Raw genomic sequence first — 42,979 nt, 5'->3', positions numbered from 1 at the left:
CCGCCGTCCTCGCCTTCCTCCGGGAGTACGAGGACGACCTGGTGCTCTGCGTCAACAACTTCTCCCGCTTCGCGCAGCCCACCGAACTCGACCTGCGTGAGTTCGAGGGCCGTCATCCGGTCGAGCTGTTCGGCGGGGTGCGTTTCCCCGCCATCGGCGAACTGCCGTATCTGCTGACCCTCGGGGGCCACGGCTTCTACTGGTTCCGGCTCGCCCGAGCCGCATCCCGCACCGGCCGCCGACTGTGACCGTGCGCCGACGAGAGGAGGCGTCCACATGACGAAGACCGCGTTCCTGCGCCCGCGAAGCGTGACCGCCGGACCCACGGAGTCGTTCGCCGGGCTGCTGCGCGAGTGGCTGCCGGAGCAGCGCTGGTTCGCCGGCAAGGACCGGCCCGTCACCGACCTCCATGTGCTGTCGATGACGGAGCTGTTCCCGGACTGTCTCCATCTGCTGGTCCACGCCGGCCACGGCGGCGTGCCCTCCCCCGGAAACACGCCCTGGGCCGGTGACTGCTACCAGCTCCTCCTCGGTGTACGGGAGCACCCGTCGCCGCGCCTGGGCCGGGCGGTCATCGGCAGAGTGCGGGACGGGTCACTGGCCGGGCGCACGGTCTACGACGCGCTCCACGACCTGCGGTCGGCGCAGCTGCTGCTGGAACGGCTGCGGCACCCCGAAGCGGTGGGCCCGTTGCGGTTCGAGGGCAACGCGGCCCAGCGGGTGCCGGCCGGGCTGGTGCCGCGGCTGCTGGAGGCCGAGCAGTCCAACTCCTCGCTGGTGTACGGCGACGAGTTCATCCTGAAGCTCTTCCGGCGGATCCAGCCCGGGGTCAACCCGGACCTGGAGGTGCCGGGCGCGCTGGCCCGGCAGGGCTGCCACCGGGTGCCCGCTCCGGTGGCCTGGCTGCGCACCACGCATCCGTTCAAGGCAACGCTCGGTGTACTCCAGCCGTTCCTGCGCGACGCCTCCGACGGCTGGACGCTGGCCCTGGAGGCGCTGGCCGCCGGTGACGACTTCACCGCGCAGTCGCACGCCCTCGGCCGGGCCACGGCGGATGTGCATCTGGCGCTCGCCTCGGCGTTCCCCGTCGGCGGGCCCGGGGAGAGCGGGCTGACGTCGGAGGGGATGACCGAGCGTCTGACGGCCGCCGCGCACTCCGTACCCGTGCTCCAGCCGTACGTGCCCGGTCTGAAGGCGGCGTTCGCCGCGCTCGCGACCTGCGATCCCGGGGCGCCCGCCCAGCGCATCCACGGCGACCTGCACCTCGGGCAGGTGCTGCGGGCCGGACGCGACTGGTTCGTCATCGACTTCGAGGGTGAGCCGTCCCGGCCGCTCTCCGAACGGCGCAGCGCCCACTCCCCTCTGCGGGACATCGCCGGGATGCTGCGCTCGTTCGACTACGCCGCCCGCCAGCGCCGTCCCTGGCGCCCGGAGTGGGCGCGCCGCTGTCGCGAGGCCTACTGCGCGGGCTACGCGGCCCGCGCCGGCTGGGACCCGCGCAAGAAGCACGGCCTGCTCCGCGCCTATGAGACGGACCGGGCCGTGTACGAGGTGCTGTACGAGGCCCGGCACCGACCCGACTGGCTGCCCGTACCCATGGCGGCGATCGAGCGCCTCGCCGTGAGAGGAGACTGAAGCCGTGGCCCTGCATGACACCCCGCTGTCCGAGTCGGCCGGGGCGGTCCCGTCCGCCCCGAAGACGCACGGGACCGCCCCTGCCCTCGATCCCGACGCCCGGGGGCGCCTGCTGGCGGGCGCCCACCACGATCCGCACGCGCTGCTCGGCGCCCACCCGGTCCCGGGCGGCATCGCCTTCCGGGCGCTGCGGCCGTTCGCGCGCACGGTGAGCGTGGTCACCGGCGGCCGGCGCACCCCGCTCACCTCGGAGGGCGACGGCCTCTTCTCCGGGGTGCTGCCGCTGGACGCGGTCCCCGCGTACACGCTGGCGGTGGCGTACGGCGACGAGGACGCCGTCGAGGTGCACGATCCGTACCGGATGCTGCCCTCGCTCGGCGAACTCGATCTGCATCTGATCGGCGAGGGGCGCCACGAGGAGCTGTGGACGGCGCTCGGCGCACACCCCATGACCCACCAGGGCGTCACCGGGACCCGCTTCACCGTGTGGGCGCCGAACGCGCAGGGCGTCCGGGTCGCCGGCGACTTCACCTGCTGGGACGGCACGGCGTTCCCGATGCGCTCGCTCGGCTCGTCCGGCGTGTGGGAACTGTTCCTGCCGGGGATCGGAGAGGGCACCCGCTACAAGTTCGAGGTGCATTCCCGGTACGGCCATCGGATGCTCAAGGCCGACCCGATGGCGCGCCTCGCGGAGGAGCCGCCGAACACCGCTTCGGTCGTGACGGCCTCGCACCACACGTGGGGCGACGCCGCGTGGATGAAGCGCCGCGCTCACGTGCCCCTGCACGAGGCGCCGTTCTCGGTCTACGAGGTCCATCTGCCGTCCTGGCGGCCGGGTCTGACGTATCGCCGGCTCGCCGAGGTGCTGCCGGCCTATGTCCAGGACCTCGGCTTCACCCATGTCGAGCTGATGCCGGTCGCCGAGCATCCCTACGGCCCGTCCTGGGGCTACCAGGTCACCGGCTTCTACGCGCCCACGGCCCGCCTCGGCACCCCGGACGACTTCAAGTACCTGGTCGACGCCCTGCACCGGGCCGGCATCGGCGTGATCATGGACTGGGTGCCGGCGCACTTCCCGAAGGACGACTGGGCGCTGGCCCGGTTCGACGGGGACCCGCTGTACGAGCCGGGGGACTCCCGGCGGGCGGAGCACCCGGACTGGGGAACGTACACGTTCGACTTCGCCCGGACCGAGGTGCGCAACTTCCTGGTCGCCAACGCCGTGTACTGGTGCCAGGAGTTCCACATCGACGGGCTGCGCGTGGACGCCGTCGCCTCGATGCTCTACCTGGACTACTCGCGGGACTCCGGCCAGTGGGAGCCCAACGCGCACGGTGGCCGGGAGGACCTGGCGGCGATGGCGTTCCTCCAGGAGATGAACGCGACCGTGTACCGGCGGTGCCCGGGTGTGGTGACGATCGCGGAGGAGTCGACCGCGTGGGGCGGGGTGACCCGGCCCACCGACACCGGCGGCCTGGGGTTCGGACTGAAGTGGAACATGGGCTGGATGCACGACTCGCTGGAGTACATGAGCCACGAGCCGGTGCACCGCAGGTACCACCACCAGGAGATGACGTTCTCGATGGTGTACGCCTACAGCGAGAACTACGTGCTGCCGATCTCGCACGACGAGGTCGTGCACGGCAAGCGGTCGCTGGTCTCGAAGATGCCCGGCGACTGGTGGCAGCGGCGGGCGAACACCCGGGCCTATCTCGGCTTCATGTGGGCCCATCCCGGCAAGCAACTGCTGTTCATGGGACAGGAGTTCGCGCAGGGAGCGGAGTGGTCCCAGGAGCAGGGCCCGGAGTGGTGGCTGCTGGACGACGCGTACCACTCCGCGGGCGACCACCGGGGTGTGCAGGACCTGGTGCGCGACCTCAACGCCCGCTACCGGGCGACGGACGCGCTGTGGCAGCGGGACACCGATCCGGCCGGGTTCCGCTGGGTGTCGGTGGACGCGGCCGAGGACAACGTGTTCGCCTTCCTGCGGTACGACGCGGGGGGCCGTCCGCTGCTCTCGGTGTCGAACTTCTCCCCCGTCGTCCGGCACGACTACCGGCTCGGGGTGCCCGGCGACGTAATCACCTGGCAGGAGGTCCTCAACACGGACGCGGCCCGGTACGGCGGCGGTGACGTCACCAACCCGGACCCGGTCAAGCCCGAGGAGGGCAGCGTCGGCATCACCCTTCCGCCTCTCGCGACGGTGTGGCTGGTGCCGCACGACCTGTGAGGCCCGGCGGTCCGCCCGCCCTCCGCCCCGTACCCGCGCCCGGACGGCAACCGGCGCGGGTGCGGCGCGTACGCGCGGAACGCCGAGGGGGAAGGCGCGGGCGGGAGATACGGGCGGAATGTACGGGCGGGTTCGGGCCACCGGGGCGACGTGATCATCAGTGTGGCCACAGTTCCGGCGATCCGGCCCCGGAACGCCGGGGCTCGGCTAGATTCGTGCACCGCCGATGACTCTGCTCGTCGGCCGAGTCACAGTCCGTACATGTCAGGAGCAGTGCATGCGCGACCTCGCTCTCGCTCCGCAGGCCGCCTCACCCCTGACGGGCGGCCTCGCGGACAGCCTCTTCGAGACGGCGGCCGAGAGCCCGAATCTGCCGATGCTCGCCCGCCGCGTCGACCCGGCCTCCGTGTCCTGGGAGGAGGTCACCGCGCTGGAGTTCCGTGACCAGGTCGTCGACCTGGCCAAAGGGCTGGTCGCTTCCGGGCTTTCCCCGGGCAACCGTGTGGCGATCATGGCGCGGACCCGTTACGAGTGGACGGTCCTGTGCTACGCGCTGTGGACCGTGGGCGCGGAGGTCGTCCCCATCTATCCGACCTCGTCGCGGGAGCAGGTGGAGTGGATTCTCAGGGACTCCGACTGCGTGGCCGTGGTGGTCGAGGACGAGCAGGGCGTGATGACCGTCGGGTCCGTGTGCGCCGCCCTGCCGCGGCTGCGGCACGTCTGGCAGCTTGACTCGGGTGCGCTGGACCAGCTGGTGGCGCGCGGCGAGTACATACCGCCGGCCACGGTCGACTCGCTGCGCAGGATCGTGCTGCCGGACTCCACGGCCGTGATCGCCTACACGTCCGGTACGTCGGGGCAGGCGATGGGGTGCGCGCTGAGCCACCGCAACCTGGCCGCCCCGTGCGACATCCTGCTGGAGGGCTGGGCCCACACGGCGGCGGAGCCGGGCGAGCAGGCCGTGGTCCTCGCCTTCCTGCCGTTCTCCCACGTGTACGGACTGATGATCCAGGGCCTGTGCGTACGCGGCGGCCTGCTGATGGGGCACGAGCCCGATCTCGGCTCGGAGGCCCTGTCCTCGGCGCTGCGCACCCTGCGGCCCACCTATCTGTACGCGGTCCCCTCCCTGCTGGAGAAGATCTACAAGAACTTCCTGCGCGCCTCCCAGCAGGCGGGCCGCGGCGCCCTGTTCGAGCGGGCCGCCGACACGGCACGCGACTTCGCCGCCGCAGTGGAGCGGCAGCGGCTGGGCCGGGGCGCGGGGCCCGGCTTCGACCTGCGGCTCCAGCACGCCCTGTACGAGCGGACGGTGTACCGCAAACTGCGGGCCGCGCTGGGCGGCCGGGTGCGCAGGGCCACCTCGGGCGGCTCGACGCTCAGCCGCGACCTGTCCCTCTTCTACGAGGGCATCGGCATCTACGTGCACGACGGCTACGGGCTCACCGAGACCGGCGGCGGTGTGACGATGCAGCCGCTCGGCCGGGAGAAGTCCGGCACCGTCGGGCGGGCGCTGCCGGGCAGCGAGATCCGGGTCGCCGACGACGGGGAGATCCTGGTGCGCGGGCCGTCGGTGTTCCAGGGGTATGTGGGCGACGAGGCCGCCACCCTGACCGCGCTGGCCGGCGGCTGGCTGGCCACGGGGGACATCGGCCGGGTGGACTCGGAGGGCTATCTGACGATCACCGGCCGCAAGAAGGACATCATCATCACCAGCAGCGGCAAGAGTGTCGCGCCGTCGGCCCTGGAGCAGCGGCTGCGGATGCACCCGCTCGTCCACCAGGCCGTCGTGGTGGGGGACGACCGGCCCTGTGTGGGGGCGCTGATCACGCTGGACCCGGACTTCCTGGCACACTGGCGGGCGGCGCTGGCGCTGCCGGGCGACGCCGCGACGCGGGAGGCCCGGGAGGAGAACGCGTTGCGTGAGGAGGTCGCGCGGGCGGTCGCCGCGGCGAACAGCAGCGTGTCGCGTCCGGAGTCGATCCGGGTGTTCCGGGTGCTGCCGGAGCCGTTCGACGTGACCAACGGCCTGCTGACGCCGTCGATGAAGCTGCGTCGGGACGAGATCGTGCAGCGGTACGCCCTGGAGATCGACGCGATGTACCACTCCCGTTCACGTCCGGAGCGGGAGCCGGTGCCGGAGGAGCCGTCGGTCTGGGACGACTCGGACAACGTCTTCCGTTGACCACGGGGGGCGACCTTCCCGTCACCCCTCGCTCGCCCGGATACGGGCGCGTAGGGTCCGGCGTCCCGGGAACCCGCAGACCAGGAGGACGAAGGAACCGACACCACATGAACGACTGGCCCGTGGAAGCCGGGGCAGGGAAGGCGACATGGCATCCGAGCCGCACAGGGACAGGTCACTGGCCGCAGAGGAGATCACGGAACGCGTCGCCGGCTTCCCCGGGGAGCTGCACGACGTCACCGACGCACGCCTGGTGGCGGAGGAGTTCCTCCTCGAGCTGGCCCGCGTGGCCCCGCCGACGGCCCCGGAGCACTGGGACGACATCCTCCTGGTGGTCACGGAACTCGCCGCCAACGCGGTCCAGTACGCACCGGGACCGTTCCGGATGCGGCTGCGCAGAACATTCGACGGAGTGCATGTGATGATGCACGACACGAGCACCACCGAGCCGACGCCCCGGCCCTTCAGGCCGAGCCACGGCGGGGGCGGGATCGGCTGGCACCTGATCCACACGCTGTGCGATCAGGTCAGCGTGGTCGGCACCGCGGACGGCAAGGACATCCATGTCTTCCTTCCCTGGTGACGCCCGCGCCGTACCGGGTTCCGTACGATGCCGGCCGGTGTCCGGTGTGCGGATCACCGGCCGACGTCCGGTACGGGAGTCACCGGGCGACGGTCATCCGGCCGGGGTGCCGGGAGCGTGCTCGGGCGGGGGCCCGGGCCGTGTAAGCGCCCAGTAGTAGTCGCCGACCGTCGTGAGGTAGCCCGGGTCCATGGTCTCGCTGTCGGTCCTGAACCGGGGCGCGGCCTTCACCTCGGGCCTGGTGCAGGACACGGTGATCCTGCGCTCGCCGGAGTCGACGGCGGCGACGACGCCGACCGGTACGAGGAGACTCCGGCCGAACACCCAGACGCCGGTGTCGACGACCAGGTGCCGCATGGCGTGATGGTCGGCCTGCCTGTCCACATGGCCGATGGTGCTGCCGTCGCTCGCGACGACGGTGTATCCCGTGAGGTCCGGATCCTGCCCCTGGGCAAGACCCAGCTCCGGTGCGTATGACCAGATGCTGTCCATGGGCACGCTGCTCCTTGCCTCCGCTGTGATGACGATCCCGGAGCGGACGGGGTCCGCTCTCCGGCCCCCGCCCGTCTCCACAGCAGCCAACTACCCGCCTGGAGCGGGCGCATTCGGCCGGCGAAGACACAAAACCCACATCGAGCCGGGCGTGATGTGAAGGCGCCGCCTCCCGGACCGGTGCGGGTGGCCCCGGCATGGAGCGGAGATCCCGGGGTAGGCGGCTGCACGTGCGGCCGGACCCGGCCGTCGGCTCGATTGGGAGGTATGTGTTGTCCATGGCCCCGAACCCGTTGTCCGTGGAGGTGTCCGTGGTCCGGGAGGATGTCGCCCTGTTCACAGTGCAGGGCGATCTGGACGCCGACACCGCGACCGAGTTCCAGCATCACCTGGCCAACCAGCTGCATCACGGCCGCCGGCACTTCCTGCTGGACCTGTCCGCGGTCCCCTTCATGGACTCGTCCGGCATGAACATCGTCCTGCGCGTCTACCAGGAGGCCCGGGAACTGCCGGGAAGCGTGCACATCATCTCCCCCGTGCCCGCGGTGCGCCGCGTCCTTGACCTGACCGGCGTGAGCATCACGGTTCCGGTGTCCCAAAGCGCCGATGAGGCGCTGGAGCGGGTCGACGGCGCGCACAGGGTATAACCCGTCCGACATCACGATGCCCGGAGTTCTGAGCCGGGTCGGGGAGGTCCGGCGCGCCGTGCGCCGGACCTCCTTGCAGCCCTCGCACGGCCGGCTGTGCCCGCCGCCTGCGAGCTCTCAACCCCGGCAGAGGCTGCCGCCCCACCCCGGAGCGTCGTTGGAACAGTCGTCCGGTCGGGGCGCGGCACGGTTTCACGGCCCCGCACGGGCTCGGTGGGACAACGACGACGAGGAGACACAGGCGCCTCAGCGCGAAGCGGGCGGACCGCCGGGAACGCCGACGCGCAGCGGACCGAGGACTCGGACGCCGCCGGGGTTCATCGGTGTGCGTGAGCAGTTGGCGCGGATGCGTGCGGCCCGCACTCGTGCGGGGCTGTCCGCCACACAGGTGTCGAACGGACTGGCCGCGCTGTGGCGCCGGTCGGCAACCTGCTCACCGCCGACCCGGAGCAGGCCCCGGCCGAGGAGCTGCGGGCGTGCACGGCCGAGCTGAGCACCCTCATGGGCACCCCGCGCGTGGCGTCCATGCAGACCGCGCTGGGCGAGGGACAGGCCCTGATGGACCGGCAGCGCCTGCAGTTGCTGGAGGTGGCGACGCCGGTCATCGGGCTGTGGGACGGGACCGTCGCGGTCCCGCTGATCGGGACGCCCGACAGCGCCCGCAGCCAGGTGGTGATGGAAACCCTGCTCAACTCGGTGGTCGACCAGCACGCGCGGTTCGCGATCCTCGACATCACCGGGGTGCCGACGATCGAACCGTCCCGGCTCGAATGGAGACTCGATTTCATGAAAGGATCGAGTCATGGCACGACCTTCCCTTTACCCCCTCGAGCTCCGCCGCCGTGCGGTGCGGCCGACGGCCGGGTGACCGGGGTCGTTACGACTCGGCGTGCGCCGGACGGCGCTCGCGACCGCCGGGATGCCGGTGCCGCCAGATCCAGAAGACCGCACACGACAGCAGGGCCCATCCGCCCAGCACCAGGAACGGGAACGCGTGCTGGTTCTCCTGGAAGTACACCGCCGTGTGCTGCGCGTTGACCGAGGCACCGGGTGGCAGCCACTTGCCGATCTCGCCCAGCGGGGACGGCAGCAGCGGCCAGGACACCGCGCCGCCGGACGAGGGGTTGCCCAGCAGGATCATCAGCCCCCACGTCGGCAGCATCGCCCAGCGCCCGAACAGGGTGTTGAACATGGTGAAAACCATGCCGCTGGCGAACAGGGTGAGCGCCAGGATCAGCCACGATTCCACGAACGGCAGGTCGAGCGCGCCGAGCAGCCAGTCCACGGTCGCGGCGATGGCGAATCCGCCCAGCAGCGCGTAGGCGAGGGTGAACAGGATGCGTTCGAAGGGTCTCAGGGACCGTGCGTGCACGCTGAGCTGGATAGCCCCCACGAAGCCGATGATGACGGCGGCCAATGAGATGTAGAAGATCGCCAGTCCGCGCGGGTCGCCCTCCTGCAGCGGATTGAGGTCCTGGACGGTGACCTCGACGCCGGTTTCCTTCCCCACGACCGGCGCCGTGTCGGCCAGCACCTCCGCGACCGAGGCCCCGGATGCACCCGACAGCTCAAGGACCACAGTCCTCCCGTCGTCGCGGATGTCGAAGATCGCAAAGACCTCCTGGTCGTCCATGGCCCGACGGGCCCCGGCGGCACTGCCGTACACGTGCACCTTCACGGACGCGTTCAGTGCCTTCTCCAGGCCGTCCAGGAAAGCCTGCCCGCGGGCCTGTCCGTACGAGCCGACCACGGCCGTGGGGATCGAGTGCGGCGTCGGATTGGCCATGGAATAGGTGTACGAACCGGCGAAGAGACCGGCCGCGGTCGCCAGGATGAGCACCAGCACGATGGCCGGCCACAACGGCGACTGCCGGAACTCGGACCACCGCTGTCCGCGCGTCGGCGGCTGGGCGTGGGCACCATGGGACATGTCGGCCATGGCCAGGACGTTTCCATAAGCAAGGTGAAAGGGCATCAAAAGAGCCGTCACCCGTGGGAGCGCCCAGGAGGAGTATGCGCCGCCCTCGCAGGCGTTCTGGTGCGGAGGGAAGCCGGGCACCGCCGCGCGGTGAACCTGGACGGCTGGACCCTTCAGGACGGGGACGGCCGCACCCGCGCCTTCCACCGCTACCGCCTGGACGGCCCGGGCCACCGTCCGCATCCGCACCGGCGTCAGCCGCGGCACCCGCACCGGCCTCTACCAGGACCGCCTGTGGGACAACCGCTCCGACATCGCCACCCTGCGCAACGACCGCAGCCGCTTTGTCGACAGCGAGTCCTGGGACACGGTGTCCCCAGGCCTCACCTGCCGCCGGCAGGGACGATCGTTCGGCTGAAGCCTCATGGAGCCTTTCGCCGCGTAGGCGACCGCCCCTCACGATCACCCACCTGATCAGCCCCGTCCGGTACGCGCCGGGCGGACCTGCGCTGATCCGAGCCGGGGCCTTGAGACGTTCGGCGGGCTCGTACGGCGGCCGGTGGAAGGCCGGGATCGTGGCGGCCGGCCCCGCGCGTCCTCTGCGCCCGGACCGGCCGGACGAACCGGCCCCGGCAGGTGGCGGTGCAGGCGGTCAGCCGCAGTCGTTGCGGTTGATTCTCAGGGAGCGGATCTGGTCGTTGAGGTTGTAGCCGCGCAGGTCGTGGAGGGAGCCGCCGCCCAAGGGTGAACAGGCGCTTTACATGAGCATGCCCTGCCTCTGAGTCGGCCCCAGGCGGCACAGGCAGGGAGCGGACCCGTCGCCCGGCGCGACCGCGACGGTCAGCAGCCGGGCCGGGGCCTGCGTCCATGGCCGCGGCCCGCTCGCACCCCTCCATGTACGCGTCCAGCAGACAGCGGCGGGGCAAGGAACTGTTAACCCACTTCCGGGTGACGGCCGCGCTGTCCGGGGTGGCGCGCCATGGCGTCTGCGGGCCCGCAGTCAAGCCGCCGGCCATCCCGGCGGGCTGCGCGGCGTGGACGAGCAGCCGCCCTCGATGCTCGCTCCCGGCCGGCCGCTGCTCTGCGTGCCGCTGCTGACGCGCCGGGCGCCGCCGGGTGTGCTCACCCTGTCGCCGGCCGGTGAGAGCTGGGACCCGGACGACGCGGTGACGCTGCTCGGGCTCACGCGCCGGGCCGGCATCGCCACCGACAACGCCCGCCGCTTCGAGCACAACCGGGACATAGCCGAGACGCTGCAGCTCGCCCTGCTCACCGACCTGCCCACGACTCCGGGGACGAGCCCGGCCGCCCGGTATCTGCCGGCCACCCACGGCACGAACATCGGCGGTGACCGGTACGACGCCTTCCACCGGCCGGACGGGAGTCTGATCACGGTCATCGGTGACGTGACCGGGCACGGGCTGCACGCGGCGGTGATGACGAGCCGGTTGCGCACCGCGCTGCGCGCCTACGCCGTCGACGACGGCAGCCCCGGCCGGCTGCTGACCCGGCTGCACAACTTCCTGCACCAGCTCCAGCCTCCTCTGTACACCACCGCGGTCATCGCCCGGTTCCACCCGGACGAGGCCACGCTCACATGGGCCGTCGCGGGGCATCCGCCATCGGTGCCGCGGCTGCCCGACGGGCGGGTCCGCACCCTGGACGCCAAGCCGGGGGCGATGCCCGGCATCCCGCTGGAGCAGGAGATCCCCGGCCACACCGAGCAGGTGGCGCCGGGACCGACGCCGGCGCTCTACACGGACGGGCTGCTCGAACGGCGGGCCGAGGGCATCGATCCGGGCATCGAGCGGCTTGCGGACGCGCTCGGCTCGTTCGGCCCCGCGGAGCCCGACGCGGACCTGGAGGGCGCGGCGGACCGCCTCCTGAACCCTCTTCTCGGCGATTCCGATCGCGACGACGACATCTGTCTGCTGCTCTGCCACCTGCACGGCTGATCGCCCGTCGGCACGGGTCTCCCGGTGCGCCCCGGCGCCGGTGCGGGCATCGTGGTGCTGAACGTGCGCGCGTTCCGGGTCCACGTCCGGACACGGCGTGCCCCCGGTGAACCGCGATGTGCCGCGATCGCGGTGCGCTGCGGTCAAGGAGGTGCGGGGCAGCGATCCACGGGCAGGTGAAGGGGCGTCGACGTTCGAGCAGACCCGTGTTGCTCGAGGCAGACCGTGTGGAGCCGCAGAAAGGGAGGAACACCGTGACACGACCCAGGATCCTGGTGGTGGGCGCAGGCTTCGCCGGAGTGGAGTGCGTCCGCCGACTGGAACGGAAGCTCCCCCCCGGCGATGCCGAGATCACCCTGGTGACGCCGCTCTCCTACCAGCTCTATCTGCCGCTGCTCCCCCAGGTCGCCTCCGGTGTGCTGACCCCGCAGTCGGTCGCCGTGTCGCTGCGCCGCAGCACGAAGTACCGCACCCGGATCATCCCGGGCGGGGCCATCGGCGTGGATCTGAAGGCCAAGGTCTGTGTCATCCGCAGCATCACCGGCCGGATCGTCAACGAGTCGTACGACTACATCGTGCTGGCCCCCGGCAGTGTCACCCGTACCTTCGACATCCCGGGGCTGACGGACCACGCGTTCGGTATGAAGACACTGGCCGAGGCCGCCTACATCCGCGACCACGTCATCTCCCAGCTCGACCTCGCCGACGCGAGCGACGATCCGGCCGAGCGTGCCTCGCGGCTGCAGTTCGTGGTGGTCGGCGGCGGCTACGCGGGCACCGAGACCGCCGCCTGTCTGCAGCGGCTGACCCATGCCGCCGTCGAGCGCTACCCGCGGCTGGACCCGGGCCTGATCAAATGGCATCTGATCGACATCGCGCCGAAGCTGATGCCCGAGCTGGGCGAGAAGCTCGGGCGCAGCGCGCAGGAGATCCTCACCCGGCGCGGCATCGAGATCTCGCTCGGCGTCTCCATCGCGAAGGCGGGCCCCGAGGAGGTCACCTTCACCGACGGCCGGGTGATCCCCACCCACACCCTCATCTGGACGGCCGGCGTGGTCGCCAGCCCGCTGATCGCCACACTCGGCGCCGAGACCGTCCGCGGGCGGCTCGCGGTCACCGCGGACATGTGCCTGCCGGGTGAGGACGGGGTGTTCGCCCTCGGTGACGCCGCGGCGGTGCCCGACCACGCCAGTGGTGTCGAGGGCGCGGTGTGCCCGCCGACCGCGCAGCACGCCCTGCGTCAGGGCAAGCAGGTCGCCGACAACATCATCGCGACGCTGACCGGCCGGCCGCTTCAGCCGTACCACCACAAGGACCTCGGGCTGGTCGTGGACCTCGGCGGCACCGACGCCGTCTCCAAGCCGCTCGGGGTGGAGCTGCGGGGTCTGCCCGCCCAGGTGGCGGCCCGCGGGTACCACTGGTCGGCGCTGCGCACCAATGTCGCCAAAACGAGGGTCATGACCAACTGGCTGCTGAACTCGATCGCCGGCGACGATTTCGTGCGGACCGGTTTCCAGGCCCGCCGGGCCGCCAAACTGCGGGACTTCGAGTACACGGACGCCTATCTGACTCCGGAGCAGGTGCGGGCGCACGTCGAGGAGGCGGGCCTGCCCGTGCGGTGATCCGGTCTCCGCTGCGGCTCCGCCCTTCCGGGCGCCGGCCCGACCGGTGTTCCGGCCGGTGGGAGCCGCCCGGCGGGTCCGTGATGGCACGTGCCATGCTTGCATCCTGATCAACGCGAGCGACGGGGAGTGTGCGGCGGCGTGAAGGCGGCGGCGGAGCGCTCGGTACGGACGCGGCTGCGGGACCGCCTGGCGGCGTCCGATCCCGGGATGCTGCGGATGACGGCCGGGCTGCGGACGGTGGGTTCCCTCGCGCTGACGCTGGCCGTGCTCGCCCTGACGGGGGCAGGTGTCACCCAGCTGGTGGCAGGGGCGATGACCGCGATGGTCGCCACCTTCGCCATCCGGGAGAAGCGACGTGGAGCCCAGGCCGTCACGCTCGCCCTCGGTCTGCCCGTGGCACTCGTGTCCGTGTCGCTGGCCGCGGTGCTGAGCCAGCGGGCCGCCGCCGGGGACATCTTCTTCGTCGTCCTCATCTACTGCGCGGTGTACGCCCGCAGATTCGGCGACCGCGGAACCGCGCTCGGGCTGATCGGTTTCCAGGTCTACTTCGCCTCCCTGTTCATCGGCTCGTCCCCCGACGGGCTGCCGGGGATCTGGGCGGCGCTGGCCGTCGCGTTCGGGTGCAGTGCCGTCATGCGGTTCGCCGTCGTTCCCGTGGTCCCGGCCGGACTCCTCGCACGTCTGCGAGAGGCCTTCCGGGCCCGGCTGGCGCAGCTCGTGACGGCGCAGCTGGCGCTGCTCGACGCCGACGGGGACGAGGTCGACAAGGCCCTGGCGGATGTCCGCGCGGGCACCGCCCGGCTGCACGAGACGGCCCTGATGATCCAGACCCGGCTGGAGCGGGGCACCCCCGACGCGTCGTCGGCACGGCTGGTGCAGCGCCGGATCGCGGACGCCGAGATCGCCGCGGAGCGGCTCGGCCTGCTGCTGCTGACCGCCCGCAGCGCGGAACGCGCGGACACGCTGACCCTGCATCTGCCGGGTGCGCCGGCCCCAAGGGCCGGCCGGACGGACGCGTCGGACGAGGCCACCGCGGCGCTGCGCCGCGATCTGCTCTCCCTGCGCACCCAGGTCCTGCGCGCCGGGCCCGGGGTGGAGGGGACGTCGATCGCCCACGTACGCAACCGGCTGCTCGCCTACCGGGACGAGGAGAACATCCCCGCCTGCTCCCCGGCTCTCCAGGACGTGTTCCGGGCCATCGGCGAGGCGTCCCGCGCGGTGATGGGCCTGCGGATCGCTCTGGACGGCCCGCAGGACGAGTCGGACGACACCCCCGCGGCGGCCCGCTCCCGGGAGGAGCTGGACGCCGAGGACGCCGCGATCGACGCCGGTGAGGAGGGCGAGCCGGCGGAGGAGGACAAGGGGCTGCGGCGGCCCACCACCCGGGCCGCCGTCCAGGTCGCCGTGGGCTCGTTGCTGGCCATCGCCGGCGGTGGGCTGGTGTCCTCCCAGGGCTGGCACTGGGCGGTCCTGACCTGCTGGCTCGTCTTCATCAACACCGAGTCGACGGGCGAGATCCTCGTCAAGGGCTACCGGCGGCTGCTGGGGACCGTACTCGGCGTCGTCGCCGGCATCGCACTGGCGGGGCTGGTGGGCGGGCACACCTGGACGGCGTTCGCCCTGATGCTGGTGCTGATCTTCGCGATGGCGTACACGGCACCGCTCTCGTACACGCTGATGTCGTTCTTCGTGACCGCGATGGTGGGGCTGCTGTACACGCTGCTGCACACCTACAGCTGGGAGGTGCTGGCCCTGCGCGTGGCCGAGACCGCGCTGGGGGCAGCCTGCGGGGTGTTCGCCGCCTTCCTGGTGCTGCCGGTGCGTACGGACCGGCGGACGAACGAGCTGCTGGGCACCGTGCTGGAACGGCTCACCGAGGTCACCGAGGCCGCCGTCGACCAGCTCAGCGGCGGGGCGGCCGTCGATCTGCTGGACCGGGCACGGGAGCTGGACAAGGCGCTGGGCGAGCTGCGCGCCGCGACCAAGCCGCTCACCCATCCGGTCACTCCGTTGCGGGGGCGGCGCGACACCGCGCGGTACGTCGTCGCGCTCCTGGAGACCTGTGCGTACCATGCGCGCTCGCTGGCGGCGACGGCCGAGCTGCTGCCGACGCATCCCTCGATCGCGGCGGATCCCCGGCTGCGCGGGGCTACGGCGCGCACCGTGCGCAACATCGCGACGGTCGCGGCCCGGGTCGCGGGCGAGGACACGAAGGCGGGGATCGAGACGGGGCCGAGCTTCGCCTCGCTGCTGGGCGGTTCCGACGGCGACGGCGCGTCGCGCTACGGGCGGATCACCGGCCGCGTCCTGCGGCATCTGGAGCGGCTGGACGAGGCGGTGGTGGGTCTCGCCCGCCCACTGGACGTCCCGCTGGCAGGCGACGGCCCGCGGTGAAGCCGGCACGCCCGGACGGCGAGGAGGGTGTGCCCGGACGTCGTGGGTGGCGAGCCGTTCGCGGGGTGCGCGGGTCCGGAAGCCGGTGAGCACAGCGGGTTCAGGAGCCGGTGAGCACCGGCTTCAGAAGTCGGTTCAGAAGTCGGTGGGGAGGCCGCTGACCTCTGCGATGCCGCGCAGTTCGTCGTTCTGCCGGTGGCGTTGCCTGATGTAGTCGGCGATCTCGTCGAGGCGCGAGGGGTCGGCGGCGGTCGTCGCGTCGGTGACCACCCTGACCGGTCCGCTCTCGTCGACCTCCAGCTCGACCACCTCGTTGTCCATGCGGCCGGTGACGGCCGTGGCGATGACGAGGGCGGCCTCGTCGCGGACCTCCTGGGGCAGTTCCTCGTCACCCCCGTCCAGGGCGAGGTCGAGACCGGACAGCCGGTGCTCCTCGATCGCCCGGAGCACCGGCTCCACCACGCGGAGCAGCAGACGGTAGTCCTCGGTCTCCATCCGGATGCTCAGGAGGTCGAGGTAGACGTCCACGGGCCGTCCGTCGTCCGGCGGAATCTCGGATTCACTCATCGGCTCCGCGCTCCCCTCATGCGGCCGCCCATGGCGTCGGCGCGTACCCGGGCGCAGCTTCGGCTGATCAGCCGGGAGACGTGCATCTGGGAGATCCCCAGCTGGTCGGCTATGCGGCTCTGTGTCATGTCCTCGAAGAAGCGCATGTACAGGATGGTGCGCTCGCGTTCCGGCAGGCGACGCAGGCCCTCCTTGGCGGACTCCCGGTCGACCACGACGTCGTAGGACGCGTCCGAGGCGCCCAGGGTGTCGGCGAGGCTGTAGCCGTCGTCGTCGGGCGACATCTCCGCGTCCAGCGACAGGGTGCTGAAGCTCTCCAGCGCCTCCAGTCCGGCCACGACCTCCTCCTCGGTCAGTCCCGTGTGCCGGGCGAGGTCCGCCGGGGCGGGTTCGGGGCTGCCGGGCGTCAGGGTGAGGTCCCGCCGGGCGATCCGTACCTTGTTCCGCAGTTCCTGCACCCGGCGGGGCACCCGCAGGGCCCACATCCGGTCCCGGAAGTGCCGTTTGACCTCGCCGGTGATGGTCGGGACGGCGTAGCTCTCGAAGGCTCCGCGGTCCGGGTCGAAGCGGTCCACCGCCTTCACCAGGCCCAGAGCGGCCACCTGGCGCAGGTCCTCGACGGATTCGCCGCGGTCGCGGAAGCGGCCGGCGATGCGGTGGGCCATGGGCAGCCACGCGGTGACGAGTTCGTCGCGGACGGCGTCCCGTTCGGGGCCGTCGTCCAGGGAGGCCAGCCGGCTGAACAGGGCGGTGGTGTCGGGGGCGTCGTGTTGCCTGCGACCGCCCGCGGCCGTGGAGGTGGCCGCTTCGGGGGTGACGGTCGTGGACGTCGTGGGGGCGGGGGTGTCGGGGCGGTCGGTGGACGAGTCGATGAGCATGCGGTTTCGCTCCCGAACAGTTGGTGTCATGGGCGGTCTACCGCGGGACGGCGGCTGTGGAGACGCCCGGTGCGAGTGCCACAGCAGCCATGCCTCTCCCGCTGGCGCGCCTCCGGTCCGAAGCACGATCCTCCGTCTGCCCGGCGACCGGTGGCGCAAACTCCGCTTCACTGGCGAATCAGCGGAAAAGGTTCGGCCTCGGCTCAGGTCAGGGGGACCAGGGCGGTGATGCACTTGCCGCCCGCGGGCAGGTCCCGCACGCGGATGTCCCGGGACAGCAGGCAGACGATGGGCCAGCCGTGGCCCCCGGGCGTGAGGCGTTCCCGCGGGCCGGCCTTCCGCCGGGCGACGGGCAGTTCCGTACTGCGGTCGCTCACCGACACCTCTATGCCGGGGCCGGCGACGTCGACCCGGACGTCGATGACGCCGCCGCCGTGCAGGATCGCGTTCGTGGTGAGTTCGGAGGCGACGAGCAGGGCGTCCGCCAGGGCGGTGGCGTCGCACGGGGTGTGCGTGGAGCGACAGCGCTCGTCCACCGCCCGCCGCACGGCTTCCCGCACCTGGGCCGGCCGGTAGGGGCGCCGGGGTGCGGCCCGGACAGTGCCGGGCGGTTCCCTGTGGAGCAGGTCTGTGCCGGGTCGCTCCATGTCGCCCGAGGTGATGTGCTCCTCGCACATTGTTCGACTCCCTGTTCGACGAAAGGGTCACCCCCTTCCGGCTGACCCCTCCTGGCACCGGCAAACCTTCCGGGCCGTTCCGGAGCGCATGCGGAGTGAAACGGGTCACGCACCCCGTTCACCGTGGGGCGGGCCCAGGGAAATGGTTTATCGTTCATACATACGTGGTGACGGAGTCGACGAACGTCCTCCCTGACCACCTCTTGACCGCCCTGGCTGGCTTCCCCCGTCCAGCCAGGGCTTTTCCATGCCCCGGAACACGGTGCCCGTCAGCGCCGAGGTGCCCCGGACGGCGGCAGCGGCTCCAATGGACGGAGGTCCCGTACCGATTGCCCGGCGAGGAGCCCTGTCCCATGACCAAAGCGATCAAACTCCTGACCGCCCTGCCCCCGCCGCAGCGGGAGCGTCTGATGGCGCTCGCGCGGGAGGTGTCCTTCCCCGAGGACACCCGGATCTTCGAGGCCGGGACCACCGCCGACCGCTTCTGGGTCGTGCGCTCCGGAGCGGTGTCGCTCGATCAGCGGGTGAACGAGCTCCAGCGGGTCACGGTCGCCATGCTCGGCGCGGGCGACCTGCTGGGCTGGTCGTGGCTGTTCCCGCCCCACGAGTGGGACTTCGGAGCCGAGGCCTTCAGTCAGGTCCGCGCCTACGAGTTCGACGCGGCGGCCGTCCTGCGGCTGTGCGAGGAGGATCCGGCGCTCGGGCTGACGCTGGTGCGCTGTGTCGCCGAGATCCTCGCGCACCGGCTGGAGGCGACGCGGGGCCGGCTGATGGGCCAGCAGGTCACTCGCACACGCAGGGCCCTGTAGGTCCGCGTCTCAGCCTCCGGCGATGAGCGCGCAGCCGAGGCCGATCATGGTGGCCGCGACCAGACCGTCCAGGACCCGCCAGGCGGTGGGCCGGGCCAGAAAGCGGCTCAGCAGCCGGGCGCCGAACCCGAGGACGGCGAACCAGCAGAGGCTGGCCAGCACCGCGCCGAGCCCGAACGTCCAGCGCAGCGGCCCGTGGTCGGCGGCGACGGAGCCCAGCAGGAAGACGGTGTCGAGGTAGACGTGCGGGTTGAGCCAGGTCATCGCCAGGCAGGTGAGCACGGCACGGCGGCGTGAGGTCACGGCCTCGCCCTGCGCCTTCAGCCCGGCTCCGTCCGGCCGGACCGCACGGCGCGCGGCCAGGGCGCCGTAGCCGAGCAGGAACACGCCGCCGATCCAGCCGACCGCCGTCAGCGCGCCGGGCCATGCCACGACCAGCGCGCCGACCCCGCCGACGCCCAGGGCGATGAGCAGCGCGTCCGACACCGCGCAGATACCCACGACGGCGAGCACCGCCTCGCGGCGGACCCCCTGACGCAGGACGAAGGCGTTCTGGGCGCCGATGGCGACGATCAGGGAGAGGCCGGTGCCGAATCCGGCGGCGGCGGTGGTCAGGGTGCTGGTCATGCCGAGGACGCTAGAGCCCGCACCCTGGTGCAGTACAGCTAATGATTCTTACGTACCCTTAGCCGATGTGATGGACGACGTGCCCCTGGACCAGGTGCGGACCCTGCTCGCCGTGGTGGACGAGGGCACGTTCGACGCGGCGGCCGCGGCCCTGCATGTGACGCCCTCCGCGGTCAGCCAGCGGGTGAAGGCGCTGGAGCAGCGCACGGGGCGGGTCCTGCTGCTGCGGACCCGGCCGGTGCGGCCGACCGAGTCGGGCGAGGTGCTGGTGCGGCTGGCCCGCCAGGTGGGCCGGCTGGAGCGGGACGCGTACGCGGAACTGGGACTGAGCTCGGCCGGGGAGCCGACGCGGGTGTCGGTGGCGGTGAACGCGGACTCGCTGGCGACCTGGTTCCTCGGGGCGCTCACCCGCCTCCCGGACGAGCTGCGCCTCTGCTTCGAGCTGCGCCGCGAGGACGAGGCCCACACCGCCACGCTGCTCCGCGAGGGTGCGGTGATGGCCGCGGTGACCTCGTCGCCGGACGCGGTGCCGGGCTGCTCCGTGCGGCGGCTGGGGCGGATGCGCTATCTCCCCGCGGCCAACCCGGAGTTCGCCGCGCGGTACCTCACCGGGCCACTGGAGGAGACGCTGCCGCGGGCGCCGGTGGTGACCTTCGACCGGCGGGACGACTTCCAGGACGCCTTCGTGCGCCGGCTCACCCGTGGCCGCACCGGGGCGAGCACGAGCCGGCACCTCGTGCCGACCTCGGAGGGGTTCGTCGACGCGGTCGCCGCGGGCCTGGGCTGGGGCATGGTCCCCGAGAAGCAGGCCGATCCCCTGCTGCGGGCCGGCCGGCTCACCGTCTTCGCCCCGGACCGCGCGACCGACGCGCCGCTGTACTGGCAGCAGTGGAAGCTGGACTCCCCCGCCCTGGCTGCGGTGGCCGAGTCGGTGGCGGCAACTGCGGCCACGACGCTGCGGAGTTGAGGGGGCGTCACCCGTCCGCCGTCGGCCGGCCGGGCGTGGCCGCGGTGACGCACGACACCGGCGACACTGTTTCATCCGGCGCCCACAGGTGACCCGTGACGGAGCAGGCATCCGAAGGGTGCGTACCCACTCCGATCACAGGTGGTTTTCCATGGACGACTGGCGGACCCGCGCGACCTGCCGGGACGAGGATCCCGACCTCTTCTTCCCGATCGGGACCTCCGGCCCGGCCCTTCTCCAGACGGAGCAGGCGAAGGCGGTGTGCCGACGCTGCCCCGTTCAGCAGCAGTGCCTCGACTGGGCGATGGAGTCGGGGCAGTCCCTCGGGGTGTGGGGCGGCACGAGCGAGACGGAGCGGCGCGCGCTGAAGCGCCGTCTGAAGGCGCGACGCGCCTGATGCGGGCCCGCGGCGCGCCCCGCCTCCCCGCCGTTCTGCCCGCCGTGCCCGGTCCGGTGGGCGGCGTTAGGCTCGCGGGAGAGCGTGCGGGAAGGGGCCGATCATGAGCGTACGGGTGCGCCGTGTGTACGAACCGCCCGAGCCGGACGACGGGACCCGTGTCCTGGTCGACCGGTTGTGGCCGCGTGGCCTGGCGAAGGACCTGGCCCGCGTGGACGAGTGGCCCAAGGGGCTGACCCCGTCCACGGACCTGCGCCGCTGGTACCACACGGGTGAGCGGCCGTACGAGGAGTTCCGCGGGCGCTACGAGAAGGAGCTCACCGCTCCCGAGGCGGCCGAACTCCTCGACCGCGTACGGGAGCTGGCCACGCAGGGCCAGGTGACGCTGCTGACCGCGGCCAGGAAGCCGGAGACCAGCCACGCCGAGGTGCTGGCCCGTCTCCTCGACGGCTGACACGGCAGACGCCCGTGGCACCCGCCGGCTACGCCGTCTGCCGCGCCGCCGCCCGGCCTGCCGCGCGGCCCGAGAAGAGGCAGCCGCCGAGGAAGGTGCCCTCCAGGGCGTTGTAGCCGTGAACGCCTCCGCCGCCGAAGCCCGCGACCTCGCCCGCCGCGTACAGCCCCTCGATCGGCCTGCCCTCGGCGTCCAGCGCGCGCGAGTCGAGGTCGGTCTGGATGCCGCCGAGGGTCTTGCGGGTGAGGATGTGCAGCTTGACACCGATCAGCGGGCCGGCCTCGGGGTCGAGGATGCGGTGCGGGGCGGCCACGCGGCCGAGGCGGTCGCCGATGTAGCGGCGGGCGTTGCGGATGCCCTGCACCTGCGCGTCCTTGGCATAGGGGTTGGCGATCTGCAGGTCGCGGGCCTCGATCTGGCGGCGGACGACGGCCGCGTCGAGGAGCGGCTTGTCGGTGAGGGCGTTCATCCGGTCGACGAGCTGCTCCAGGTCCGGGGCGGACACGAAGTCCGCGCCCTCGCGCAGGAAGGCGCCGACCGGGCCGGGAGCGCCCTTGCCCAGCACGCGCTCACGCAGGAACCCGGTCCGGTCCTTGGCGGTGATGTCGGGGTTCTGCTCCGAGCCCGACAGTGCGAACTCCTTTTCGATGATCTTCTGGGTGAGGATGAACCAGGAGTGGTCGTATCCGGCGATGTCCTCGGTGGTGCGCAGGTGCTTGAGCGTGCCCAGGGTGTCGTACCCGGGGAGGCAGGGGTCGGGCAGTCGACGGCCCAGGGCGTCGAACCACATCGAGGACGGTCCGGGCAGGATGCGGATGCCGTGACCGTGCCAGACCGGGTCCCAGTTCCGCACGCCTTCGGTGTAGTGCCACATCCGGTCCCGGTTGACCAGGCGCGCGCCCGCGCGCTCGCTGATGCCGAGCATCCGCCCGTCCACGTGGGCGGGGACCCCGGTGACCATCTCACGGGGCGGGGTGCCGAGCCGCTCGGGCCAGTGACGGCGCACGATGTCGTGGTCGGCGCCGATGCCGCCGCTGGTGACGATCACGGCCTGGGCGGTGAGTTCGAAGTCGCCGACCGCCTCGCGGTGGGAGGCGACGCCGCGCGGGGCGTCGTCCGGAGCGAGGAGGACACCCCGCACTCCGCTCGCGGTGCCGTCCTGGACGACCAGTTCGTCGACCCGGTGCCGGTGGTGGAAGGTGAGCAGTCCGTCGCGCGAGGCCTGCCGGGCGTGGCGGACGAAGGGTTCGACGACGCCGGTACCGGTGCCCCAGGCGATGTGGAAGCGGGGCACGCTGTTGCCGTGCCCGTCCGCGCGGAGGTCACCGCGTTCGGCCCAGCCGACGGTGGGCAGGAACGAGATGCCGTGCCCGGTCAGCCAGGACCGCTTCTCCCCCGCCGCCCACTCGACGTAGGCCCGCGCCCAGCGCACCGCCCAGGTGTCCTCGTCCTCGAGCCGGTCGAATCCGGCGCTGCCCTGCCAGTCGCTCCAGGCGAGGTCGAAGGAGTCCTTGACACCGAGGCGCCGCTGCTCCGGCGAGCCGACGAGGAACAGCCCGCCGAAGGACCAGAAGGCCTGTCCGCCGAGGTTGGCGGCGTTCTCCTGGTCGACGAGGGCGACCCTGCGGCCCCTGCTGGTCAGTTCGTGGGCTGCGACCAGGCCCGCGAGCCCCGCTCCGACGACGATGACGTCGGCGTCCATGGCGGCCGTCCCTTCCTCATCCGCGCCGGTGCGCGGCCGGTTCGGCGCTGCCGTCGGTGAGCAGCGCGGTCAGTAGTTGCTTCAGCCAGGCGCGGGCGCGGGCGACGTCCCCGTCCAGCAGCAGTTGGGTGGTGACTCCGTCGTACGCGGCGACCACGGCGTGCGCGGCACCGTCGGCGGTGCCGAGGACGGCGGGCAGTTCGGTGTGGCCGCGGGCCCGGCCCAGGTGGCCGGCGATGGCGCGGCGCAGCCTGGCGCGGTGTTCCAGCAGGGTGCGGGAGACCTCCGGGTCGCGGGCGGCACGCACCAGGAAGTCGGTCTTCACCAGCAGCCAGTCCCGGTCGAGCAGCAGCACCTCGGTGACACGGTCCACGGCGGCGGGCACGTCGAGGTCGGGTCCGCCGCCGGCGAGGGCTTCAAGGACCTGTTCGGCGATGAGCTCGGCGCGCTCCGCGTACAGGGCGAAGAACAGTTCGTCCAAAGTGGCGAAGTTCGAGTAGAAGGCGCCCCTGCTGTATCCGGCGGCCTCACAGATCTCCTCGATCGAGACGCGCCCGAAGCCCTTGGCCGCGAACACGGCGAACGCGGCACGGAGGAGGCTGGCGCGCGTGCGGACGCGACGTCCGGTCACCCGCCCGGTACTGCTGTCCACGGTCATCCCGCCACCTCCGTTCGATACGCGAACGTATCCGATACGCGAATGTATCCATAGACCTGGGAGGCGGGAACTTCCCGGATTCAGGCCGACGAACCGCGGCCGGGCCCCCTGGCCGGGGCGCACCGCTGCGAGCCGGGGCTCGGCGCCTGGATCGACGTACTGCCGGGACGGCTCGGCGGATCGGACGCGCTCCGCGGGTGTCCGGCCGCGGAGGTGCCCTGGCGGGCGGAGCGGCGCATCATGTACGACCACGTCGTCCCCCCGTTGCGCCGCCACCCGGCCCTGCTCCTGCTGCCGGCGCTGCCGCTCGCCGCCGTCAACGCCCTGCTGGGCATGGAGGAGGGTTTCGCCGGCTGGAACCGCTGGGTCTGTCTCCTGTTCCTCCCGGCCGGGTTCGCCCTCGCCGACGACGAGCACGTCCGTGCCCTGACACGCCCTGCGGCCGTCCCCGCCGGCGTGCTCGGGCCGGCCCTCTTCGCCGGGACGGCGCCCGGATTCGTCGCCGGGGACGACCCGTTCACCGCGTGGACGCCGTTCGCGCTGCTCACCCGGGCGCTGTTCGGGGCTGCGGGCTGGTGCTGGGCACTGGCGGTCCTCGGCCTGCTCGACCGGTCCCGGGACGGGACGGCAAGGAAACGGGGCGGTACGGGGAGGGCTCGGGGCGGGGCCGAGGGGGCCCGGGACAGGGCCCGGGCCCTCCACCGCGCCCTGTGGTACGGGGCGTTCGCCGCGCTGCCGTTGTACGTGCTGCACCAGCCGGTCGTGGTCGCCTTCCCCTACGGAGTGGTCGGCCGGCCCGTGTGCCGGCGGCCGTCAAGTACGCCGTGATCGCGGCCTCCTCATCGGCCGTCATCCTCACCGTGTACGAGTACGGGGTGCGCAGGACCCGGGTGACACGCTTCCTGTTCGGGATGCGCACCGCGCGCCCGGCCCGGCCCGTACCGGCTGCGACACGAACGGAACCGCCCCCTCTGGCGCCGTCCTGATCTGCTTTCCTGGTGGCCTCCGACAGGGACGACGGACTGGACGATCATGCGCGCAGAGGTACGGCAGGTGGCCGACGGCACCCACCTGGTGCACGGCTCGAACACCAACTGGGTGATCCTCCAGGAGGGGGACGCCGTCACACTGATCGACACCGGGTACCCGGGCGACCGCGGACAGCTCCTCGCCTCCCTTGCGGAGGTCGGCGGTTCACCGGAGTCGGTCGCGGCCGTCCTCCTCACCCACGCCCACACGGACCACTTGGGCTCCGCCGAGTACCTGCGGGCCACGTACGGCACGCCCGTGTACACGCACGAGGCCGAAGTCCCCCACGCCCGCCGGGACTTCCTGCACCAGGTGACCATCGGGCAGGTGCTGCGCAACAGCTGGCGGCCCGGTGTGCTGCCCTGGGCACTGCACGTGGTGCGATCCGGCGGCACGGCGCACCTGCCGGTCGCCGCGCCCGAGCCGTTCCCGCGGCCCGGCCCGCTGGACCTGCCCGGCCGGCCTGTCCCCGTGCACACGCCCGGCCACACCGACGGGCACTGCGTCTTCCACCTCCCGGGCATCGGGGCAGTGGTGTCCGGCGACGCCCTGGTGAGCGCCCATCCGACCTCCCGGACCGACGGACCGCAACTGCTGCCCCGCATGTTCCACCACGAACGGGCCGCCGCCGTCGAGTCGCTGGACATCCTGGCCGAGCTGGAGGGCGACCTGACGCTGCCCGGACACGGCCCCGCGCACCGGGGCTCCCTGAAGGACGCGGCGGAGCTGGCCCACGAACGCGCGCAATAGGCTGAGTGGACGACCACCGGTGTGACAATCACTCCGGATACGGCCGCCCGCGAAACGAGGACACCCGAACCATGGCCCTGCAGATCAGCGCGACCAACCCGGAGCATCCCGCGCTCCTGCTGGAACTGCCCTGGCATCTGCCGCTCCAGGAGTGGCCCGAGCGGTACCTGGTACCACTGCCGCGCGGCATCTCCCGGCACGTGGTGCGCTACGCCCGCGCCGGTGACGAGGTGATCGCCGTCAAGGAACTCGCCCGGCGACCCGCGCTGCGCGAGTACGAGCTGCTGCGCGACCTGGACCGGATCGGCATCCCCGCGGTGGACCCGCTCGCCGTGGTCACCGGCCGCGCGGGCACGGAGGGGGAACCGCTGGAGAGCGTGCTGATCACCCGGCATCTCGGCGGGTCGATGCCGTACCGGTCGATGTTCGAGACGACGCTGCGCCCGGCGACCATGCACCGGCTGATGGACGCGCTGGCCGTGCTCCTGGTGCGGCTGCATCTCGCCGGGTTCGCGTGGGGCGACTGTTCGCTGTCCAACACGCTGTTCCGGCGGGACGCGGGCGCCTACGCCGCCTATCTGGTGGACGCCGAGACCGGTGAGCTGCACCCGGAGCTGAGCCCGGGCCAGCGCGCGTACGACCTGGACCTCGCCCGCGTGAACATCAGCGGCGAGCTGCTCGACCTGGAGGCCTCCGGGGCACTGCACCCGGCCGTGGACCCCGTCGAGTTCGGCACCGAGATCTGCGCCCGCTACGAGGACCTCTGGCGCGAGCTGACCCGCACCTCCGTCTACCCGGCGGGCAAATACCACTACATCGAGCGCCGGATCCGCCGCCTGAACGAGCTGGGTTTCGACGTGGCCGAGATGCAGATCGAGCACGCCTCCAACGGCGACACGGTCACCTTCGTGCCGAAGGTCGTCGACGCCGGACACCACCAGCGCCAGCTGCTGCGCCTGACCGGGCTGGACGCCGAGGAGAACCAGGCCAGGCGGCTGCTGAACGACCTGGAGAGCTGGATGGCCACCCAGGACGACTACACCCCCGACGGCGGCCTGCCCGGTGCCCGCCCGGAGGTCCTCGCCCATCGCTGGGTGCGGGAGGTGTTCCGCCCGACCGTGCGTGCCGTGCCGCCCGGACTCCGCGGTCCGATGGACGCGGCCGAGATCTACCACGAACTCCTCGAGCACCGCTGGTACCTGTCCGAGCGGGCCCAGCACGACATCGGTCTCGACACCGCGGTCGAGGACTACATCAGGAACATCCTGCCCAAGGCCCGGGAGACGCTGCGGCCCGCGACCGACTGAGCCGGACGGGGCGGCCGCGCCGGGCCCCGGCGCACGCGTCCCCGGCGGCCGGGGCCCGGCCGGGTCAGCCGTGCGGTACCACCGCCACCGGGCAGTCCGCGTGGTGCAGGACGCCGTGGGCGACCGAGCCGATCCGGGCACCGACGGCGCTGCGGCGCGCGCGACGGCCGACGACCATCAGCTGGGCCGTGCCGGACACCGACAGCAGCACCTGCCCGGCGCTGCCCATCTCCACGTGCTCGACGACGCGCACCTGCGGGTAGCGCTCGCGCAGCGGCGCGAGCGCGTCCGACAGGGACTTCTGCTCGTACGGCTCCAGGCCCCCCGCCTCGTCCATGAGCCGCAGCGTGTCGGGGCTGTAGGCGAACATCGGCGGCAGGGCCCAGGCCCGTACGGCCCGCAGGGTGGCCCCCCGCGCGGCGGCGGTCTCGAAGGCGAATTCCAGCGCGGCGGTGCTGTCCTCCGGGTCGCCCTGCTGGCCGACGACGATCTCCCGCCCGGCGGCCTCGCCGGACGCCGTGTCCCCTGCCCGTACGAACACCACCGGCCGCCGGGCCTCGACGATCACCTGCTGACCGACCGAGCCGACCAGGAAGCCCATGATCCGCCCGTGCCCGCGGGAGCCGAGCACCAGCATTTCGGCGTCCGCGGCGGCGCCGGTCAGAGCCTCGACGGCGTCCCCCTCCAGGACAACGGTGGTCACCGCGAGCGCGGGGTGCCGTCCGGTGACCTGGTGGACCGACTCGGCCACCGCGTCGCGCACCCACCGCTCCTGGGTGGCGGCGTCGCCGGCGTCGACCGTCTCGTGCGTCTGGAAGCGCCAGGCGTGCACCACCCGCAACGGCCGCCCCCGGCGAACCGCTTCCCTCGCCGCCCAGGCCAGCCCGGCGAGGCTCTCCTCGGTTCCGTCGACCCCTGCCGTGATCGGGCGCGTCATGCGGTTCCTCCTGTGTCGTGTCCACTACGCGCGGTCCAGTCTTCCCCAACCCGCCTCCAGGACGTCACCCTGGTTCCGCGTGCTCTCCTCGAGGACTGCCCGAGCGTCGCCCTCGCCGGACACATCGCCTCGACCGGACATCCGACGGACCGGCTGCCGGTGGAGTTTCCGTGGCACCACGTCCCGGACGGCCGCGCCCGTTTGCGGGTGCTGTTCGTCCTCACCGCCGGGGCCCCGCCCGGACGACGTTTCCGAGGAGCCGGCATGATCCGGACGACAGCCCTCGAGCGGCGCGGGATGTTCCGGCTGCGACGCCATGGGCGGCTGGCGGTTCCCTCTGCGGCGCTGCGCGCCGTGCGGACACATCGGCCGCCGCGACAGCTCGCCGCGACAGCTCGCCGGGGCAGCACGCCACGGCGAACTTCCGGGCCCGGCAGAGCGGGTCCCGGAAGGCCGGAAGGCCGGAAGGCCGGAAGGCCGGAAGGCCGGAAGGCCGGAAGGCCGGAAGGCCGGAAGGCCGGAAGCAGAACCTGCGCCGCTGAGCGGTCCGCCGGGCCGGGGCGGGCGGGGCCCGCCCGTGCACGGAGATCACCGGCGGCGGAGAGTACGGCCGGTGGCGCGTGCCGGGATGGACGCGTGCCGCAAGCCCTCCTTCGCCGGGCCGCTCGTCGGCCGCGACGACGAACTCGCCCGGCTCGCCGGGTGCTGGAGCGCGCCCGCACCACCGCCCCCGGCGGCGCCTGCAACTGCTCCAACACCAGTTTCGTCGTCGCGGGCCTGCCCATCAGGAAGCCGACCGGCCACTCCCCCGCGACCGAGTACCGAGACCGGATCATCGACCCGCTCGCGCTGGGCGACACGTCCTGCCCGCACCCCCGCACCACGATCCCCGGCAGCCGCACACGCGGTTGCCCCACCCCGGACGCACCGGCGACGGCACTCGTCGACGCCACCGGGCGGACGGTGTCCTGGGCGCAGAGCGCGGGCGCCGTCGTCTCGAGCACACGGGACCTCAACACCTTCCCGCCGGCGCTGCTCGCCGGCCGACTCGCCCACGTCGGCGTCGGCTTCGCGGGCGGCGGCCGCGCCGGCACGTACGGGACCCGGCTCTTCGGCGCTTGGCAGCGGTGCCGGATCTTGGCGGAGGGGGTCCCTCCGGGTGAGGATGCCCGCATGAAGGGTGATCTGTTTTCCAGCCGGCACATGGTGCAGCCCGCCTCGGCTCCGGGCATGACGGTCCAGAACGCCAAATGCATCCGCTACGTGGTCAACGGCGAGATGCACGCCCGGCAGGGCGCGATGATCGCCTATCGCGGCGGGCTCCAGTTCGAGCGCAAGGGCCAGGGCATGGGCGGCATGCTCAAGCGCGCGGTGACCGGCGAGGGGCTGCCGCTGATGGCGGTACGGGGGCAGGGCGAGGCCTGGTTCGCGCACGAGGCGCAGAACTGCTTCATCGTCCAGGTGGACCCCGGCGACGAGTTCACCGTCAACGGCCGCAACGTCCTGTGCTTCGACTCCACGCTGTCGTACCGCATCGCGACCGTGAAGGGCGCCGGCATCACCGGTGGCGGCCTGTTCAACAGCGTCTTCACGGGGCACGGCCTGCTGGGCCTGGTGTGCGAGGGCGACCCGCTGGTCCTCCCGGTGTCCCCGCAGTACCCGGTCTACGTCGACACGGACGCGATCGTCGGCTGGACGGCAGGGCTGTCGACCACCCTGCACCGCTCGCAGTCGCTCGGTTCGATGCTGCGCGGCGGCTCGGGCGAGGCGGTCCAACTGGTGCTGCAGGGCGAGGGGTACGTCATCGTGCGGCCCAGCGAGGCCACGTCGGCGAAGGCACAGCAGCACTGAGACCCGTGCCCGATCCCCGCTCCGGCTTCCGGTGCGACCCCGCCCGGCGGTGTGCGCGACCCGCCGGGCGGACCGTGTTGACCCCGGTGGTCCGGCCGGGTCAGGGTTCGTCTCGGCACGGATCATGTCCCCCGTGCCAGGGAGGGTGGTTGTGGTGATCGGGATGCCGGAGATCGAGGCCGCGGCCGGGCGGATCGCCGGGCACGTGGTACGGACGCCGACGGTGCCGAGCCCCGGGCTGTCGGCGCTGCTGGGCGCCCCGGTCACGGCGAAACTGGAACTGTTGCAGCGCACCGGCTCGTTCAAGGCGCGCGGCGCGGTGGCGAAGCTGCTGTCGTTGAGCGAGGCGGAGCGGGCCGCCGGGGTCGTGGCGGTGAGCGGCGGCAATCACGGGATCGCCGTCGCTGTCATGGCCGCCGCCCTCGACGTCAAGGCCACGGTGGTGATGCCGCGGTCGGCGCCCGCACGGGCCGTGGAGGTCGCGGAGACCGCGGGCGCGTCGGTGCGGCTGACCGACGACATGGACGGCGCGTTCGCGCTGATGACGCGGCTCCGGCAGGAGGGGCTGGCCCTCGTCCACCCCTTCGACGACCCGGTGGTGATCGCCGGACAGGGCACGGTGGGACTGGAGTTCGCCGACGACGCCGGTGACCTCACCGACGTCGTGGTGAGCGTCGGGGGCGGCGGGCTGATCTCCGGCGTGGCGGCGGCACTGCGGGCCCGGCGGCCCGGGATCCGGATCTGGGGTGTGGAGACCGAGGGCGCCCAGGCGATGTCCGAAGCGCTCGCGGCGGGCGGACCGGTGCCGGTCGCACTGTCGTCGATCGTCTCCACGCTCAGCGCCCCGACGGTGTCGCAGTTGACGTACGAGCATGTGTCGGCGCTGGTCACCGAGGTGCTGGTGGTGCCCGACCGGGAGGCCGTACGGGGCTCGCTCGACCTGGCGGACCATGCCAAGGTGTGGACGGAGCCCGCGGCGGGCGCTCTGCTGCCCGCCGCGCGACGGGTGCTGGGGCGGGTCGGCGAAGGGGCCAGGATCGGGCTGGTGGTGTGCGGAGGCAACGCGACCACCGGCGACATGATCGCCTGGGCGTCCCGCTTCGGGCTGCGCTGAGCCCTCCGGCCGGGCCGCCGTGACGCCCGGCCGTGACGTCCTGTCCGCCCCCTCCCCCGACGCGGAATCGGGCTCGAGCCGGGCTCGGAGACCGGCTCGGAGGCACACCCGGAGTTTGACCGAAGGACAGTAATGCGCCGGAGCCGGGATTCGGGCGCCACCCCTTGAACGGAGGCCGTGCGCTCCCGCGTACCACTGGGAAAGGCGGGAAGCAGCGGCTTCGACGAGGGATGACCATGGGCAGGACGCACGTCTCCGCACACCAGCCGGTCGCCGGGCGGTACCGGCTGGTCGAGATCATCCACCGCGAGACCCACCACGTCAGCTGGTACGCCGACGACCTCACGACGGGCCGCCCCTGCCTGGTCGCGCAGGTCGTGCTGCCCGGGGACCCGGGCGAGGGCGGGCGCCACGCCCCGTCCCGCGCCCCCTCTCGTGTCCTGCATACGACCGGGACGATGGCGCGGCTGTGCCCCGGCCGGGTCGCCGCCGTCCTCGACTCCGTCGACGAGCGCGGCTTCCTGTGGACCGCCGCCGCCTGGGTCGACGGCACTCCTCTCGGCGAACTCCTGGCCGAGCAGGGCTCGTTCTCCTTCGTCCGGGCCGCGCGCATCGGGCTGGAGCTGCTCGACGTGCTGGACGCCGCGCACAGCGCGGGCGTGACACACGGCGAACTCGGCCCCGGCCAGGTGTTCGTGCGGGAGAGCGGTCCGGTCGTGGTCACCGGGTTCGGCCTGACGGGCGCCGGCCCGGCCCGGCGGCTCACGGCGCCGTCGTACGCGGCGCCTGAGCAGGCCCGCGGCGAAGACACCGGGCCCGAGGCGGACCTGTGGGCGCTGGGCGCGCTCCTCCACACGATGGTCGAGGGGCGCCCGCCCTTCCGTGACCGGGGGCGGCCGGAAGCCACGCTGAGGGGCGTGGACCGGCTGCCGTTGCGCGCGCCCCTGCGTGCGGGACCGCTCACCCAGGTCGTCCAGGGGCTGCTGCGCAAGGACCCGGCGGAACGGCTGACCCGGCAGGTGGTCCGTGAGGCGCTCGGCCGTGTGGTCACGGAGAACCCCGGCCCGGCCCCTGATGCCGTGCCGAACCGCCCTCGGCTGCGCCGCGCGTATCCCACCCTCCTCGGGGACCTCGGCCGCGACGGAAGCAGACGGACGGCGGTCCTCGGCACCACCCTGGCCGTGGTCACCGTTGCGGTCGCCGTGCTCACCGCGGCCACCCAGGGGCTGCCCGGCACCGGCTCCGAGTCCGCCGCCGGCACCCCGAGCGCGCCGCCCGCCTCCGCCGCTGCTCCGGCCGCCCCGTCGAACGTGCCCCGGGCGCCCGGGGTGTCCGGTGACCCGGGGGGCCGAAAGACGCCCGCGCCGTCCGCCACCGCGACTCCCCCGCCCACGCCGGCCCCGACCACTCCGGCTCCCTCGGGAACGGGAGATCTGCCGCCCGGTTATGGCGTCCTGCGCGCGCCGGAGGGCTTCTCCGTGGCGCTTCCCGAGGACTTCGGGCGCCTGGACACCTCCCGCGTCTCCGACCTCGCCTACCGCATCACCTTCGGCACGGACGACGGCGCCCGCACCCTCGCGGTCACCTACAGCGAGCGGGTGGGAACCGACCCGGTGGCCGTGTGGCGGGACGACGTGGAGCCGTCCCTGGAGCGGGCGGCCGGCTACGAGCGGATCGGCGCGATCCGCGCGATCACGTACCAGGGACGCGAGGCCGCCGACATGGAGTGGCTCTCGACGGATGGCGGCTCCCGGGTACGCACCTTCGGCCGCGGGTTCCTGCTGGGCGGCGGACGCGGCTTCTCGCTGCGCTGGACGACCCCGGCCGCCGACTGGGAGGACCCCGCGAACCGGGAGGCGCTACGGACGTTCCTGCGGACCTTCCAGCCGTCCTCCGGCTGATCCGGAGGACGGGACCGAGCCGCGCGGTGCCCGCAGCCGGCGCAGGGGCAGGGGCGGCTGACGCAGCGGGCGGGTGCGCCAGTGGGCCGTGAAGGTCCGGTCCGTGAGGGAGCACGTGACCCGGAGGCGGTGCGGGGTCTCCAGGAACACCACGTCCACGGCGAGGGTGCCGTCGTCGGCCCAGCCGCCGCTCACCGCGATCGGGCCGGGCTGGTCCGAGACCGCCCACCCCGTGCCGCCGAGCGGCAGGTCGAGGCGGTGGCCGTCGTCCACGAGGCTCAGCGTCCAGCGTCCCCCGGCGTCCTCGGTCACCTCGGCGGCGGTCAGCGTCGGCTGGTCCGCGCAGACCCCGCCGTACGGGGTGAGGCGCCCGGGGGCCCGGCCCCGCGCCCCCTCCGGCGGCACCGGGCCCCCTGCGGCCGGCGGCAGGGCGAGACGGGCGAGACGCTCGCCGAGGGCCCGGTCCTCGGCCTCCCGTCCGGTGAGCGGGCCGGGGTGGAAGGCCGGTACGAGATGCCGCCAGACCAGGTCCAGGTACTGCTGCATCCGCTCGGTCGCCGCCGTCGTGGCGATCACTGCGTCGTGCTCGGGCAGCACGAGGCAGAACTGGCCGTACGCCCCGTCGCCCCGGAACCCGTGCCGGGACATCCAGAACTGGAACCCGTAGCCCCGGTCCCAGTCCTGCCGGCCGGTCTCCCCCATGGCCCCGGCGGTCGGTATGTGCGGACGCGAGGCCCTGGCGACCCATCCCACGGGCAGCAGCCGCCTGCCGTCCCACATCCCGTCGTCGAGGTACAGCAGGCCGAGCCGGGCGATCGCGTCGGTGGTGGCGTGCAGCCCGCTGAAGCCCAGCTCACGGCCGGTGCGATCGCGCTGCCACAGGGTCTCGCCGATGCCGAGCGGGTCCAGCAGACGGGGCCGCAGCCAATCGGTCAGCCGCTGCCCCGTCTCCCGCTGCACGATCGCGGCGAGCGTGTACGTGCAGAGCTGGTTGTACGCGAAGACCGTGCCGGGGTCGCGGTCGGGCGGCCGGAGCAGAAACCCGCGTACCGGTTCGGCGGGGTCGGCCGCGTAGGCCGCGTCGACGGTGTCGGTCTCGTGGCCGCTCGCCATCGAAGCGATGTGCCGGACCAGCATCGACCGGCTGCGCGGGTCGGTGATGTCCGCTTCGAACTCCGGGAAGTACGAGATCACCGGGGCGTCGAAGTCGATCAGCCCCTCGGCCTCGGCGAGGGCGGCGGCGGTGGCGGTGAAGTTCTTGCTGAGCGAGTAGAGCAGGTGCGGCCGCTCGGGAGTGTACGGCGCCCACCAGCCGGCGGCGGCCTGCCGGCCGTGGCGCAGGATCATCAGACTGTGCGGCTCGATGTCCGGGGCGTCGCCGAGGGCGTCGAGGAAGGCGTGGACACCGGAGGCGTCGACGCCCAGCGCGGCGGGGGTGCCGGTGGGCAGCGGGTGAGCAGTCATGGGGTGGATCCTGCCCGGCCGTCCGGACTCGATGCGCCGTCAGGCGGGCGGCGGTGTGTGGAGGCAGCCCGGCGGGCCGGCGCGGGGCTGCGGATCAATCCCGCGGCCGGCTGAGCATGCCCCGCCCCTTCGGGGTAGGAGGGGTCCCTACGCCGGTACGACCAGGAGGCCTCCCGTGAACACGACAGTGCACAAGACCTTGGTGGCGGAGCTCCAGGCGGGCGTCACGGACCGCTTTCCCGTGCTCACGCACCTGAGCTACGACCCCGCCGACCCGTTCGCCGTCACGCTCGCCTTCAGCCACGACGGCCGGGTCCTGGCGCGCTGGCGGCTCGACCGCGGGATGCTCGCCGACGGCCTCACCCGTCCGGTCGGGACCGGTGACGTACGGCTGCGCCCGGAGTCGAGAGGGGTGGGGCGGGAGCTGCGGATGGAGTTCCTCGGTGAGACCCACGCCGACGGCGGCCGGCACCACGCGGTGGTGTTCGCGTGGGCCGGGACGGTCGGGGACTTCCTGTGCGACACCTTCCGCTCGGTCCCGCCCGGCAGCGAGGAGACCCGCCTCGACGACTTCCTCGCGGAGGTCCTCACGGGCCGCTGAACAACGCTGGTCACGGTGCCGTGTGCCGGTACCGGGTCCACATCGGGAGCACGAACCAGCACAGCAGGTACCAGGCGACCACTCCGGCGACCAGGTACGGGACGAAGCCGTCGTCGGTGGCGACCCGCAGGATGAGCAGCAGGGAGGCGGTGGTGGTCGCGAGCAGCAGGAGGAGGCCGAGCATGGTCAGCCGGGACGCCCACCGCACCGCCTGCGGTTTGACCCGCCGCCCGGACACGAGCCGGTGCAGGGAGACGGGCCCGATGAGCGCGCCGGTGGCGCAGGCCCCCAGGACGACCGTGACGATGTAGATCTTCTGGTCGGTGTCGGACAGTTCGGCGTACGTGGGGGTGAACACGACGGTCAGCAGGAATCCGAAGAGGATCTGGACGCCCATCTGGGCGACGCGGACTTCCTGGATGAGTTCCTGCCACATCCGGTCCGCGCGCTCCTCCTCGGTCTCGTCGCGGCCTCTTCGGCCGATCTCGTCCCCCTGCGTGTGCGACACGATGCGCCTCCCGGGGGTGAGGAACGGCCTCGGTCCGTCTCTCCCCCCGGGTGCCCACCGGCCGGGGCTTTCACCTCCTGACAGTCACACACGAGCGGTCGTCCACCGGTTCCTTCACCGGCAGACGTCCGCCCGGTCCGTCACCGCCGGACTGCCGGGGCGGTGCCTCACCAGCGGCCTTCCACCTGTCCCTCGACCCGCCGCTCGTACAGGTCGCCGATCGCGGCGAGCGTCTGCTCGGACAGCTCCGGGAGCCGGGCGGCGTGCGCGTTGGCACGGGCCTGCTCGGGCGAGCGGGCGCCGGGGATGACGGTGGTGACTCCGGGCTGCTGAACGATCCAGCGCAGGGCGAGCTGGGCCGGGGTGTACCCCTCGGGGGCGAGCGCGGCGAACTCGGCGGCGGCCTCGACGCCGGTCGTGTAGTCCACGCCGGAGAACGTCTCGCCCTGGTCGAAGGCCTCACCGTGCCGGTTGAAGGTGCGGTGGTCGTTCTCGGGGAAGACGGTGTCCTTGGTGTACCTGCCGGACAGCAGGCCGGAGGCGAGCGGGACCCGGGCGATGACGCCGACGCCCGCCGCACGGGCCGCCGGGAGCACCTCGCGCAGCGGCTTCATGCGGAACGGGTTGAGGATGATCTGCACGCTCGCCACGTTCGGCCGGGCGATCGCGGTCAGCGCCTCCGCGCAGGTCTCCACGCTGACCCCGTACGCGGCGATCCGCTCCTCCGCGACCAGGGTGTCGAGGGCGTCGAAGACCTCGTCGGTGGAGTACACGGGGGTCGGCGGGCAGTGCAGCTGCACCAGGTCGACGCGGTCGACGCCGAGGTTGCGGCGCGAGCGGTCGTTCCACGCGCGGAAGTTGTCCAGGACGTAGTTCTCCGGGATCTGGTCGACCCGGCGTCCCATCTTGGTGGCGACCAGTACGTGCAGGTCGGGCCGTCCGCTCAGGAACGACGCGATGGTCTGCTCGCTGCGCCCGTCCCCGTACACGTCGGCGGTGTCGAAGAAGGTGACCCCCGACTCGGCGGCGGCCTCCAGAACCGAGAGGGCCTGCTTGTCGTCGACGTCCCCCCAGTCCGCCCCGAGTTGCCAGGTGCCGAGACCGATCACGGAGGCGTGCTGACCCGACCTGTCGAATGTGCGCTCGTCCATGGCGTCAGTCTGTCATCCGTCACGGCCGGGCGCGGCATCGGTGGCCCCGGACCCGCCCGTTCCGGCCGGCCCGGGGTGAGCCGGGCCTGGATGGTGGGCGCGTACCGGCCCATCAGGACGTCGGCGGGCGTGGACCGCACGTGGGTGGCGCGGGCGAGGCCGCGGATGACACCGAGACCGAGCAGGGCGCCGACGGCCGGTTCTGCACAGGCCCGCCCCGGGGCCGGAGAGGCGTGCGGTGAGCCGCTCGGTCACCCGGGCACGGGAGTCGGCGCGCAGGATGTCGCCCCGCGCTCCGTGCAGGAGCGCGGACACGATCCGCAGCAGCGGGTCCGTGCCGTGCTCGGACCCGCTGACCACCACCTGCCGGACCAGGTGCCGCCCGGGGGCCTTGAGCGGCCCGTCCAGCAGTACGGCGGGACGGGCCGTGCCGGCACTGGGCCGGACCGCCGGCCGCAGGGCGATCAGCGGGACCGGGCTCGGCCGTGCTCAGGCGCTCTCGGCCGTGCGGCACTCGGGGTGGCCCCAGCCGCTGACGTTCTTGGCGATGGCCTCGCCGGCCGCGTAGGACCGGCCGCAGGGGCAGCGGCCGGGGAACTTCGCCTTGATCGTGCGATTCGAGGAGCCGCCGCGCGGCCGGGACGACGTCTTCGCCCCGGAGGACCCGCGCCTGGCGGCGCCGGCCGGCGGGGTGTCCGGGGAGGGCGGCGGCTCGGGCGAACCCGCGTCGCTGCCCGCGTCCTGCTGGACGACGGCCGCCTGGCTGGCGGCGCGGTCGGCGAAGTCGTTGAGGCGGTCGCCGTCGGCCTGGTGGGCGGGGACGTAGCGGAACTCGACCGAGCGGCCCTGCAGGAGTTCGTCGATGCCGACCACCAGTTCCTGGTTGGCGACCGGCTTGCCGGCCGCCGTCCGCCAGCCGTTGCGCTTCCAGCCGGGCAGCCAGGTGGTGACCGCCTTCATCGCGTACTGCGAGTCCATCCGGACCTCGAGCGGCACGTCGGGGTCGGTCGCCGCCAGCAGTCGCTCCAGCGCCGTGAGTTCGGCGACGTTGTTGGTGGCTCTGCCGAGCGCGCCCGCCTGCCAGCGGACCGGGGTCTCGGAGGCGTCGGCGATCACCCAGGCCCAGGCGGCGGGTCCGGGGTTGCCCTTGGAAGCCCCGTCGCACGCGGCCACAACACGTTCACGCATGCGCCCGATCATGCCATGACCGTGCGGACTGCCCGGCCGCGTGGTGGTTCCCGGTGATCCGCGCGACCGGGTCACTCGTCCGGCACGTCGGTGGTGCCGGGTGTCCCGCCCTCCATCGTCGTGACGTCGATCACCGAGAAGTTCGCGCCCTGCGGGTCGCTCAGGGCGGCGAACCGCCCGAAGGGAGTGGTGACCGGCCCGAAGCGCAGGGTGGCGCCCCGCTCGGTGGCCCTGGCCGCCGCCTCGTCGCAGTTCCCGACGGTGAAGTAGACGTTCATGTACGAGGGCACCTCGGGCGGGAACTCCTCCGTCATCGCCATCCGGCCGAGCACGGTTTCCTGTCCGAGTTCGTAGAACCGGAAGTTGATCACGTCGTCCTCGAGCTGCCTCGACCGGTAGGAGAAGACGGCGGGGAAGAACACGTCGGTCTCCGCCGGATCCCGGGTGTAGACCTCCGCCCAGCAGTACGCGCCGGGTACGCCCGTCACCTCGAAGCCCTCGTGGGTGCCTGCCTCCCAGAGGCCGAAGACGGTGCCGCCGGGTTCGCGGGCCAGGCACATCGTGCCGAGGTCTCCGACCCGCATCGCTTCCATCAGTACCTCGCCGCCGTTGTCCCGGATGCGGACGGCGGTGGCCGCGGCATCGCGGACCGCGAGGTAGAGACACCACTGCGACTGACCCTCCTGGCCGGGCACGGGCGGCACGAGGGCCGCCACCGCCTTGCCGCCGGCGTAGGCCTGGGTGTAGTGGCCGAACTCCGACGACGAGCCGCCGAAGGTCCAGCCGAGGACGTGGCCGTAGAAACTCTTGGCCCCTTCGACGTCGTTGAACATCGCGTCGGCCCAGCAGGGGGTCCCCTCGGGTTGTACGGCCATGTGGCGTGCCCTCCCGGACGGGTGGTCGGTCCTTCCCTCACGCTAATCACCCGTGCCCGGACCCGCGCGCCGAACCGCCCGAACCGCCCGGGGCCCGGTGAACGGCCCGTCCTGAAACGTCTCTTCCCCTTCGGGCCGGGCTGTGCTTGCCTGGGGTGCCGTTCCGGCCGGGCGGGGTGGGAGTCACGTATGCGCAAGCCGTGGGTCGTGGGGGTGGCGCTGGCCGCCGTGCTGCTCGGTGCGTGCGGGGATCCGTCGTCCGAGCCGACCGCCGCTCCCGGGGCATCGGCCACCACGCACCAGCGTCCCGCGGCCTCCCCGGGCGCGCCTTCCTCCGGAAGGGCTTCCGCCGAGGACTCCTCCCCCGGTGCCGCGTCGTCGTCCGGCACCGGATCCGCCGGGAAGCCGCCCGTCGTGCTGTACCTCGGCGACTCGCTCGCGATGGAGAACCAGGAGGTCCTCGGGCGGGAGCTGCGCGGGGAATTACGGGCGCACTACACGAGCGCGCCCTACTCGGGCACCACCCTGTGCGACTACCTGGAGGGGTCGGCCGAGCGCTCCCTGGTCCCGGCGGCGGACAAGGCGGCGGCGCTCGTGCGCTCGCTGCGCCCGGACTACGTGGTGCTGCAGTTCTGGGGCAACGCCTGGGGTTACACCCCCTGCATGGACGGGGTCACCTACGACGCCTCCCGCGAGCGGTACCTCGAGCGGTACGCGGCCGACGCACGGCGCCTCACCGAGCAGATCACCGCGGCCGGCGCGGCCCGACCGACGCGCGTCGTCTGGGTGTTGCAGGGCCCCGACCCGATCACCCCCGACCGAATCCGCCGGGTGAACGGGCTCTACGAGAAGCGGGCCGCCGCCGACGGCGGCCTCCTGGCGGACGCGGGCAGGGCGGTGAGCCCGGCGGGGGCGCGCCACACCTGGTCGCAGTACCTGCCCTGCAGCGCCTACGAGCGGGCCCATCCCGAGTACTGCACCCAGCGGGACCGTGACCGGACGGCCCTGCACCGGGACGACGACTACCTGCACTTCTGTCTGGCGCCCACGACGTCGACGCCGAAACCCTGCCCTGTCCGCTCGCCCGGCATCCTGCGCATGGCGCGGGAGATCACCCGGGTGATCGGGGAGCACACCCGCGCCCGCTGACGGGACGGGCGGGCGGCGCGCGGGGCGCCGGCACTCAGCAGGCGGAGGGCTCGGGCAGCGTGGCAGGGCGGGGTCCTCCCACGGCCCCGCCTGCCGCGCCCCCTTGGCACTCGCCCGCGTAGGCCTTCTCCAGGGCGGCGATGTCGAGCCTGCCCATCGCCATCTTGGCCTTCATCGCGCGGGCCGCCTTCCGGGGGTCCGGGGCGGCGATCAGTTCGGTCAGCCGGGTGGGAACGACCTGCCAGGACACGCCGAACCGGTCCTTGAGCCGGCCGCAGGGCCCGTGCTCGCCGCCCCCCCCTCGACGAGCCTGTGTCCCAGTAGAAGTCGGCCTCGCCCTGGTCGGCGCAGTCGATCTGCAGGGAGATCGCCTCGGTGAACTTGAACTCGGGTGCGCCGTTCAGCGCGACGAACCGCTGGCCGTTGGCCGTGAACTCCACGGTGAGGACGGAGCCCTCGGGCCCGGGACCTTCCTCGGTGTACCGGAGGGTGCGGCCGACGCCGGAATCCTTGAACACGGGCACGTAGAAGTTCGCGGCCTCCTCGGCCCGGCCGTCGTACCAGAGACACGTGGTGAATCCGTCGGTGGTCATGGATACCTCCTGGGGCGTGCAGCACGGTCGTCAGTGCCGACCGGTCCGGGCCCCGGAACTCATCGGCGACGGCGGAGCCTTCGCTCGACCGCGGCGCCGGGTGGGGACCTCTGCCCGTGGCGAATCTGCCGCGGGCAGAGAAACCACCGCAGGTCCCCGTCTCCCGTCAAGAGTGGAGGTACGCGGTCGCACCGGCCGCCTACCGGTGAACGGCCCGGGCACACACGGGCACCGCCGGACCGCACACCGACGCCACGGGAGTACCGATGTCCCCACTCAGTACCGGACTCACCACCGGACACGCGTCCGGCCTCGCCGCCGGGCTCCATGCCGGCCGGCCACCGGTCCCGTTGCCCCGGGCCGAGGAGGGCGACACCCCTGCGACCCGGTTCGACGACCATCTGGCCGCCCAGCTGCTCGCCCAGCGCATCGTCCTGCTCGGGACGCAGGTCGACGAGGTCTCCGCCAACCGGGTGTGCGCGCAGCTGCTGATCCTGTCCGCGGAGGACCCGCGCACCGACATCAGCCTGTACGTCAACAGCCCCGGCGGGTCCGTGCACGCCGGCCTGGCGATCTACGACACGATGCGGCTGATCCCCAACGACGTCTCGACGCTCGCCATGGGGTTCGCCGCCAGCATGGGCCAGTTCCTGCTGAGTGTGGGCGCGCCGGGCAAGCGGTACGCCCTGCCCAACGCGCGGATCATGATGCACCAGCCGTCCGCCGGGATCGGCGGCAGCACCGCCGACATCGAGATCCAGGCGGAGAACCTGGAGTTCACCAAGCGGACGATCGAGCGGATCACAGCCGAGCACACCGGCCAGTCGGCGGAGACCGTCTCCCGGGACGGCGACCGCGACCGCTGGTTCACGGCCGAGGAGGCCAGGGAGTACGGAATGGTGGACCGGGTGGTGGAGTCGCTCGACGACGTCCGCCCGGCCGCGACGCGACGCAGGATGGGGCTGTGACGATGGGGACGTACACGATTCCGAACGTCGTCGAGCGCACCCCGCAGGGCGAGCGGTCCTACGACGTGTTCAGCCGGCTGCTGTCCGAGCGGATCATCTTCCTCGGCACCGAGATCGACGACGGGGTCGCGGGCGTCGTCATCGCGCAGCTTCTCCATCTGGAGTCGGCGGCCCCGGAGAGCGAGATCGCGGTCTACATCAACTCCCCGGGCGGCTCGTACACCTCGCTCATGGCGATCTACGACACGATGGCGTTCGTCCACTCACCGGTCTCGACGTACTGCGTCGGGCAGGCGGCGTCCACGGCGGCCGTCCTGCTGGCCGGCGGTGACGTGGGGCGCCGGTTCGTCCTGGAGCACGCGCGGGTGCTCCTCGGGCAGCCGGCCACGGGCGGGCAGCGGGGCACGGTCTCCGATCTGTCGCTCCAGGCCAAGGAGATGCTGCGGATCCGTGCCCAGGTGGAGGAGGTCCTGTCCCGGCACACGCGCCACGACGTGGCGACGCTGCGGGCGGACATGGACCGCGACAAAGTGTTCACCGCGCGGGAGGCCGTGGCGTACGGTCTGGCCGACGAGGTACTGAGCCGGCGCCTGGTGGGTGGGTGAGGCACCGGCCCCGGCACGGTCGCGTCAGGCGGCCAGGCACAGTCCGTCGTGCGAAGCGCGGGCCGTGCCCCGGCTCACGGGAGCCCGCCGGCCGGTGACGCGGACGAGTTCGCCCTGGGCCCGCGAGAGCAGATCGCCCAAGCCCAGGCCGAGGGCCTGGGCGGCGGCCGCGAGGATCTCCGAAGAGGCCTCCTTGCGGCCCCGCTCCACCTCCGACAGATACGGCATGGAGATCCGGGCCGCGTCGGCGACGTCCTTCAGCGTCCGCTCCTGGGCGAGCCGCTCCCGGCGCAGCACGTCGCCGACCAGGTCACGCCACAGCGGCTCTTTGGGAGTGGGAGCGGCGGGAACGGGGTCCTGCGCCGGCGGGGCGGCGGGGCGGCCCGTACGCGCAGGGCGCGCGGGCACGGGCACGGGCCGCAGGGGAATGACACGGGCGTCGAGAGGCGCTTGGTTGCTCACTCCTCCAGCGTAGGAATCCTCGCCCCGAGGGGAAGGGAACGGAGTTCCGCTCTGAGTGAAGGAGGCGGCACCGCGCGTCACCGCGGAGGTTTTCTGAAATCGGGAGGAGTGTTCGGGCTGGAGCCGGGTATCCGCAACTCCGAAGGACCAGAGGGCATGCCCGTCGGACGTTTGTGGGGAGAGGCAATGGAGACCGCCGTGATCCGGTCGCAGGCGCAGGTCGTCGAGATGCACGCCAAGGCCGGGACGGCCGACGGAAGCCTGCCCGGGGTCGTCGACCCCCGAACCGTCGCTCCGCGCGATGCCAAGGAGTTGTCCCGTCAGTTCTTCCGTCGCCTGGCGGAGCTGGAGGAGGGCACGCACGAATACCAGTACGCGCGCAACACCCTCATCGAGATGAACATGTCGCTGGTGCGGTTCGCGGCCGGACGGTTCCGCGGCCGCGGCGACGACATGGAGGACATCGTCCAGACCGGCATGATCGGTCTGATCAAGGCGATCGACCGGTTCGAGCTGTCGCGCGAGGTCGAGTTCACCTCCTTCGCGCTGCCGTACATCGTCGGCGAGATCAAGCGTTTCTTCCGTGACACCACCTGGGCGGTCCACGTGCCGCGTCGCCTCCAGGAGTTGCGGGTGGAACTGGCCAAGGCCCGCGAGGAGCTCGCCAGCCGGCTGGACCGCGAGCCCACGGTCACCGAGCTCGCCACCCTGATGAACATCACCGAGGAGCAGGTCAACGAGGGTCGGCTGGCCGCGAACGGCTACAACTCGTCGTCGCTGGACGCCGCCCTCACCGGTGACGGCCCCGAGAACGGCGAGTCCGTCCTGGCCGACTTCATCGGCATGGAGGAGGAGGGGCTGCAGCTCGTCGAGGACTTCCACGCGCTCGCCCCGCTCATGGCCGAGCTCAGCGACCGCGACCGGGAGATCATCCGGATGCGGTTCGTGGAGGAGGCCACACAGGCGGAGATCGGTGAACGGCTCGGGTGCTCGCAGATGCACGTCTCCCGCCTGATCAAGCGGATCATCGCCCGTCTGCGTGAGGGCATGCTGGGCGAGCTGGGCTGCGCCTGACGCGGCAGGGGGACCAGGAGGACACGGATGACGGCTGTCGGCCCACCCCGCGGGG

Annotated in this window: 39 protein-coding genes and 5 pseudogenes; 27 read left to right on the top strand and 17 right to left on the bottom strand. The window is 72.6% G+C overall.

The window, feature by feature from the left end; translation table 11 throughout:
* The 5 genes from ACFWVE_RS24700 to ACFWVE_RS24680 all read left to right on the top strand — a co-directional run.
* Nucleotides 1–248: alpha-glucosidase C-terminal domain-containing protein (locus ACFWVE_RS24700; RefSeq protein WP_384017835.1), on the top strand; the 248-nt coding region annotated here is incomplete at its 5' end.
* 28 nt (nucleotides 249–276) lie between these two features.
* Nucleotides 277–1,635, top strand: coding sequence for a maltokinase (locus tag ACFWVE_RS24695; protein WP_384017832.1), 1,359 nt, complete (start codon nucleotides 277–279; stop codon nucleotides 1,633–1,635).
* Between the two features lie 4 nt (nucleotides 1,636–1,639).
* The gene (gene glgB / locus ACFWVE_RS24690) at nucleotides 1,640–3,865 is read left to right on the top strand and encodes a 1,4-alpha-glucan branching enzyme (protein ID WP_384017829.1); all 2,226 of its coding nucleotides are present in this window, start codon (nucleotides 1,640–1,642) and stop codon (nucleotides 3,863–3,865) included.
* A gap of 277 nt (nucleotides 3,866–4,142) precedes the next feature.
* Nucleotides 4,143–6,047, top strand: coding sequence for an AMP-dependent synthetase/ligase (locus ACFWVE_RS24685; protein ID WP_384017827.1), 1,905 nt, complete (start codon nucleotides 4,143–4,145; stop codon nucleotides 6,045–6,047).
* 148 nt (nucleotides 6,048–6,195) lie between these two features.
* Nucleotides 6,196–6,630 (top strand): ATP-binding protein, encoded by a 435-nt coding sequence (locus ACFWVE_RS24680; RefSeq protein ID WP_384017824.1) that lies wholly within the window; start codon nucleotides 6,196–6,198, stop codon nucleotides 6,628–6,630.
* A gap of 93 nt (nucleotides 6,631–6,723) precedes the next feature.
* Here the strand turns inward: ACFWVE_RS24680 and ACFWVE_RS24675 are convergent, their stop codons facing one another.
* Nucleotides 6,724–7,128, bottom strand: a complete 405-nt coding sequence (locus tag ACFWVE_RS24675; protein WP_384017821.1) for a PRC-barrel domain-containing protein — start codon at nucleotides 7,126–7,128, stop codon at nucleotides 6,724–6,726.
* A 266-nt stretch (nucleotides 7,129–7,394) separates the two neighbouring features.
* Here ACFWVE_RS24675 and ACFWVE_RS24670 point away from each other — a divergent pair, with 266 nt between their 5' ends.
* Both ACFWVE_RS24670 and ACFWVE_RS24665 read left to right on the top strand, forming a co-directional pair.
* Nucleotides 7,395–7,769 carry an STAS domain-containing protein gene (locus tag ACFWVE_RS24670; protein ID WP_384017818.1) on the top strand — a complete coding sequence of 125 codons (375 nt, stop codon included), beginning with the start codon at nucleotides 7,395–7,397 and terminating at the stop codon, nucleotides 7,767–7,769.
* Between the two features lie 276 nt (nucleotides 7,770–8,045).
* Nucleotides 8,046–8,525 (top strand): annotated as a pseudogene (locus ACFWVE_RS24665) (STAS domain-containing protein); the annotation flags it as partial.
* Between the two features lie 121 nt (nucleotides 8,526–8,646).
* On the opposite strand, the gene ACFWVE_RS24660 reads toward ACFWVE_RS24665, so the two are convergent.
* Complete coding sequence (locus ACFWVE_RS24660) at nucleotides 8,647–9,708, bottom strand: ABC transporter permease (protein ID WP_384017815.1); 1,062 nt, start codon at nucleotides 9,706–9,708, stop codon at nucleotides 8,647–8,649.
* Between the two features lie 120 nt (nucleotides 9,709–9,828).
* Between ACFWVE_RS24660 and ACFWVE_RS24655 the strand changes: the two are divergent.
* From ACFWVE_RS24655 to ACFWVE_RS24640, 4 genes and pseudogenes are all read left to right on the top strand, one after another.
* Nucleotides 9,829–10,105: pseudogene (locus ACFWVE_RS24655) on the top strand (lamin tail domain-containing protein); the annotation flags it as partial.
* Nucleotides 10,106–10,646: 541 nt separating this feature from the next.
* Nucleotides 10,647–11,642: pseudogene (locus ACFWVE_RS24650) on the top strand (PP2C family protein-serine/threonine phosphatase); the annotation flags it as partial.
* A 227-nt stretch (nucleotides 11,643–11,869) separates the two neighbouring features.
* Nucleotides 11,870–13,264 carry an NAD(P)/FAD-dependent oxidoreductase gene (locus ACFWVE_RS24645; protein WP_384017812.1) on the top strand — a complete coding sequence of 465 codons (1,395 nt, stop codon included), beginning with the start codon at nucleotides 11,870–11,872 and terminating at the stop codon, nucleotides 13,262–13,264.
* Nucleotides 13,265–13,474: 210 nt separating this feature from the next.
* A complete protein-coding gene (locus ACFWVE_RS24640; protein ID WP_384017852.1) occupies nucleotides 13,475–15,661 on the top strand; it encodes an FUSC family protein in 2,187 nt (728 codons plus the stop codon).
* Nucleotides 15,662–15,796: 135 nt separating this feature from the next.
* Here the strand turns inward: ACFWVE_RS24640 and ACFWVE_RS24635 are convergent, their stop codons facing one another.
* The 3 genes from ACFWVE_RS24635 to ACFWVE_RS24625 form a co-directional block, all read right to left on the bottom strand.
* Entirely contained in the window at nucleotides 15,797–16,228 is a 432-nt protein-coding gene (locus ACFWVE_RS24635) for a hypothetical protein (RefSeq protein ID WP_384017809.1), read from the bottom strand.
* Complete coding sequence (locus ACFWVE_RS24630; protein WP_384017807.1) at nucleotides 16,225–17,106, bottom strand: SigB/SigF/SigG family RNA polymerase sigma factor; 882 nt, start codon at nucleotides 17,104–17,106, stop codon at nucleotides 16,225–16,227. Before ACFWVE_RS24630 ends, ACFWVE_RS24635 begins: the two co-directional genes overlap by 4 nt.
* 203 nt (nucleotides 17,107–17,309) lie before the next feature.
* The gene (locus ACFWVE_RS24625; RefSeq protein ID WP_384017804.1) at nucleotides 17,310–17,783 is read right to left on the bottom strand and encodes an ATP-binding protein; all 474 of its coding nucleotides are present in this window, start codon (nucleotides 17,781–17,783) and stop codon (nucleotides 17,310–17,312) included.
* 353 nt (nucleotides 17,784–18,136) lie between these two features.
* Between ACFWVE_RS24625 and ACFWVE_RS24620 the strand changes: the two genes are divergently transcribed.
* A complete protein-coding gene (locus ACFWVE_RS24620) occupies nucleotides 18,137–18,592 on the top strand; it encodes a cyclic nucleotide-binding domain-containing protein (protein ID WP_384017801.1) in 456 nt (151 codons plus the stop codon).
* A 9-nt stretch (nucleotides 18,593–18,601) separates the two neighbouring features.
* Here the strand turns inward: ACFWVE_RS24620 and ACFWVE_RS24615 are convergent, their stop codons facing one another.
* Complete coding sequence (locus ACFWVE_RS24615) at nucleotides 18,602–19,219, bottom strand: LysE/ArgO family amino acid transporter (RefSeq protein ID WP_384017798.1); 618 nt, start codon at nucleotides 19,217–19,219, stop codon at nucleotides 18,602–18,604.
* Between the two features lie 70 nt (nucleotides 19,220–19,289).
* On the opposite strand from ACFWVE_RS24615, the gene ACFWVE_RS24610 reads away from it, so the two are divergent.
* The 3 genes from ACFWVE_RS24610 (at nucleotide 19,290) to ACFWVE_RS24600 (ending at nucleotide 21,037) form a co-directional block, all read left to right on the top strand.
* Nucleotides 19,290–20,186, top strand: coding sequence for a LysR family transcriptional regulator ArgP (locus tag ACFWVE_RS24610; protein WP_384017849.1), 897 nt, complete (start codon nucleotides 19,290–19,292; stop codon nucleotides 20,184–20,186).
* Nucleotides 20,187–20,337: 151 nt separating this feature from the next.
* Nucleotides 20,338–20,583, top strand: a complete 246-nt coding sequence (locus ACFWVE_RS24605; protein WP_384017795.1) for a WhiB family transcriptional regulator — start codon at nucleotides 20,338–20,340, stop codon at nucleotides 20,581–20,583.
* 103 nt (nucleotides 20,584–20,686) lie between these two features.
* Nucleotides 20,687–21,037, top strand: coding sequence for a DUF488 domain-containing protein (locus ACFWVE_RS24600; protein ID WP_384017792.1), 351 nt, complete (start codon nucleotides 20,687–20,689; stop codon nucleotides 21,035–21,037).
* Nucleotides 21,038–21,065: 28 nt separating this feature from the next.
* Here the strand turns inward: ACFWVE_RS24600 and ACFWVE_RS24595 are convergent, their stop codons facing one another.
* Complete coding sequence (locus tag ACFWVE_RS24595) at nucleotides 21,066–22,739, bottom strand: FAD-binding dehydrogenase (protein WP_384017789.1); 1,674 nt, start codon at nucleotides 22,737–22,739, stop codon at nucleotides 21,066–21,068.
* Between the two features lie 16 nt (nucleotides 22,740–22,755).
* The gene (locus ACFWVE_RS24590; protein WP_384017786.1) at nucleotides 22,756–23,397 is read right to left on the bottom strand and encodes a TetR/AcrR family transcriptional regulator; all 642 of its coding nucleotides are present in this window, start codon (nucleotides 23,395–23,397) and stop codon (nucleotides 22,756–22,758) included.
* A gap of 240 nt (nucleotides 23,398–23,637) precedes the next feature.
* Here ACFWVE_RS24590 and ACFWVE_RS24585 point away from each other — a divergent pair, with 240 nt between their 5' ends.
* From ACFWVE_RS24585 to ACFWVE_RS24575, 3 genes are all read left to right on the top strand, one after another.
* Nucleotides 23,638–24,225 carry a hypothetical protein gene (locus ACFWVE_RS24585; RefSeq protein WP_384017783.1) on the top strand — a complete coding sequence of 196 codons (588 nt, stop codon included), beginning with the start codon at nucleotides 23,638–23,640 and terminating at the stop codon, nucleotides 24,223–24,225.
* Between the two features lie 204 nt (nucleotides 24,226–24,429).
* On the top strand, nucleotides 24,430–25,176 hold the full coding sequence (locus ACFWVE_RS24580; protein WP_384017780.1) for an MBL fold metallo-hydrolase: 747 nt from the start codon (nucleotides 24,430–24,432) through the stop codon (nucleotides 25,174–25,176).
* Between the two features lie 71 nt (nucleotides 25,177–25,247).
* Nucleotides 25,248–26,483 (top strand): DUF4032 domain-containing protein, encoded by a 1,236-nt coding sequence (locus ACFWVE_RS24575; RefSeq protein WP_384017777.1) that lies wholly within the window; start codon nucleotides 25,248–25,250, stop codon nucleotides 26,481–26,483.
* Between the two features lie 64 nt (nucleotides 26,484–26,547).
* Here ACFWVE_RS24575 and ACFWVE_RS24570 read toward each other — a convergent pair whose 3' ends face one another.
* Nucleotides 26,548–27,420, bottom strand: a complete 873-nt coding sequence (locus tag ACFWVE_RS24570; RefSeq protein WP_384017774.1) for a universal stress protein — start codon at nucleotides 27,418–27,420, stop codon at nucleotides 26,548–26,550.
* Nucleotides 27,421–27,684: 264 nt separating this feature from the next.
* On the opposite strand from ACFWVE_RS24570, the pseudogene ACFWVE_RS24565 reads away from it, so the two are divergent.
* The 4 genes and pseudogenes from ACFWVE_RS24565 to ACFWVE_RS24550 all read left to right on the top strand — a co-directional run.
* Nucleotides 27,685–28,434, top strand: a pseudogene (locus ACFWVE_RS24565) (serine hydrolase); the annotation flags it as partial.
* Between the two features lie 159 nt (nucleotides 28,435–28,593).
* A complete protein-coding gene (locus ACFWVE_RS24560; protein ID WP_384017846.1) occupies nucleotides 28,594–29,271 on the top strand; it encodes an AIM24 family protein in 678 nt (225 codons plus the stop codon).
* A gap of 154 nt (nucleotides 29,272–29,425) precedes the next feature.
* Complete coding sequence (locus ACFWVE_RS24555; RefSeq protein WP_384017843.1) at nucleotides 29,426–30,385, top strand: threonine/serine dehydratase; 960 nt, start codon at nucleotides 29,426–29,428, stop codon at nucleotides 30,383–30,385.
* A 236-nt stretch (nucleotides 30,386–30,621) separates the two neighbouring features.
* Complete coding sequence (locus ACFWVE_RS24550; RefSeq protein ID WP_384017771.1) at nucleotides 30,622–32,286, top strand: serine/threonine protein kinase; 1,665 nt, start codon at nucleotides 30,622–30,624, stop codon at nucleotides 32,284–32,286.
* On the opposite strand, the gene ACFWVE_RS24545 is transcribed toward ACFWVE_RS24550, so the two are convergent.
* Nucleotides 32,245–33,750 (bottom strand): serine hydrolase domain-containing protein, encoded by a 1,506-nt coding sequence (locus ACFWVE_RS24545; protein ID WP_384017768.1) that lies wholly within the window; start codon nucleotides 33,748–33,750, stop codon nucleotides 32,245–32,247. The genes ACFWVE_RS24550 and ACFWVE_RS24545 overlap by 42 nt on opposite strands.
* A 175-nt stretch (nucleotides 33,751–33,925) precedes the next feature.
* Here ACFWVE_RS24545 and ACFWVE_RS24540 point away from each other — a divergent pair, with 175 nt between their 5' ends.
* Nucleotides 33,926–34,351 carry an SsgA family sporulation/cell division regulator gene (locus ACFWVE_RS24540; protein ID WP_384017765.1) on the top strand — a complete coding sequence of 142 codons (426 nt, stop codon included), beginning with the start codon at nucleotides 33,926–33,928 and terminating at the stop codon, nucleotides 34,349–34,351.
* Nucleotides 34,352–34,361: 10 nt separating this feature from the next.
* Here ACFWVE_RS24540 and ACFWVE_RS24535 read toward each other — a convergent pair whose 3' ends face one another.
* From ACFWVE_RS24535 to ACFWVE_RS24515, 5 genes are all read right to left on the bottom strand, one after another.
* Nucleotides 34,362–34,859 carry a DUF6328 family protein gene (locus tag ACFWVE_RS24535; RefSeq protein ID WP_384017762.1) on the bottom strand — a complete coding sequence of 166 codons (498 nt, stop codon included), beginning with the start codon at nucleotides 34,857–34,859 and terminating at the stop codon, nucleotides 34,362–34,364.
* A gap of 167 nt (nucleotides 34,860–35,026) precedes the next feature.
* A complete protein-coding gene (locus tag ACFWVE_RS24530) occupies nucleotides 35,027–36,010 on the bottom strand; it encodes an aldo/keto reductase (RefSeq protein ID WP_384017759.1) in 984 nt (327 codons plus the stop codon).
* Nucleotides 35,965–36,177: a hypothetical protein gene (locus tag ACFWVE_RS24525; protein ID WP_384017840.1), complete on the bottom strand. Its 213-nt coding sequence runs from the start codon at nucleotides 36,175–36,177 to the stop codon at nucleotides 35,965–35,967. The genes ACFWVE_RS24530 and ACFWVE_RS24525 overlap by 46 nt, the downstream gene beginning before the upstream one ends.
* A 322-nt stretch (nucleotides 36,178–36,499) precedes the next feature.
* Nucleotides 36,500–37,210 (bottom strand): ribonuclease H, encoded by a 711-nt coding sequence (locus ACFWVE_RS24520; protein ID WP_384017757.1) that lies wholly within the window; start codon nucleotides 37,208–37,210, stop codon nucleotides 36,500–36,502.
* 59 nt (nucleotides 37,211–37,269) lie between these two features.
* Nucleotides 37,270–38,073, bottom strand: a complete 804-nt coding sequence (locus ACFWVE_RS24515) for a VOC family protein (RefSeq protein WP_384017754.1) — start codon at nucleotides 38,071–38,073, stop codon at nucleotides 37,270–37,272.
* Nucleotides 38,074–38,262: 189 nt separating this feature from the next.
* Between ACFWVE_RS24515 and ACFWVE_RS24510 the strand changes: the two genes are divergently transcribed.
* On the top strand, nucleotides 38,263–39,222 hold the full coding sequence (locus ACFWVE_RS24510; RefSeq protein ID WP_384017751.1) for an SGNH/GDSL hydrolase family protein: 960 nt from the start codon (nucleotides 38,263–38,265) through the stop codon (nucleotides 39,220–39,222).
* A gap of 109 nt (nucleotides 39,223–39,331) precedes the next feature.
* Here the strand turns inward: ACFWVE_RS24510 and ACFWVE_RS24505 are convergent.
* Nucleotides 39,332–39,815, bottom strand: a pseudogene (locus ACFWVE_RS24505) (VOC family protein); the annotation flags it as partial.
* Between the two features lie 266 nt (nucleotides 39,816–40,081).
* Here ACFWVE_RS24505 and ACFWVE_RS24500 point away from each other — a divergent pair.
* Together ACFWVE_RS24500 and ACFWVE_RS24495 are read left to right on the top strand one after the other, a co-directional pair.
* Complete coding sequence (locus tag ACFWVE_RS24500; RefSeq protein WP_384017748.1) at nucleotides 40,082–40,783, top strand: ATP-dependent Clp protease proteolytic subunit; 702 nt, start codon at nucleotides 40,082–40,084, stop codon at nucleotides 40,781–40,783.
* A gap of 2 nt (nucleotides 40,784–40,785) precedes the next feature.
* Complete coding sequence (locus tag ACFWVE_RS24495; RefSeq protein WP_384017838.1) at nucleotides 40,786–41,388, top strand: ClpP family protease; 603 nt, start codon at nucleotides 40,786–40,788, stop codon at nucleotides 41,386–41,388.
* Nucleotides 41,389–41,412: 24 nt separating this feature from the next.
* Here the strand turns inward: ACFWVE_RS24495 and ACFWVE_RS24490 are convergent, their stop codons facing one another.
* The gene (locus ACFWVE_RS24490; RefSeq protein WP_384017745.1) at nucleotides 41,413–41,850 is read right to left on the bottom strand and encodes a helix-turn-helix domain-containing protein; all 438 of its coding nucleotides are present in this window, start codon (nucleotides 41,848–41,850) and stop codon (nucleotides 41,413–41,415) included.
* 186 nt (nucleotides 41,851–42,036) lie between these two features.
* Here ACFWVE_RS24490 and ACFWVE_RS24485 point away from each other — a divergent pair, with 186 nt between their 5' ends.
* Nucleotides 42,037–42,924: an RNA polymerase sigma factor SigF gene (locus tag ACFWVE_RS24485; RefSeq protein ID WP_384017742.1), complete on the top strand. Its 888-nt coding sequence runs from the start codon at nucleotides 42,037–42,039 to the stop codon at nucleotides 42,922–42,924.
* Nucleotides 42,925–42,979 lie beyond the last annotated feature (55 nt).

This window comes from Streptomyces sp. NPDC058632, assembly GCF_042717095.1.
GTDB lineage: Bacteria > Actinomycetota > Actinomycetes > Streptomycetales > Streptomycetaceae > Streptomyces.
Note: the sequence above shows the minus strand (reverse complement) of the source record. Positions and strands in the feature narration are given on the sequence as shown.

Coding starts and splice junctions, on each gene's coding strand:
- ACFWVE_RS24530 (WP_384017759.1), bottom strand. CDS start 36,010: ATGGACGAGCGCACATTCGACAGGTCGGGTCAGCACGCCTCCGTGATC.
- ACFWVE_RS24585 (WP_384017783.1), top strand. CDS start 23,638: ATGTACGACCACGTCGTCCCCCCGTTGCGCCGCCACCCGGCCCTGCTC.
- ACFWVE_RS24595 (WP_384017789.1), bottom strand. CDS start 22,739: ATGGACGCCGACGTCATCGTCGTCGGAGCGGGGCTCGCGGGCCTGGTC.
- ACFWVE_RS24520 (WP_384017757.1), bottom strand. CDS start 37,210: ATGATCGGGCGCATGCGTGAACGTGTTGTGGCCGCGTGCGACGGGGCT.
- ACFWVE_RS24550 (WP_384017771.1), top strand. CDS start 30,622: ATGGGCAGGACGCACGTCTCCGCACACCAGCCGGTCGCCGGGCGGTAC.
- ACFWVE_RS24560 (WP_384017846.1), top strand. CDS start 28,594: ATGAAGGGTGATCTGTTTTCCAGCCGGCACATGGTGCAGCCCGCCTCG.
- ACFWVE_RS24495 (WP_384017838.1), top strand. CDS start 40,786: ATGGGGACGTACACGATTCCGAACGTCGTCGAGCGCACCCCGCAGGGC.
- ACFWVE_RS24625 (WP_384017804.1), bottom strand. CDS start 17,783: ATGTGCGAGGAGCACATCACCTCGGGCGACATGGAGCGACCCGGCACA.
- ACFWVE_RS24510 (WP_384017751.1), top strand. CDS start 38,263: ATGCGCAAGCCGTGGGTCGTGGGGGTGGCGCTGGCCGCCGTGCTGCTC.
- ACFWVE_RS24545 (WP_384017768.1), bottom strand. CDS start 33,750: ATGACTGCTCACCCGCTGCCCACCGGCACCCCCGCCGCGCTGGGCGTC.
- ACFWVE_RS24580 (WP_384017780.1), top strand. CDS start 24,430: ATGCGCGCAGAGGTACGGCAGGTGGCCGACGGCACCCACCTGGTGCAC.
- ACFWVE_RS24630 (WP_384017807.1), bottom strand. CDS start 17,106: ATGCTCATCGACTCGTCCACCGACCGCCCCGACACCCCCGCCCCCACG.
- ACFWVE_RS24635 (WP_384017809.1), bottom strand. CDS start 16,228: ATGAGTGAATCCGAGATTCCGCCGGACGACGGACGGCCCGTGGACGTC.
- ACFWVE_RS24515 (WP_384017754.1), bottom strand. CDS start 38,073: ATGGCCGTACAACCCGAGGGGACCCCCTGCTGGGCCGACGCGATGTTC.
- ACFWVE_RS24500 (WP_384017748.1), top strand. CDS start 40,082: ATGTCCCCACTCAGTACCGGACTCACCACCGGACACGCGTCCGGCCTC.
- ACFWVE_RS24575 (WP_384017777.1), top strand. CDS start 25,248: ATGGCCCTGCAGATCAGCGCGACCAACCCGGAGCATCCCGCGCTCCTG.
- ACFWVE_RS24485 (WP_384017742.1), top strand. CDS start 42,037: ATGGAGACCGCCGTGATCCGGTCGCAGGCGCAGGTCGTCGAGATGCAC.
- ACFWVE_RS24620 (WP_384017801.1), top strand. CDS start 18,137: ATGACCAAAGCGATCAAACTCCTGACCGCCCTGCCCCCGCCGCAGCGG.
- ACFWVE_RS24640 (WP_384017852.1), top strand. CDS start 13,475: ATGCTGCGGATGACGGCCGGGCTGCGGACGGTGGGTTCCCTCGCGCTG.
- ACFWVE_RS24660 (WP_384017815.1), bottom strand. CDS start 9,708: ATGGCCGACATGTCCCATGGTGCCCACGCCCAGCCGCCGACGCGCGGA.
- ACFWVE_RS24590 (WP_384017786.1), bottom strand. CDS start 23,397: ATGACCGTGGACAGCAGTACCGGGCGGGTGACCGGACGTCGCGTCCGC.
- ACFWVE_RS24685 (WP_384017827.1), top strand. CDS start 4,143: ATGCGCGACCTCGCTCTCGCTCCGCAGGCCGCCTCACCCCTGACGGGC.
- ACFWVE_RS24570 (WP_384017774.1), bottom strand. CDS start 27,420: ATGACGCGCCCGATCACGGCAGGGGTCGACGGAACCGAGGAGAGCCTC.
- ACFWVE_RS24600 (WP_384017792.1), top strand. CDS start 20,687: ATGAGCGTACGGGTGCGCCGTGTGTACGAACCGCCCGAGCCGGACGAC.
- ACFWVE_RS24605 (WP_384017795.1), top strand. CDS start 20,338: ATGGACGACTGGCGGACCCGCGCGACCTGCCGGGACGAGGATCCCGAC.
- ACFWVE_RS24610 (WP_384017849.1), top strand. CDS start 19,290: ATGGACGACGTGCCCCTGGACCAGGTGCGGACCCTGCTCGCCGTGGTG.
- ACFWVE_RS24695 (WP_384017832.1), top strand. CDS start 277: ATGACGAAGACCGCGTTCCTGCGCCCGCGAAGCGTGACCGCCGGACCC.
- ACFWVE_RS24680 (WP_384017824.1), top strand. CDS start 6,196: ATGGCATCCGAGCCGCACAGGGACAGGTCACTGGCCGCAGAGGAGATC.
- ACFWVE_RS24615 (WP_384017798.1), bottom strand. CDS start 19,219: ATGACCAGCACCCTGACCACCGCCGCCGCCGGATTCGGCACCGGCCTC.